The 45,602-nt window shown below is 61.4% G+C and carries 40 protein-coding genes, 1 rRNA gene and 1 riboswitch (1 of these 42 only partly in view); of the genes, 24 read left to right on the top strand and 17 right to left on the bottom strand.

Annotated features, from left to right (window positions below; translation table 11 throughout):
- Nucleotides 1-87, top strand: a 5S ribosomal RNA gene (rrf, locus tag ACFQ6H_RS11375); the annotation flags it as partial.
- A gap of 280 nt (nucleotides 88-367) precedes the next feature.
- Here rrf and ACFQ6H_RS11370 read toward each other — a convergent pair.
- Nucleotides 368-1,759 (bottom strand): PLP-dependent aminotransferase family protein, encoded by a 1,392-nt coding sequence (locus ACFQ6H_RS11370; protein ID WP_378646130.1) that lies wholly within the window; start codon nucleotides 1,757-1,759, stop codon nucleotides 368-370.
- 49 nt (nucleotides 1,760-1,808) lie between these two features.
- Here ACFQ6H_RS11370 and ACFQ6H_RS11365 point away from each other — a divergent pair, with 49 nt between their 5' ends.
- From ACFQ6H_RS11365 to ACFQ6H_RS11350, 4 genes are all read left to right on the top strand, one after another.
- Nucleotides 1,809-2,267 (top strand): carboxymuconolactone decarboxylase family protein, encoded by a 459-nt coding sequence (locus tag ACFQ6H_RS11365; protein WP_378646128.1) that lies wholly within the window; start codon nucleotides 1,809-1,811, stop codon nucleotides 2,265-2,267.
- 623 nt (nucleotides 2,268-2,890) lie between these two features.
- Nucleotides 2,891-4,369 (top strand): hypothetical protein, encoded by a 1,479-nt coding sequence (locus ACFQ6H_RS11360; RefSeq protein ID WP_378646126.1) that lies wholly within the window; start codon nucleotides 2,891-2,893, stop codon nucleotides 4,367-4,369.
- A 129-nt stretch (nucleotides 4,370-4,498) separates the two neighbouring features.
- Complete coding sequence (locus tag ACFQ6H_RS11355) at nucleotides 4,499-5,185, top strand: class F sortase (protein ID WP_378638624.1); 687 nt, start codon at nucleotides 4,499-4,501, stop codon at nucleotides 5,183-5,185.
- 78 nt (nucleotides 5,186-5,263) lie between these two features.
- Nucleotides 5,264-6,061 (top strand): SDR family NAD(P)-dependent oxidoreductase, encoded by a 798-nt coding sequence (locus ACFQ6H_RS11350; RefSeq protein ID WP_378646124.1) that lies wholly within the window; start codon nucleotides 5,264-5,266, stop codon nucleotides 6,059-6,061.
- 14 nt (nucleotides 6,062-6,075) lie between these two features.
- On the opposite strand, the gene ACFQ6H_RS11345 is transcribed toward ACFQ6H_RS11350, so the two are convergent.
- Complete coding sequence (locus ACFQ6H_RS11345) at nucleotides 6,076-7,197, bottom strand: GGDEF domain-containing protein (RefSeq protein WP_378646122.1); 1,122 nt, start codon at nucleotides 7,195-7,197, stop codon at nucleotides 6,076-6,078.
- A 175-nt stretch (nucleotides 7,198-7,372) separates the two neighbouring features.
- Between ACFQ6H_RS11345 and ACFQ6H_RS11340 the strand changes: the two genes are divergently transcribed.
- Both ACFQ6H_RS11340 and ACFQ6H_RS11335 read left to right on the top strand, forming a co-directional pair.
- Nucleotides 7,373-8,017: a GntR family transcriptional regulator gene (locus tag ACFQ6H_RS11340; protein WP_378546015.1), complete on the top strand. Its 645-nt coding sequence runs from the start codon at nucleotides 7,373-7,375 to the stop codon at nucleotides 8,015-8,017.
- The gene (locus ACFQ6H_RS11335) at nucleotides 8,017-9,291 is read left to right on the top strand and encodes an MFS transporter (protein ID WP_378646121.1); all 1,275 of its coding nucleotides are present in this window, start codon (nucleotides 8,017-8,019) and stop codon (nucleotides 9,289-9,291) included. The genes ACFQ6H_RS11340 and ACFQ6H_RS11335 overlap by 1 nt, the downstream gene beginning before the upstream one ends.
- A 47-nt stretch (nucleotides 9,292-9,338) precedes the next feature.
- Here the strand turns inward: ACFQ6H_RS11335 and ACFQ6H_RS11330 are convergent, their stop codons facing one another.
- From ACFQ6H_RS11330 to ACFQ6H_RS11305, 6 genes are all read right to left on the bottom strand, one after another.
- Nucleotides 9,339-10,910: an SPFH domain-containing protein gene (locus tag ACFQ6H_RS11330; protein WP_378646120.1), complete on the bottom strand. Its 1,572-nt coding sequence runs from the start codon at nucleotides 10,908-10,910 to the stop codon at nucleotides 9,339-9,341.
- 11 nt (nucleotides 10,911-10,921) lie between these two features.
- The gene (locus ACFQ6H_RS11325; protein ID WP_378646118.1) at nucleotides 10,922-11,437 is read right to left on the bottom strand and encodes a hypothetical protein; all 516 of its coding nucleotides are present in this window, start codon (nucleotides 11,435-11,437) and stop codon (nucleotides 10,922-10,924) included.
- 161 nt (nucleotides 11,438-11,598) lie between these two features.
- The gene (locus ACFQ6H_RS11320) at nucleotides 11,599-12,900 is read right to left on the bottom strand and encodes a M1 family metallopeptidase (protein WP_378546670.1); all 1,302 of its coding nucleotides are present in this window, start codon (nucleotides 12,898-12,900) and stop codon (nucleotides 11,599-11,601) included.
- Between the two features lie 11 nt (nucleotides 12,901-12,911).
- Nucleotides 12,912-16,805 (bottom strand): Pls/PosA family non-ribosomal peptide synthetase, encoded by a 3,894-nt coding sequence (locus ACFQ6H_RS11315; protein WP_378646138.1) that lies wholly within the window; start codon nucleotides 16,803-16,805, stop codon nucleotides 12,912-12,914.
- 122 nt (nucleotides 16,806-16,927) lie between these two features.
- Nucleotides 16,928-18,781 (bottom strand): BCCT family transporter, encoded by a 1,854-nt coding sequence (locus tag ACFQ6H_RS11310; protein ID WP_378646116.1) that lies wholly within the window; start codon nucleotides 18,779-18,781, stop codon nucleotides 16,928-16,930.
- A 424-nt stretch (nucleotides 18,782-19,205) separates the two neighbouring features.
- Nucleotides 19,206-19,613, bottom strand: a complete 408-nt coding sequence (locus ACFQ6H_RS11305) for a hypothetical protein (protein WP_378646114.1) — start codon at nucleotides 19,611-19,613, stop codon at nucleotides 19,206-19,208.
- Nucleotides 19,614-19,671: 58 nt separating this feature from the next.
- On the opposite strand from ACFQ6H_RS11305, the gene ACFQ6H_RS11300 reads away from it, so the two are divergent.
- Nucleotides 19,672-19,998: a hypothetical protein gene (locus ACFQ6H_RS11300; RefSeq protein WP_378546033.1), complete on the top strand. Its 327-nt coding sequence runs from the start codon at nucleotides 19,672-19,674 to the stop codon at nucleotides 19,996-19,998.
- Here ACFQ6H_RS11300 and ACFQ6H_RS11295 read toward each other — a convergent pair.
- Complete coding sequence (locus ACFQ6H_RS11295; RefSeq protein WP_003941170.1) at nucleotides 19,986-20,126, bottom strand: hypothetical protein; 141 nt, start codon at nucleotides 20,124-20,126, stop codon at nucleotides 19,986-19,988. The genes ACFQ6H_RS11300 and ACFQ6H_RS11295 overlap by 13 nt on opposite strands.
- A 244-nt stretch (nucleotides 20,127-20,370) precedes the next feature.
- Between ACFQ6H_RS11295 and ACFQ6H_RS11290 the strand changes: the two genes are divergently transcribed.
- The 8 genes from ACFQ6H_RS11290 to ACFQ6H_RS11255 all read left to right on the top strand — a co-directional run bounded on the left by ACFQ6H_RS11290 (nucleotide 20,371) and on the right by ACFQ6H_RS11255 (nucleotide 30,313).
- Nucleotides 20,371-21,102, top strand: coding sequence for an SDR family oxidoreductase (locus tag ACFQ6H_RS11290; RefSeq protein WP_378546036.1), 732 nt, complete (start codon nucleotides 20,371-20,373; stop codon nucleotides 21,100-21,102).
- 151 nt (nucleotides 21,103-21,253) lie between these two features.
- Entirely contained in the window at nucleotides 21,254-22,621 is a 1,368-nt protein-coding gene (locus ACFQ6H_RS11285; protein WP_378546039.1) for a purine-cytosine permease family protein, read from the top strand.
- A gap of 29 nt (nucleotides 22,622-22,650) precedes the next feature.
- Nucleotides 22,651-24,231: a hydantoinase/oxoprolinase N-terminal domain-containing protein gene (locus tag ACFQ6H_RS11280; protein ID WP_378646112.1), complete on the top strand. Its 1,581-nt coding sequence runs from the start codon at nucleotides 22,651-22,653 to the stop codon at nucleotides 24,229-24,231.
- Nucleotides 24,228-25,337 carry a DUF917 domain-containing protein gene (locus tag ACFQ6H_RS11275; RefSeq protein WP_378646110.1) on the top strand — a complete coding sequence of 370 codons (1,110 nt, stop codon included), beginning with the start codon at nucleotides 24,228-24,230 and terminating at the stop codon, nucleotides 25,335-25,337. The genes ACFQ6H_RS11280 and ACFQ6H_RS11275 overlap by 4 nt, the downstream gene beginning before the upstream one ends.
- Nucleotides 25,338-25,343: 6 nt before the next feature.
- Nucleotides 25,344-26,402, top strand: a complete 1,059-nt coding sequence (locus ACFQ6H_RS11270) for a DUF917 domain-containing protein (RefSeq protein ID WP_378646108.1) — start codon at nucleotides 25,344-25,346, stop codon at nucleotides 26,400-26,402.
- On the top strand, nucleotides 26,399-27,934 hold the full coding sequence (locus ACFQ6H_RS11265) for a PucR family transcriptional regulator (RefSeq protein WP_378646106.1): 1,536 nt from the start codon (nucleotides 26,399-26,401) through the stop codon (nucleotides 27,932-27,934). The genes ACFQ6H_RS11270 and ACFQ6H_RS11265 overlap by 4 nt, the downstream gene beginning before the upstream one ends.
- Before the next feature lie 60 nt (nucleotides 27,935-27,994).
- Nucleotides 27,995-28,109, top strand: a riboswitch (SAM riboswitch).
- A gap of 53 nt (nucleotides 28,110-28,162) precedes the next feature.
- Nucleotides 28,163-29,488: an aminotransferase class V-fold PLP-dependent enzyme gene (locus tag ACFQ6H_RS11260; protein ID WP_378646104.1), complete on the top strand. Its 1,326-nt coding sequence runs from the start codon at nucleotides 28,163-28,165 to the stop codon at nucleotides 29,486-29,488.
- Between the two features lie 210 nt (nucleotides 29,489-29,698).
- A complete protein-coding gene (locus tag ACFQ6H_RS11255) occupies nucleotides 29,699-30,313 on the top strand; it encodes a hypothetical protein (RefSeq protein ID WP_378646102.1) in 615 nt (204 codons plus the stop codon).
- On the opposite strand, the gene ACFQ6H_RS11250 is transcribed toward ACFQ6H_RS11255, so the two are convergent.
- On the bottom strand, nucleotides 30,292-31,203 hold the full coding sequence (locus ACFQ6H_RS11250; protein WP_378646100.1) for a PaaX family transcriptional regulator C-terminal domain-containing protein: 912 nt from the start codon (nucleotides 31,201-31,203) through the stop codon (nucleotides 30,292-30,294). The genes ACFQ6H_RS11255 and ACFQ6H_RS11250 overlap by 22 nt on opposite strands.
- A gap of 110 nt (nucleotides 31,204-31,313) precedes the next feature.
- On the opposite strand from ACFQ6H_RS11250, the gene ACFQ6H_RS11245 reads away from it, so the two are divergent.
- Together ACFQ6H_RS11245 and ACFQ6H_RS11240 are read left to right on the top strand one after the other, a co-directional pair.
- Nucleotides 31,314-32,312, top strand: coding sequence for an alpha/beta hydrolase family protein (locus tag ACFQ6H_RS11245; RefSeq protein WP_378646098.1), 999 nt, complete (start codon nucleotides 31,314-31,316; stop codon nucleotides 32,310-32,312).
- The gene (locus ACFQ6H_RS11240) at nucleotides 32,305-33,516 is read left to right on the top strand and encodes a saccharopine dehydrogenase family protein (RefSeq protein WP_378646096.1); all 1,212 of its coding nucleotides are present in this window, start codon (nucleotides 32,305-32,307) and stop codon (nucleotides 33,514-33,516) included. The genes ACFQ6H_RS11245 and ACFQ6H_RS11240 overlap by 8 nt, the downstream gene beginning before the upstream one ends.
- Here the strand turns inward: ACFQ6H_RS11240 and ACFQ6H_RS11235 are convergent, their stop codons facing one another.
- Both ACFQ6H_RS11235 and ACFQ6H_RS11230 read right to left on the bottom strand, forming a co-directional pair.
- Nucleotides 33,517-33,861, bottom strand: a complete 345-nt coding sequence (locus ACFQ6H_RS11235) for a hypothetical protein (RefSeq protein ID WP_378546066.1) — start codon at nucleotides 33,859-33,861, stop codon at nucleotides 33,517-33,519.
- 93 nt (nucleotides 33,862-33,954) lie between these two features.
- Entirely contained in the window at nucleotides 33,955-34,332 is a 378-nt protein-coding gene (locus tag ACFQ6H_RS11230) for a hypothetical protein (RefSeq protein WP_050655926.1), read from the bottom strand.
- Nucleotides 34,333-34,395: 63 nt separating this feature from the next.
- On the opposite strand from ACFQ6H_RS11230, the gene ACFQ6H_RS11225 reads away from it, so the two are divergent.
- Nucleotides 34,396-34,974: a CGNR zinc finger domain-containing protein gene (locus ACFQ6H_RS11225; protein ID WP_378646094.1), complete on the top strand. Its 579-nt coding sequence runs from the start codon at nucleotides 34,396-34,398 to the stop codon at nucleotides 34,972-34,974.
- 134 nt (nucleotides 34,975-35,108) lie between these two features.
- On the top strand, nucleotides 35,109-36,716 hold the full coding sequence (locus tag ACFQ6H_RS11220; RefSeq protein ID WP_378646092.1) for an ABC transporter substrate-binding protein: 1,608 nt from the start codon (nucleotides 35,109-35,111) through the stop codon (nucleotides 36,714-36,716).
- 122 nt (nucleotides 36,717-36,838) lie between these two features.
- Here ACFQ6H_RS11220 and ACFQ6H_RS11215 read toward each other — a convergent pair whose 3' ends face one another.
- From ACFQ6H_RS11215 to ACFQ6H_RS11195, 5 genes are read right to left on the bottom strand one after another with little or no spacing between them, the layout of a single operon-like run.
- Entirely contained in the window at nucleotides 36,839-37,588 is a 750-nt protein-coding gene (locus ACFQ6H_RS11215; protein WP_378646090.1) for an HpcH/HpaI aldolase/citrate lyase family protein, read from the bottom strand.
- The gene (locus ACFQ6H_RS11210; protein WP_378546077.1) at nucleotides 37,585-38,349 is read right to left on the bottom strand and encodes an SDR family NAD(P)-dependent oxidoreductase; all 765 of its coding nucleotides are present in this window, start codon (nucleotides 38,347-38,349) and stop codon (nucleotides 37,585-37,587) included. Before ACFQ6H_RS11210 ends, ACFQ6H_RS11215 begins: the two co-directional genes overlap by 4 nt.
- Entirely contained in the window at nucleotides 38,346-39,668 is a 1,323-nt protein-coding gene (gene hisD, locus ACFQ6H_RS11205; protein WP_378546080.1) for a histidinol dehydrogenase, read from the bottom strand. Before hisD ends, ACFQ6H_RS11210 begins: the two co-directional genes overlap by 4 nt.
- Nucleotides 39,669-39,670: 2 nt before the next feature.
- Nucleotides 39,671-40,381, bottom strand: a complete 711-nt coding sequence (locus tag ACFQ6H_RS11200; RefSeq protein WP_378646088.1) for an alpha/beta fold hydrolase — start codon at nucleotides 40,379-40,381, stop codon at nucleotides 39,671-39,673.
- Between the two features lies 1 nt (nucleotide 40,382).
- Nucleotides 40,383-41,525 (bottom strand): hypothetical protein, encoded by a 1,143-nt coding sequence (locus ACFQ6H_RS11195; protein ID WP_378546086.1) that lies wholly within the window; start codon nucleotides 41,523-41,525, stop codon nucleotides 40,383-40,385.
- A 317-nt stretch (nucleotides 41,526-41,842) separates the two neighbouring features.
- Between ACFQ6H_RS11195 and ACFQ6H_RS11190 the strand changes: the two genes are divergently transcribed.
- The 4 genes from ACFQ6H_RS11190 to ACFQ6H_RS11175 form a co-directional block, all read left to right on the top strand.
- Nucleotides 41,843-42,844 (top strand): LacI family DNA-binding transcriptional regulator, encoded by a 1,002-nt coding sequence (locus tag ACFQ6H_RS11190; protein ID WP_378638724.1) that lies wholly within the window; start codon nucleotides 41,843-41,845, stop codon nucleotides 42,842-42,844.
- Between the two features lie 370 nt (nucleotides 42,845-43,214).
- Entirely contained in the window at nucleotides 43,215-44,147 is a 933-nt protein-coding gene (locus ACFQ6H_RS11185; protein ID WP_378448076.1) for a carbohydrate ABC transporter permease, read from the top strand.
- On the top strand, nucleotides 44,144-45,034 hold the full coding sequence (locus ACFQ6H_RS11180; protein WP_378546093.1) for a carbohydrate ABC transporter permease: 891 nt from the start codon (nucleotides 44,144-44,146) through the stop codon (nucleotides 45,032-45,034). The genes ACFQ6H_RS11185 and ACFQ6H_RS11180 overlap by 4 nt, the downstream gene beginning before the upstream one ends.
- On the top strand, nucleotides 45,031-45,602 hold the beginning of the coding sequence (locus tag ACFQ6H_RS11175; protein WP_378646086.1) for an ABC transporter substrate-binding protein. It continues 802 nt past the right edge of the window; only the first 572 of its 1,374 coding nucleotides appear in the window; it begins with the start codon at nucleotides 45,031-45,033; its stop codon lies off the right edge, out of view. The genes ACFQ6H_RS11180 and ACFQ6H_RS11175 overlap by 4 nt, the downstream gene beginning before the upstream one ends.

Here is a 45,602-nt window from a genome sequence, read left to right as displayed (position 1 = left end):
GGTCCCATTCCGAACCCGGAAGCTAAGCCCTTCAGCGCCGATGGTACTGCACTCGACAGGGTGTGGGAGAGTAGGACACCGCCGAACACAATTTAGAGAAGCCCCCCAACCATTCGTGGTTGGGGGGCTTTCTCGTACCCAAAACACCCCCAAATCACTCCCGCCGGCACCCCCGGCATCGAGTGAACGGCACTCTCACCCTCTTGGACGAGGGGAACGGTACGTTCGCACGATCCGGGCAGGGGCGTGACCGACGACGCGCCGGGATCGAGCGAACGGCACTTCCGTCGCCTTCAACGAGATGAACGGTACGTTCGCTGGGGCAGGGCAGGGAGAACCGACAAACCCCGGCAAAACCCGTGGGCTCTTATCGCAGCGCCGCCTGTAGCGCCTCGCACAGCACATCCAGCGTCCTCGGATACTGGGATTGCGTCGGCGTGCTGTATCCGACGACGATGCCGTCACCCCCGACTGAAGACACGTCGGGGTGCCGGAAGGTGGAGAGCCCTTCGAGGCCGAGGTCGTGGGTCTGAGCAGCAGCAAGCACGGCTTGTTCGCTTCCTGAAGGCAGTCGCACCACAGCGTGAAGTCCCGCGGAGATCCCCTCGATCCGGACCTGAGGTACCTGCTGAGCGAGCGTCGCAACCAGTTGATCGCGTCGTCGTCGGTAAGTGGCGCGCATCTTCCGAATATGGCTGTCGAATCTTCCGGACTCGATGAAGTCTGCCAAGGTCAATTGATCCGTTGAACTGACCCAGCGTTCGTAGGGTCCCTTTGTTGCGAGAACGGGTTCGATCAGCCTGTCCGGCAACACCATCCACCCAATTCGAATCGCCGGCGACAGTGTCTTGCTGACAGTGCCCAGGTAGGCAACCTGCTGCGGTGCGATGCCTTGGAGTGCTCCGACAGGTTTTCTGTCATAACGGAATTCGCCGTCGTAGTCGTCTTCGATGATGACGCCGCCCGTGCTCGAGGCCCATTCGACAGCGGTTGCTCGCCTTGCCGGCGTCAGTGGTCCCCCGAGAGGGAACTGATGCGTCGGAGTCAGAAGCGCGCTGCGAGTGGATGTTGACGCCAATTCTTCTGTGCAAGTTCCGGATTCGTCTACGGAGATGGGAACTGTTCGTAATCCTTCGTCGACAAGTAGCTGCCGGTGAAGGTGAAGACAGAAAGAATCGACTGCAATCGCTCCGCCAAGTGCACGGGCGAGGAGGGAGATCCCGTGACCCGAGCTGGCACTGATCACTATGCGGTTCGGGTCGACGCGAACTCCTCTGGCTCGGCTCAGATAGGTGGTGAGGGCGTTTCGGAGTTCGACTCGGCCTCTGGGGTCAGTGGCGGCGAATGCGTCGTTCGGTGCGGCAGTCAACGCCCGCCTGGCGGAGGAAATCCATGCAGCGCGGGGAAACGCCGACGCGTCCGGCGATCCGGGGAGAAGGCTGTAGGTGAAGCGCGGTCTTGTCGGCGACGGATCGGTCCCGCGAATGTGTGCGTCGGCGAGCGAAGCGACTACGGTCCCCGAACCCTGCCGTGTGACGAGCCATCCAGCTGCAGCAAGCTCGGCATAGCAGTCCGCAACGGTGTTTCGTGCGACGCCGAGGTCGAGTGCCAGGGTGCGAGAGGGTGGAAGCCTGGTGCCAGGTTTCAACAGCCCACTGTCGATCGCGTCGCGAAGCGTCTGTAGCAACGCGGCTCGAACCCCAATTCCGTGCGGTAGTTCGACATGCAGATCGAACCCAAGATTGGCCCATGAATTCATCACCGGATTGAACCATGTTTCGGGGTCTTTTCGGGCTTACGGTTTAGGTATGACTACAACAACAGGCCAACGAATCGACATTGCGAAGCTGGCGCCCGAGGTCTACAAGGCGATGATTGCGTTGGATGCCGCTGCGCGTCAGGGGCTGGAGCCGACGCTTGTCGAATTGGTCCTCACCCGCGCGTCGCAGCTGAATCACTGCGCATGGTGCTTGGACATGCACACAGGTGATGCTCGAAAGGTCGGTGTGACGGAGCAGAAGCTGTATCTGCTGAGCGCGTGGGAAGAAGCGCGAGGGATGTACTCCGATCGCGAACGCGCCGCTCTCGCCTTGACCGAGGCCGTCACAGTCCTCACCGACGGTTTCGTTCCGGACGGGGTGTACAGCGAGGCGGCCGGCGAATTCTCGGACGTGGAACTGGCCCAGCTCATCAGCGTCATCTTGACGATCAATGCGTGGAATCGCATCGCGGTGACCACGAGGAAGGCGCCTCCGGTTCGAAGCTGACCCCGAGTCGCATCCTCTGCGTTCGATCCGGGGTCCTTTGTCTCAGCCGAAGATTTAGGTAATCGCCCCAAAGGCGACCAAAAGATTGATTACGAGTGTGAACAAAACCGACTGAATCTTTGAATGTGATGCAAATCACATTATGAACCATCAGACGAGCGTGCCGAGCGCGGACAGGTTGTCCGAATTCCGACAAAGCAGTCTCGGTTGAAATCTCCCATGAAGGGGCCCGCCACGCGGGCCCCTTCATTTTGCGCGCGGACCGAAAGCGTCCCTTCCTGTGGGTTTCCTTGGAATCCATGAGTTACCTACTGGCTAGCGGCCGAGAAATGACGGGATGGTCTGGGTTGGGTGAGCCATTTTTGGGTTGATCGTGACGGTTGTGCGGTTGGACAAGGTTCTAGTCACCGGCTTGGCTAACTCGTTGCCCGTGGGGCCTCGCTGCGCTCAAAGGCTGGATGAGCATGTGTACTTTCTTGAAACATGCACTACATTGCCTTCTAGTAACTGGCTGGTTGCCATAAGTAACTGGCCGATCCTCTCGGAAGTGAGTGCTGGACAGCGTGGTCTTGGGAATCCAGGCAACCTCCCCGCTACCGAAATGTCTTGAAAGGGAAGCTTTGATGACTGTGTCTGGTTCACGGCGGAGGCCGCTTGCTCTCCGACTCTCGCTAACCGCAGCTATTGCCGTGACGGTAGCCGGCAGTAGCGTTGCTTTTGCTTCGCCGGCTGTCTCCGCGCCACTGCCGGTGCGAGCCGCGGCGGCTCCGGCATTCACTGCCGGGCTGTGCGAGGGCACCGAGTACACACCCTCGGAGCAGATGCTCGACATCGCAGGTGTTCGACTCGAACATTACAACGATGGCAACATCGTGCCGCTGTACGGCACTACTGATCGGGGTACCTCGACCGCGGTCGACGCGCCGGTCTGCGGTGTTCGCGACGTCGACGGAATCGCGAAGTCGGAATGGATGTACTGCACGGACTTCGATCTCGATCCCTGTGCCGGCGTCGACGAGAACGGCTTGCCCGTCGACAAGCACAACGACGAGATGGGGCCGACCGTGCCGTCTTCGGGCAATCCCGATCTGTCGGCCGACGATCTCGCTGTCATCAGTTGGTTGCTGCAGAATCCTGCCAAGCTCGACGGCAGCGTCTCGGGCAATGGCAGTGAAGATGCGCGCTCGGCGCGCCAGACGCTGGTGTGGTGTGTCTCGGACTACGACAATCCGCTGATGGCCGACTTCAAAGGTTTGTGCGACAGGAATCTCGGCGCAGACGAGCGTGCTCGCATCGTCGAGATCATGAACGTCACGCAAACGCTCGACCTTGCTCGCAAGACGCCGGCGACCGGCACCCTGAAAGCCGGAGAAACCGCCGTTTTCACCCTGAACACGAATATGTACCGGAAGCCGATCAGTGTTCAGTCTTCGGCGGGAACCGAACTCACTGTCTGTGGCGACAACGGCAAGGCGACGCTGAGTGGAAACCAATTGACGGTCGACGGTCGCGGAGATGCACCGACCGCCGTTGATCTTTGCCTCACCGCTGCGAACAGCGGGGACTACTCCGTGACCGCAAGCGTCATTCCGGATTCGGTCGAGAACCTGCACTGGAACACTGCCGGGGCGGAATGCCAGATCTTCGCGTCGTTCGACACCGTTCGGCCCGCTTCGATGAATGCATCCGCCAGCGTCGGATATGCCGCAGTGCCCACGACAACACCGGCAACAACGACGCCCGCAACGACGATACCGGCAACGACAACACTGGCAACAACGACGCCCGCAACGACGACACCCGCAACTCCCGTCGTTCCGATCGTGCCCATAGTGCCGATTGTTCCGATCGTGCCCATCATTCCGATTGTGCCGGTCGTGCCCGTAGTTCCCGGTGTTCCTGTTCCGTCGCAGCCGGTTGCCACGCCTGCGACTCCGGCATCGGCGACTCCGAAGCCGGCCACCGGACCTCGGCCGGTTGCCATCGACGGTGGTGCTGCTGAACAGAATTCAGGCCGTAACGTCGCCGTCGCAGTGACAGGTCTCGGCCTGGTCGGAATGGCTGCTGCCGGAGCAGTTGCTCTCCGCCGCAAGCGTTCCTGACGCCAGGCACAAGCAGTAGACGTCGGCACCGATCACAGGCTGTGTGATCGGTGCCGACACTGATCAGACGCAGGGGGCGTCAATTCGCAAGAGGTGCCGGGGGTGCCTCATCCCGCAGGAGACAGTTCGATGACAATGTACGAGTCGGATCCCAACCCATACGACGATCCCAACCACGACCAGCCCGCGAGTCCCGCTAAGGGGCGTCGCGTCGCGCTCATCCTGGCCGTCATCGCGGTGCTTGTCGCTGGCGCTTCCATGGCCTTCGTCGGCCTACGATCCTCCGATGACAATGCTGCGATTCCGCCGAGTCCGGGAGTTGTCGTGTCGCACTCCGCGAATCCAGCACCGGCGGATGCGTTGATGGCTCCCAACACCCTTTCGCTCGATCCGGTGGGTGTTCAGGCGCCGATCGTGGACGCCACAGTCCCTGACGGCGTCCTCACTCCGCCGGAGAACGTCAAGAACGTCGGAATCTGGCTCGACGGTGCCGCCCTCGACTCGGTCACCGGCACGACTTTGATTGCCGGACACGTCAATTTGACCGGCCAGGGTAACGGCGCACTGTTCGACCTGGGCACGATCGAACCAGGTGAAGTGATCCGTACATCCGACGCGACCGGCAAGAGCACGTCGTGGAAGGTGACTGCCGTGAAGACGCGTCCGAAGGCCGACGGCGTCGAGGAAAGCGTGTTGGCCGGCCCGGAGGGCGCCCGCAAGTTGGCTGTTGTCACCTGCGGCGGTGAACTCCAATTCGAGGATGGTGTGGGGAACTACGCCGACAACGTCTACCTATACGCGGACCTGATGGTCTGACTCACTGGAAATTGCGCCCACGGTCCCCGATCTCTCGTCGTAGAGATCGGGGACTACCTGTTGGATAGTGTCGCAGGCATGGATCTTCACCTTTCTGGGAAACGTGCCATTGTCGCCGGCGGAAGCAAGGGGATCGGCCTGGCCATTGCCAGAGGTCTCGCAGCTGAAGGGGTTGATGTCGCGATACTTGCGCGCACGGAATCGACTGTCGTGGACGTTGCCCGAGATTTGGCTTCGGAGTTCGGAGTTCGAGCTGTCGGCATCGCGACCGACACGCGTGACGACGATGCGGTCCAGGCGTCGGTGCGGCGGGTGGTCGAGGAGTTCGGCGGCGTCGACATTCTGGTCAACTCGGCTGCGACGCCGTTCAGTGCGGGGCGATCGTTCGACTTGGAGGCGACCTCCGATGATGTCGTGCGTGGTGAGCTCGACGTCAAAGTGCTGGGGTACCTGCGCACTGCACGCGCAGTAGCGCCATATCTGATCGATCAAGGCTGGGGCCGGATCATCAACATCAGCGGCTTGGGGGCCAGACAGGCCACTTCGATCGCCCACACGATCCGCAACGTCAGTGTGTCGGCGCTGACCAAGAATCTTGCAGACGAGCTGGGCCCCAAGGGAATCAACGTCACCGTCGTCCATCCGGGGGTTACGCGAACCGAAAGGTTGACCGCGCGGATCGCGCGCGAGTCGGAAGAATCCGGCCGTTCGCCTGCGCAGGTGGAAGAGGGCATCGCGACGAACTCGATACATCGGATCATCGACGCCGAAGAAGTAGCGGACGTCGTGACTTTCCTGGCATCGCCGCGGAGCATCGCAATCACGGGGGACGCAGTGGCTGTCGGTGGGGGAGTGCCGGGGCCGGTCTACTACTGATACCTCGCGTACGGCTACCTGGTCGCGGTGGTGACGATCGTGTGAACGCGTCCGCCGCCGAGTCTCTTGCTTTCGTACATCGCCGAATCAGCGACTTTCTGCATGTCCGTGAACGCTGCTGCGCGCTCTTCTCCGGCGACGAATTTGTGGGTACGCACGGCGATTCCGATGCTCGACGTCGACGGGATCTCGTCGGCGTTCGAGTGCATTGCCGGCCCGATCGAGTCGAGCATCGGGCCGATTGCCGGGACCGGAAGTCGTTGTACGAGGACGAATTCGTCGCCACCGACTCGCGCGACGACAGCATCGGCATGCGCCCAGGACGACAAGCGCTGTGCCACTCGAAGAATGATGCGATCGCCGACGTCGTGACCGTGGACGTCGTTGATCGTCTTGAACCGGTCGATGTCGATCGCGATCACGAGTAGTGCCGCAGATTCCTGACGCTGGAACCCCTCGAGTACCTTCTCGACGTGGCGGTCGAGACCACGACGGTTCAGGAGACCGGTGAGTGGATCCAGGTCGGAGCTGGATGCGTCCATGCTGAGCATCGTCAGCACGATCTGCGAGATGAACGCGCAGATCATGAGTGCAGTGACGACAACCAACATTTTCGAAACGCCCAGCGCAGGATCGCGATCCGGTCCGAAGAGGATCGGCTCCGCAGCCACCACGATCATCACAACCGAGAAGGACAGGTGTGCGACCTGCAACTTCGGATTGTGAAAATAGGCGATGTAGATGCCGATCAGTGCGTAGATGACGCAAGTGAGCAGACGTGCGAGCGGTGCCGAGTCGCCGAGTATGGCGATCGAGACCGCAACGTCGCAGAAGACCACGAAGCCGAACGATCTACGCTTGGTCGGGCCGAATGTCCACCAGGCGATTCCGACCGCGAAGCATGCGAGTGTGACGACGGTGTTGAAGAACAGAGCAACAGGGCTTGTCGGACCTGACGGGCTGAACCGATTGAGCAGTGAGCACACGCCGAGCCCGATGACGATGATGCCAAGAAGTAGCCGGGTGACGGCAGTCAGGCCGTTATCGCGAAGGTAGCGACTGAATCGGTCGTACTGATCGGGAAGAATCAACCATTCGCGGGTCAGCGTCCTCATGGACTTCATCTGCGACGTCATGGGCGCTTCAGCGTGCGATGGCGGGGTTGTGCACCGCGCACCGTGAGCCGATTCCTCTTCTGTCCCGCACCTTGCAATGCTAACTGGGTCGATGCCGCATTGGACCGAGATGTTCGGAACGATGACCCAACCGTCTGGGTTACGCCAGCATGGAGTATAAATACATCTTGTGTCTATGTTGTATTCCGCTTCCGAAACCGTCTTCCGCGAAGTCAAGGAACTGATCCTTTCCGGCGAGCTTGCCGGAGGTGAGTTGATCAGTGAGGGTGACATCGCCGCACGGACCAATGTGAGCCGCACGCCGGTGCGTGAGGCGTTTCTGCGTCTCGAATCGGAAGGTTGGATGCGCCTCTACCCGAAGAAGGGGGCGCTGATCGTCCCAGTCGCGGACGGGGAAGCGGAACACGTAGTCAGTGCCAGACAACTCGTCGAGACTCAGAGTGTTCGAGTGGTGTCGGTCCGACCGCACGCACGCGAAGTGCTTGTCGCAGCGTTGCGCGCGAATCTGATCGAGCAACGTGAGATTGCTGACCGCGGGGACGTGGCCGCATTCAGCGCAATCGACGCCGACTTTCACAAGATGATCGTTGCCGCCGGTGGGAACCCTTTGCTCGACTCGTTCTACGCGAGTCTGCGCGACAGGCAACGACGGATGACAGCACGGTCGATCTCGCGCGACCCTGGCCAGCTACCTCGGATACTCGCGGACCACACCGCGCTGACCGATCTCGTCGAATCCGGCGATGCTGACGGTTACAACACTGCCGTCCTCACACACATGCGCCAGGTGCACGGCCTCGGCTTCGAAGGAACTCTGTGATGAGCACCCAAACTATGGGCGCTGCGGCCGCGGTCGATCGTCGTCCCGGCAGTGAACGCGGCAGCGGTGGGAACTGGCTGTGGCTGACCGTCGCTGCCAGTATGTTCGCCGCGGCCTGGGGCGGTAACGAATTCACGCCGCTGCTGGTGATGTACCGACTCGACCACGGCTATTCGCCCGTGATGGTCGACTTCTTCCTCTTCGCCTACGTGGTCGGGATCGTGCCTGCCCTTCTGCTCGGTGGACCGCTGTCAGATCGATTGGGCCGACGCCCGATCATGCTTCCGGCACCGATCATCGCGATCGCCGGTTCGACGCTGCTCGCTTTCGGTGCCGACTCCGCCGCTGTCCTGATCTTGGGAAGAATCCTCTGCGGCATCGCCTTGGGGATCGGCATGGCCGTCGGCGGTTCGTGGGTAAAGGAGTTGTCCACGCAGCCTTGGGATTCGGCGGCGTCGGAAGGTGCGGGAGCCCGGCGAGCAGCGATGAGTCTGACCGCCGGCTTCGCGTTGGGGGCAGGTGCTGCGGGAATCTTGGCGCAGTGGGCGCCCTTGCCGAGCGCGTTGGCGTACGTGCTGCACATCGTGATCACCGTAATTGCGGGCGTGGCGCTGTGGCGTGCGCCTGAAACCCGACCGGCACAGGAGAAATCCGATCGACGCAGGTTGATCGACGACCTCAAGATCCCTTCGGTGGGCCATCGCAGATTCCTCTACGTCGTTGTTCCCTTGGCTCCGTGGGTGTTCGGTGCTGCCAGTGTCGCGTATGCAGTCATTCCGTCACTGATGACCGGGCACAGCGGTGATGCGCCCGTGGCCTTTTCGGCTTTGCTGTGCATGGTTGCGCTGACATGCGGGTTCGCGATTCAGTCGTTGGGGCGCAAGATCGATACCGACCTTAGTGCGCGTGGCGCTGTGGTGGCGCTGGTGTTTCTGGTGGTCGGCATGGCGGCCGCTGCTCTAGTTGCGTCGACGCTGACCGTGGCGATCGCGATCGTCGCCGCAGCGATCCTCGGCTGCGGGTACGGCATGGCACTGGTGTCCGGATTGCTGGAGATCCAGCGAATCGCGGGGCCGGACGATTTGGCAGGGCTGACGGCAGTGTTCTACTCGATCACCTACATCGGGTTTGCCGTGCCGGCTCTGTTGGCAATGCTCTCGGAAAGCATTCCGGCGCTGAGTTATACGGTGACTCTTCTGTTCGGATCAGTTGCCGCAGCTGCTTGCCTGGCGCTGATCCTTGTCAAGTCGCGTTCACATCTTCCGACTGCATGACGTCGCCAGGTCCGCCGACTCCCGCGAGAGTCGGCGGACCGGGTGAATCATGCATCTACAGTTGCGGACCCGTTTTCCGAACTGTGGACCGAATTGAGTACCGAACCAGCATGAACCGGTGCCGTCTTGTTCAGGCCGTTGAGCAAGCCGGTGATATCGACGCCTGAGCTCTCGAGAGTTTCGATGACGCCGGCAATCACCTGGGGACTGATACCCAGGATCGAACCGATCGAACTCTGCGCCCCGTCGCTGCCTCCGACGATCGAGATGCGATCGATGTCTCCGACCGGCTTCGCCGCCGCTGCGGTGGCGTCGACCAATGCCGCCAGAACGTCGGGCAGAGTGAGCAACTGTGCCGCCTGCGGGGTGTAGGAATTGAGCGCCTCGGCGATCTGACGCTTACCGGCCGCCTCCGCTTCGAGTTTGGCGCGCAAACCATCCGCCTCGGCTTGCTGCTCGGCGCGAACGGCGTCGGCCGCTACCTTGCGTCCGTCAGCTTCGGCTTCCAGACGTGCTCGCAGGCCGTCGGCGTCAGCCTGCTGCTCAGCGCGAACTGCGTCGGCGACGAGCTTTCGTGCATCGGCCTGAGCGCCACCGGCCTGCCTTGCGGACTCGGCCTGTGCCTGCGCGCGGAGGATCGCAGCCTGCCGCTCACCCTCGGCGCGTGCGATGGAGGCTTGGCGTTCGGCCTCGGCCGGTGCAATGACATCTGCCTGCAACGCCGCTTCCGATTGCTGGGCGCGACGACGCTCGACCTCGGTGCGAGCCTCGACGCGGGCCGCCTCGGCCTGCTCACGTGCGATGCCGACGGCCTTCTCGGCTGTTGCCTGCGCGAGAGGTCCGGCCTGGTCGGCTTCGGCGTTCTCGGCTTCGGTCTGAGCTCGCAGGCGAGCGAGTTCGACGTCGCGCTTCTGATTCGCACTGGCGATCGCCGTGTCGGCTTCTGCCTGTGCGACGGATCCTGCCTGGCGCGCTTTTGCCGACTGGATCTGCGAATCACGCTCTGCTTCAGCAGTTCCGATCGCAGCATCGCGTTTGACCTCGGCGATACGGCGCTGACCCAGCGACTCGAGATAGCCGTTGAAGTCGGAGATTCCCGCGATCTTGATGACATCGACTTCCATGCCGATGCGGGCAAGGTCGCCGCCTGCCTCCTCGACCACGCTGCGGGCGAGGGAGTCGCGGTTGGAGTTCAAGTCCTCGACGGTCATGGTTGCGGTGATTCCGCGCAGACTGCCCGCGAGGATTTCGTTGATCTGCTGCTGCAGCTCGTCGAGATCGGAGGTCAGGAATCGTTGCACCGCTGTCTGAACCGCTTCGTCGGCGGAACCGATCCGTACCAGTCCGACTGCCTCGACATTGACCGGAACGCCGTCGTTGGAGAGTGCGTTCTTGAGGTTGATGCTGACGTTGAACGGTTCGAGAGACATGATGTCGACACGTTCGATACCGGGAATCTTGAATCGAGCACCGCCGCGTACCACTTTCGGCTTGCCTCGACCGGTGAAGACCGCCACTTCGTTCGGCGGGACCTTGACGTAGTTCTTCACGTAGATCGCGGGTAGAACGATGAAGATGATTACCGCGACTACAACTGCAATGATGATGATTGCCAGCATGTATCGAGTCCTTAGATCGCGTCGTCAACCGTGACGACGTGAAGGTATTGATCGTCCACATCGGCGATGTAGACGGTGGTGCCGGTGGTGAGCGCCATCGGCTGCGAACTGATTGCCTTCGCCTGCACGCGATTGCCGTCGGCATCGACGAACGAGACTTCTCCCCAGCCTTCGGCGGCGATCGTGAGGGTGACTGTGCCCAGTAATCCGGAGTATGAATCTCGCCCGATGTGCGAATTATCTTGTTGCTTCAGGAGGTAAGGGAGGAGAAGGCCGCGCGTGACGACAACGAGAACGGCGGCGAGTGCGACTGCCGCAATCACTGCAACCAACGTCGGAGCGTCCGCGAGAGTGGCAGCTACGCCGCCGGCGCCGAAGCCGAAAAGTGCTGTGGCCAACGTTGTCAGGCTCAGAAATGGCAGCCCGTCTGCGTGGCCGCCGCCCAGATCCGCAACCTCGCCGACGGCAAAGGCTCCGATCAGAGCGACAACTCCGATCACGAAACATATTGTGAATACAACGAACATCGATCCCCCGATCTACCTGTCGAGGAAGCGCGCCCTGAAATTTGTGTTGTCGGGGTCGTCCCTCGGCCCACCTCTATAGTAAAGGTAAGACAAAGCTAATCGGCGCATTCGGAATGTTTCGGCGTGGTGGTGCGGCTGTGTTGTGGTACGGCGGGTAAGCGTCAGAGTCGAGGTAGGAAGCGTTGATTCAACCAAGCATCCCAGAGAGGCCGCAGTGGAGTGTCGGTGAAACGTGAAGCAAGATCGGTGAATTGCTCGGTGCTGACCGTGCTGTGCCGATGCTTCGTGGTCCACTGACGGATCAGTTCGAAGAACTTCTCGTCTCCGAGGACGCCGCGCAGGGCGTGCAGAGTCAACGCGCCCCGCTTGTAGATTCGATCGTCGAACATGTGGGCAGGCCCAGGATTTCCGATGATCAAGAACTGAGGTTTGCGCCGGAGCCCTTGATAGGCGTTGGCGGCCAATTGGTCGGAGGACGGGCCGCCGGAATTCTCGGACCAGATCCACTCCGCATAACAGGCAAAGCCTTCGTGCAGCCAGATGTCGCACCATTGTCCGAGAGTGAGACTGTTGCCGAACCACTGGTGGGCAAGCTCGTGCGCGACAAGACGTTCGGAACCGCGCCTGCCGGTGCAGTGGTTGGCTCCGAAGATCGAGAGACCCTGCGCTTCGATGGGGATTTCGAGTTCGTCGTCGGTGACCACAGCCGTGTAGTCGGCAAAAGGGTACGGCCCGAACAGTTTTCCGAAGACTTCCAACATCTGGGGCTGACGACCGAAATCGATGTCGAACGCTGCGCGCAGTCGCGGGGGGTGAACGGCGAAGACCGGCACCGGACCGGCGCTCACCTGCCGGTGCTCGTACTGGCCGATCTGGATGGTGGCCAGATAGGTTGCCATCGGTTCGGTCTGCTCGTAGACCCACGTGGTCTGACTCGCGCGGGTCTGCTTGCGGATCAGCTTGCCGTTGGCGAGGGCGTAGAACGGCGAATCGGTGGTGATCGAAATGCGGTACGACGCTTTGGAAATCGGATGGTCGTCGCAGGGGAACCAGGATGCAGCGCCGTTGGGCTGACTTGCGACCAGTATTCCTTCGTCGAGTTCCTCCCAGCCGACCTCGCCCCACAGGCTTTTGATCGGCTCGGGATTGCCGTTGTACGCGATGGTGACCGACAGCGCACCGCCAGCGGGAATCTTGGTGGACGGTGTGACGACCAGCTTGTTGTTCTGGTGCGCGTACTTGGTGCCGCGCGCACCGTTGACGGACACCTTGGACACCTGCAAGTTCTGTGCGAGGTCGAAGCTGAACTTGGATCGGCTCTCGGTGGTGACTGCGGTGATGACGGCTTTGCCCGCGAGACGGTTACTGAAGACCTTGTACGTCAGTTCCAGTTCGTACCGAGACACGCGGTAACCGCGGTTGCCGTTGTGCGGCAGGTACGGATCGAGCGGCTCCTCGAGCATGCGGTTCGGCTTCACGAGGCCGCCCACGGTGCAATCGGGTTGCCCTGCCAGCGCGTGGAAGGCGGAACGGTGTCACCTCGCATCACCAGAGATGCAGGCCCGACTGTCGCTCCCGCGCCGATGCCGGCTGCGGGTAGCGCGACACAATGCGGTCCCAGTGTTGCTCCTGCTCCCAGAGTGACGGTATCCATGGACATGATCCGATCATGGAAGAGATGAGTTTGCACGACGCACCCCCGTTCGACCGTCGCCCCGTCGCCCAAAGTCACAAGATCTGCCTCAGGTAGCCAGTAGGACTCACACCAAACGCCCTTGCCGATTTTCGCCCCGAGCCCGCGCAGGAAGATGTTCAGTACGGCAGTACCAGTCGCCGCACGGGCGAACCACGGTGCCGCGACCGTCTCGACGAACGCGTCGGCCACTTCATTGCGCCAGACGAACGAACTCCACAACGGATGCTCGACCTTGGTGATGCGTCCCACGACGATCCACTTTGCCGCGATGGTGATCGCGCCTGCAACCGCGCCGGCGACGAGCAGGACTACGCCGCTCAGCAGCGCCGCGAACCAGTATCCGACTGCGACGACCATCGCTTCGAGTGCGAACAGAACACCGAGGCCGATGCCGAACGTCACCATGACCGGGATCAGACGGCAGGTTTCGACCACTCCACGGGCGATCTTGAGGCGCGTCGGCGGATTGAACGTACGGGCTGCGTCGGTGTCCCCGGCAGCCCTCCGCAGACGTACCGGTGGACTGCCGAGCCAAGATGATCCGGACTTCGCCTTGGACGGTGTAGCGGACAGGACGGCCACCAGACCGTTCTTCGGGACGCGTCGACCGGGTGCGGTCATGCCGGAGTTTCCGAGGAACGCACGCTTGCCGATCTTTGCCTGTTCGATGTGCATCCAGCCGCCGCCGAGGCCGTAGCTCGCGACCATGGTGTCGTCGGCGAGGAATGCACCGTCGGCGACCGTCGTGAACTTGGGAAGCAGGAGCACCGTGGATGCTTCGACGTTCTTGCCGATCTTGGCACCCAGGAGACGGAGCCAACCCGGCGTCAGCAGGCTGGCGTAGAGGGGGAAGAGGAAGGCCCTGGCGGAGTCGAGCAGTCGCTCGGTCGCCCACACCTGCCAGCCGACGCGGCTGCGGACCGGGTGGTAGCCGGGGGTCATCCCGATCGAGAGAAGACGAACGGCAACCAGCGTCACGAGAGCAAAGACGAGCAGGGACAAGACAGTCGCCAAAGGGAGAATGATCATCGACTGAAGTACTGCGTTCCCGAGAGTCTCGGTGTCCCGAACCCACCAACCGATCAAAGCGATCCCGGTCATCAGCGCAAAGATAGGCATGCCGGCCAGGAAGATCGAGGTGACGCCGTACACCGGAACCCAGCCAGGCGCGCGCTTGGGATGCTCGGACGGCCACGGGTGATTTGCTTTGCCGATCTTGACCGCCGGGGATCCGGCCCACTGCTGGTTCGCTTTGACGCGGCCGAACACCGCAGATCCGGGTTCGACGACGGCGTCGCGACCGATTCGTGCGCCGGGCAGAAGCGTCGAGCGTGAGCCGACGGAGGCGCCGTCACCGATCTTGATCTCGCCGATGTGAATGACGTCGCCGTCGATCCAATGACCGGAGAGGTCGACTTCGGGTTCGACGGAGCAGCCGTCACCGAGTTCGAGCATGCCGGTGATGGGGGGAAGTGTGTGGAGATCGACGCCGCTGCCGATGTCGGCACCGAGGGCGCGTGCGTAGTACAGCATCCACGGTGCACCCGAAAGATTGGCTGCGCCACTGGCTTCGGTGAGTCGCAGCGCTATCCACAGACGCAGATGCTCACTACCTCCTCGCGGATATGTGCCTGGTTCCAGCTTGCGGAGGAGCAGTCGCGCTCCGACGACGGCGATGGTCATGCGCCCGATCGGCGTGATGAACACGATGAACGCCAACAGGATCCACCACCACGAGACGGTGGGGGCCCAGCTCACGTCGACGAACCAGCCGAGGACGTTGTTCGCGATCGCCAGCCAGGTCACCCATTGCAGTCCGGTGAGCGTCGTGAGCGGAACGGTGACGGCGATCTGCGCCAGCTGCGTTTTCAACGGAGTCGGAGCGACGATGCGCGGCTCCACAGTTTCGGTGGGCGCCAATTCGTCGAGGTACTCGGCGAGCGATCCCAACCGTGGATGATCGTAGAGCTGTGCGACGGTCACTTCGGGGAACCGCTCGCGCAGGGCGGTCACCAGCTGAGCAGCGGAGAGGGATCCACCGCCCACTTCGAAGAAGTCGTCGTCGAGTCCGGTGATCTGCGCGCCCAGGATCGATCCCCACAGGCCGGCCACCCAGGCAGCGGTGCCGTCGAGTCCCAATGCGGCCCCGGCGTCCTCGCCGGCTCCGGGCAACGGCCACGGCAGGGCATTGCGGTCGACCTTGCCTGACGTGCGCGTCGGAAGTTCGTCCATCAACGCCAGACGCGGCACGAGGGCTGCCGGTAGTTGTTCGCTGAGCAAAGCGTGAGCGGCCTTGAGATCGAAGTCGGGGTCCGTGCTCGCGATGTATCCGACGAGGAGTTGATTGCCGGCCGCCGTTTTCTTCACGGCTGCGGCAGCGCCGCTGACACCCGGCAGGTTCTGCAGGGCATTGTCGACCTCACCGAGTTCGATCCGCCTGCCGCCGAGCTTGACCTGATCGTCTGCCCGGCCCTGGAACATCAGACCGGTGGTCTCGAGTCGGACCAGGTCGCCGCTGCGGTACGCGCGTTCCCACCCGAGCGAGGGCATCGACGCGTATTTCTCGGCGTCCTTCGCGGGATCGAGGTAGCGGGCCAGGCCGACGCCGCCGATCACAAGCTCGCCCACCTCACCGACCGCGACGGGATTGCTTTGGGCGTCGACGACGGCAAGGTCCCAGCCGTCGAGGGGGAGGCCGATACTGACGGGGCTCTTGCCGTCCATCAGCGCGCCGCAGGCCACGACGGTCGCCTCGGTGGGGCCGTACGTGTTCCAGACCTCACGGCCCTCGACGGCGAGGCGCTCGGCCAGTTCGGGTGGGCAGGCTTCGCCGCCGAAGATCAGGAGTCGAACGGCTTCGAGAGCTTCGGCCGGCCACAGAGACGCAAGCGTCGGCACGGTGGAGACGATGCTGACGTCTCGCGAGACCAGCCACGGGCCGAGGTCCATACCGCTGCGGACCAGCGAACGAGGTGCTGGGACGAGGCAGGCGCCGTGACGCCACGCAAGCCACATCTCCTCGCAGGACGCGTCGAATGCCACGGACAGTCCCGCGAGGACGCGGTCGCCCGGCCCGATGGGCTCGTCCTGGAGGAACATGCGCGCCTCGGCGTCGACGAACGCTGCGGCGTTGAGATGGGTGACCGCGACGCCCTTGGGGGTGCCGGTGGATCCGGAGGTGAAGATGATCCAGGCGTCGTCGTCGGGTTCGGGCTCGCGAACCGGTGGATGTTCGAGTCGCTTCGGCGCCGTCCCTGGCTGGATACCGTCGCCGGTGATGATCGCCGCTACCTGCGCCTCGCCGAAGACCAACTCGGCGCGCTCTTCCGGATCGTCGGCGTCGACGGGCACATAGGCTGCGCCCGCCGCGAGGATTGACAGGATCGCCACGTACAGCGACCGCGAACCAGACGGCATCCTGATTCCGACGCGGTCACCTGCGCCGACGCCGGCATCACCGAGCCAGCGCGCACCGAGTTCGATCTCGTCGAGCAACTCCGAGTACGACAGTGTGGTGTCGCCGTCGTCGATGGCAGGTGCTTCCGGGTTGGCCTCGGCTGAGGCCCGCACGATGTCGATGAGCGTGCGCGGCGCAGGTGCATGCGCCGACCGTAGGAATACGGACGGTATCTCGAAAGATTGTTCCGTCTCCGACTGCGACTGGAGTGGCAAACCCGTTGGTCCTGTTCTACTCACGAAACTTAGAGTCCTGCGAACTGTCGAGTTGAAAGTCTCATGACAAGTTTGCGAGTTGGTGAACAGATATGCCTAATGCAACATGCCGAACGTGCCGGTCAGTCCGTACTGGCAGCTTGGGCGTGGCCTTCCGCCGAGTCGGCGAACTCGGGTGTGTCGAACACCTCTCCGCCCAGCGGATCGACGACCTTCGAATCCTCGGAGAAGTCGACAGCGCCGGTATCCGGGTCGATGTTGACCGCATGGGCGGGAACCTCGTGCACCGCGACGAGCATGTGGGCGTCGGAGGGTTCCGTAGTGATCCCGCTTTGCGACGGGGTGAGCCCGGCGAAGGTGGACGAGATCTTCAGATCGCGGAGCCGTTTCTCGGTGGGTTGGGGAACGTCGGTCGACGCCGAGGTATTTGTCGAAACCCGCAGGTAGCGCGGTGCCGAAGCGACCTCGTACCGGAACGCCTTCAGCATCGACAGACATGCCAGCACCATGATGACCGAGAATGGCACGGCAGTGGCGATGGCAACGGTCTGCAGCGCCGTGAGCGATCCGCTGCCACCCACGATGAGGAGAACCGCGGCGGCGGCGCCGGAGAGGAACGTCCAGTAGACGCGGGTGATCTTGGAGGTCTCCAGGCTGCCACCCGTCGCGAGGATGTCGATGACGATCGAGCCGGAATCCGCGGACGTGACGAAGAAGAACACGATCACGACGATCGCGAGGACACTCGAAATCGTTCCGAGCGGAAGTCCGTCCAGAAGCGTGAACAGTGACGTGTTGGTGTCGACTGCGCCGGATGCGTCGAGCATCGTGCCCTCGTTGCGCTGACGCAGAATGCCGGAATTACCGAAGATCGTGAACCACAGCGACCCGACCAGCGTCGGGGCCAGCAGCACACCGAAGACGAATTCGCGGATGGTGCGGCCACGTGAGATGCGCGCGATGAACATGCCGACGAACGGTGCCCAGCTCATCCACCAACCCCAGTAGAAGATGGTCCAGGCGCCCTGCCAGCCGTCTTCGGCGAACGGGGACGTGCGCAGCATCAGTTCGGGCAAGGCCTGGACGTATCCGCCGAGGTTCTGCACCCACGACTGCATCAGGAACAGTGTCGGTCCCAGAATCAGGACGAACAGGGCCAGCGCTGCGGCGAGCATCATGTTGATGTTGGAGAGCCACTTGAGGCCCTTGGTGACGCCGGAGACGACCGAGAAGGTGGCCATACCCGTCACGATGACGATGATGGTGATGACCAACCAGTTGTCGGTCTCCACCCAGTCGAGGTAGTCGAGGCCGGCCGAGATCTGCTGGACACCGAAGCCCAGTGACGTCGCGACGCCGAACAACGTGCCGACGATGGCGACGACGTCGATGGCATGGCCGATCTTTCCCTCGATGCGAGCGCGTCCGAGCAGTGGCTCGAGCAGCCAACGGATCGACAGCGGGCGACCCTTGCGATAAGTCATGTATGCCAGACCCAGACCGACGACGACGTAGATCGCCCATGCATGCAGGCCCCAGTGGAACAGAGTCAGTTCCATCGCTTGATTGGCTGCGGCGTCCGTGGATCCCGCGATCTGCCCGGCGACGGGAGGGTTCACATAGTGTGAAAGGGGTTCTGCCACTCCGTAGAACACGAGGCCGATGCCCATCCCGGCGCTGAAGAGCATCGCGAACCACGAGAGCATGCCGAACTCGGGTTGCTCGTCGTCGCGCCCCAATCGGATGTTGCCGATGCGGCTGATTCCGCAGTACAGCGCAAAGATCACGAAACCGGTAGCAGAGAGGATGTACCACCAGCCGACGCCGTCGCTGATCACGTCGTTGAGCGTTTCGAATGCATCCGCAGCGGTTCCCGCATAGATCACGGCAAAGGCGATCAGGGCAAAGATTACTATCGACGCGGGAATGAACACGGGTTTCCGTAGTTCACGCCACGCAGTTTTGACCGCAGTCATTCCACTCCTCGAACGTTCAGGCATTCACAGCGCCCATTCGGGCGGCCACGTGTCACGCGTAGGTGGGCGTTCGCTCACACCATCGCAGGTCAAGACCGGGCTATTGCTTTGAAATTCAACGTAACGTCAAGTTTCGGTCAACTCAACTGGACGAAAGATGCTGCACTGTCGCGAAAAATACCGCTTACAGGCGCTTCTTCGGTTGTAAACCGTTGAACGATAGCGAGATTGGGCTCTTTCGGAATTCATGAGAGGCGAATTCGATTGGTACGGTGAGTTGAATCGGCCGGGTTGACTCTCATCGGTCGATCACTTTTGTCAAACTCGGCGAATCAGCCTGTCTGTCAGGCGGTTAACTCCTGGAGTGCTAGCTCGATCGCGGCAGTGTGTTTCCGATACCTAACTGTGATTGTGATGGTCGCAACTATTGGCCCTGCGGGCCCCGTTCTCCACGCTGGGCGTCGATCAAATCCATCGCGTCCTTCAGGCCCAAGCCCGGATGTTGTTCGCGTAGTGCTCTGATTGCCGGGATGCGGCCGTTAGTCGACGCGAGTGCGCTGCAGACGTCGTCGGCGGGTATCTCGGAGGGTGCAGTTGTCCCTTCCCCCGGCGCCGGCTGAGGATTGTTCCTGGTGCGCCAGGCTTCGACGGCGAAGTAAGCAGATCCGACCGTCGCGAAAAGCCAGATTGCGAGCCATGCCCAATTCCAGGCTGTGGGTTCTGTGATGACCTTGTCGACGGTGCTTGGGCCGAAGAAAACGAGAAGCCAGGCCAGCACGATCGTCTGCCACCATCGCTCGACGCGCCTGCTCGGATTCCACCATTCGGCCATCGATCGATACTCGCACAGTGCTGCTGTTCCGATGCGACCCTGCTGTTTCGATGCGACGATGGGGACCATGGAGATTCGTGATGCGGTGGAGCGAGCACGAGCGGAATCAGGGACCTCGACGATCTTCGGTGAACCTCACCAGACCAGCGACGGATCGACGATCATCACGGTTTCGCGTCTGCATCGGCGGTGGCGCGGCGACCCGATTCCGGTGCCAGTTGGAGTGTTCTCGATCCACGAGGGCGAGCCGTCGTGGTCACCGGCTGTCGATCACACCAGGGCGGCTTTGATGGGGGAGTTCATCGGGCTGGCTGCCGCGGTGATCGCAACTCTGGCCGTTCTACGTCGACCGCCCTGGCCCGATGTCAGGATTCAGAAGGGGTGACCCAGAATTACGCCGATCAACTGGAACGGCATTGCCAGGAACATCGATCCGACGTAGAGCGGATAGCGAATCGGATCGCCGGCGAGGTAACCCTCGGCGAGCCAGGCCATGACGTCTGCTGATCCCATAGTCGTTACTTCCCTTCGCTGTTGTGGTTCACCGACATCTTCGGTCGCGGGAGTTGTTTTGTTACAAGCGAACTCGAAGGAGGAATAGATGTGATGGCAGTTTCGAAGCAGCAAACGTCGTCAAGCGGGATCTTCGTTGGCGGCAGCCTCTACCAACTATGTCTGGATACTTAGCACCGTGTTGTAGTGAAATCTGTGCATTCTGCACATGTCGGGCCACTTCGGTGAGCCTTACAGTCGCTGCATGACAACGACACCTTCTTCTCTCTCAGGCAAGACCGTCGTACTGATCGGCGGCGGCACTGGCATCGGGCTGCGAGTGGCGCAGCTTGCCGTCGACGCAGGCGCGCAGGTGGTTCTCGGCGGCCGAACGGTATCCACACTCGAAGCAGCAGTCGCGCAGCTGGGTGAATCGGCGCACTGGTTCACCGTCGACACCTCCGACGACGACTCGGTGAAAGCGTTCTTCGCAAACATCCCCAGCGTCGACGCGCTCTTCACCACGGCCGCCGACTACCAGGTCGGCTCGTTCCGTGAGCAGAGCGTCGAGGAAGCGGCGTCGCCGTTCACATCCAAGTTCTGGGGACAGTACCGCGTAGTGCACGCTGCGCTCGACAAGCTGACACCCACCGCATCGGTGGTCCTCATGTCCGGCGCCGCCAGTGTGCGACCACCCGCGGCTGCCGCGGCATACGTTGCGGCCAATGCGGCAATCGAGGGGCTCGGGCGGGGGCTGGCGGTTGAACTGTCTCCCATTCGCGTCAACACCGTCGCTCCCGGAACCATCGACGGGCATCTCTGGGCTCAGCGCCCGGCAGAGGTTCGCGAGGCGGCGTTCACCTGGAGTGCCGAGAACAACGTGCTCGGGCGCGTCGGGAACGAAGACGAGATCGCGCAAGCGGTGTTCTATCTCTTCACCAACACGTACACAACGGGTTCCACGCTGTACCCCGACGGCGGGTACGCGTTGCGCTAGACGCTTGCCATGTGGCGACTGTGTGAAATGACGACTGTGCGAAATGCATTGTCGTAACACGAAGAAACGCCGATTCGCCCATAGGCGTGACCCCGGCCACATTCGTACCGTCTTCTCCGAGAACACTTCCCAACTATTCGAGGAGTCCGTCATGAACAAAGCATCAACAACCGCCGCAGGCGGCGAGGTGTCCGACGGTGACGACTACGCGCTCACCCGCGTTCCCGACGAAGCACGGTATTCGTGGTTCTCGGTGGCAGTACAGCGATTCGGTCAGGTATCGGCACTCGCACAGTTTTTGCTCGGTGCGACGCTCGGCTACGGTATGACGTTCTGGAATGCCTTCTGGGCATTGACAGTCGGGGCGGTGATTCTTGAGGTCGTCTGTATTTTCATCGGCATCATCGGGGTTCGTGAAGGGCTCAACACATCGGTGGTCGCACGCTGGTGTGGATTCGGGCACGCAGGTTCCGCGGTGATCGGCCTGGTGATCGGGGTCAGCCTGATCGGCTGGTTCGGCATTCAATCTGCTGTCTCTGCATCAGGTTTGCACGGAATCATGCCGTTTCTGCCGCAGTGGGCGTGGGCTCTGGCCTTCGGTCTCCTGATCACCGCGATAGTCCTTCGCGGGTTCGGATCCATGCAACTGATCGCCAACATCACCGTTCCGCTGTTCCTGATCCTGGTCGGTTGGGCCGTCATCTCCGAACTGCACAATCACTCGCTGTCCGATTTGATGACATCTGCTCCAGCCGGGCCGGAACTCAGCTTCCTCGCCGGAACCACCATCGTCGCAGGCGGTTTCATTGCCGGAGCTGTGATCACACCCGACATGACGCGTTTCAACCGCACGGCGGGCGATGTCGTGAAGCAGACGCTCGTCGGAATCACGTTGGGTGAATACGTGATCGGGCTGACCGGTGTTCTTCTTGCCCACGCCGTTCGCAGTTCCGACATCGCCACGATCATTCTCTCATCGGTCGGTTGGGTCGGCGTTCTCATCATCGTTCTCGGCACCTTCAAGATCAACGACTGGAACCTCTACAGTTCCGGCCTCGGCATCGTGAATTTCATCGACGTCGTGTTCGGTCGACGGATCAACCGCGCTATTGTCACAGCGGTTGTGGGCGTTACCGGTTCGATCCTTGCCGCTGCCGGAATCCTGAACTCGTTCACCGACTTCCTGATCCTGTTGGGCGTCGGATTCCCGCCGATCGCCGGGATCATGGTGGCGGAATACTTCATCGTCAAGACCTGGCGCAAGGATCTGGAGGAGAGCCGCGCCGCCGGTACCCTTCCGAGTTCGGCGCCCACCTGGGTACCGGCCACGTTGGTGATCTGGATCGTCTCGGCGCTGATCGGCCACTACAGCACCTTCGGACTGCCGTCGATCAACGCGGTGGCCTCGGCATTCGTTCTCTACGTCGTCGCGGGTCGACTCGGCCTGATTCGCGGAGTCGGACGCACCGCAACCGAAGCGCCGCAGGAACCTTCGGGCTCGTCCGCTCTCACTCACTAGAGACCATAAACTGTAGACAGGAGTTCACGATGCGAATCGGAATCGACGTCGGTGGTACAAACACCGACGCGGTCCTGATGGACGGGACCACCGTCATCGGGCATGTCAAACACTCGACCAGCAAAGACATCACCGGCGGAATCGGCGGAGCTCTGACGGCGCTGCAGCAGCAGTACTCGTTCTCTCCCAATGCTGTTCAAGCTGTGATGATCGGGACGACGCACTTTCTCAATGCTCTCATCGAGCAGCGCGGGCTTGCTCCCACTGCGGCTCTGCGATTGGGGCTTCCGGCGACTGCGGCTCTACCCCCGATGGTGGGGTGGCCACGAGACCTGGTCTCCGCCGTGCAGGGAAGGCATTACCTCGCTCACGGTGGGCACGAGTTCGACGGTCGTCGCATCTCGCCGTTGGATTCCGACGAGATCCGCCGCCACGCCGCCGACATGGCTCGTAGCGGTACACGTTCGGTCGCAATATCTTCGGTGTTCTCGCCAGTCAATCTCGAATGCGAAGCGGTTGCCGCGGAGATCGTGCGCGAGGAACTCGGACCGGACGTCGCAATTTCGCTCTCGCACGAGATCGGGCGAGTGGGTCTACTCCAGCGTGAGAACGCGACCATCATCAACGCAGCACTGCGGGAGCTTGCCGATCACATCGTCGACGGTCTTGCCAGTTCTTTGGTCGAGCACGGCATCGCCGCACCGCTGTATCTGAGCCAGAACGACGGAACCTTGATGGACATCGAGTACGCAAGGCGTTATCCGGTGGCGACTTTCGCGTCGGGACCGACCAACTCCATGCGAGGCGCCGCTGTTCTGTCCGGTCTGGCGAGCTGTGCGGTGATCGACATCGGAGGTACCACCACGGACGTCGGCGTACTGGCCAATGGCTTTCCGCGGGAAGCAACCACCGAGGTGACGGTCGCCGGAGTACGGACCAACTTCCGCATGCCGGATGTCTTCTCGATCGGTATCGGTGGTGGTTCGTTGGTGGATGCGGACGGGCTCACGGTGGGGCCGGAATCGGTGGGGTACGAATTGGGCTCACGAGCACTCGTCTTCGGAGGAGACACGTTGACCGCTACAGATATCGCGGTCGCTGCGGGTTTGGCCGACGTCGGCGACCACAGTGCGGTGGCACATCTCGACCGCGGGTTGGTGTCGACGGCTCTCGAACGGATCTCGAGGAGAGTCGCCGACGCCGTGGAGCAGATGCGGACCACGTCGGACCCGTTACCTGTGGTGGCGGTAGGCGGGGGATCGGTATTGCTGAAACGCGAACTTCCCGGCCTTGGCGCAGTGATTCGCCCTGAGCGTTTCGACGTTGCCAATGCCATCGGCGCCGCGATCGCGCAGGTCAGTGGTGAAGTCGACCGTGTCGAAGCGGTGCGAGACGGGCACCGGCAGGTCTTTGCCGACGACGCTCGCCAGGAGGCGATCGACCGGGCAGTCGCCGCAGGCGCACGGCCCGAGTCGGTGCAGATCGTGGAGTTCGACGAGGTCCCGATTCCGTATCTGCCGGGCAACGCAACACGTATTCGAGTGAAGGCAGTCGGGGATCTGGCACTGCACAGTGGTTTGGTCTCCACCGGTCAGGAGGGCTCACGATGAGTTGGACACTACGCACGGCGGACCTCGACGACCTTGCCAGGGGCGCTGCCTTGTTGGGCACCGGCGGCGGGGGAGATCCATTCGTCGGCAAGATGCTGGTCACGCAGGCGCTCGGTGAAGCCGGTGAAATCACTATTCTCGATCCGGAGGAACTCGACGACGACGCGTGGGTGATTCCCGTCGCTCAGATGGGTGCACCGACCGTTGTGGTCGAAAAGATGCCGCGCGGAACAGAACCCGAGCTGGCGCTGATCACGTTGGAGAAGCACACGGGTCGAACTGCAGATGCCACGATGCCGATGGAGTGCGGCGGGATCAATTCGATGATTCCGTTGCTGGTGGCCGCACGGCGCGGCCTGCCGGTTGTCGACGCCGACGGGATGGGACGAGCCTTTCCTCAGCTCGAGATGGAAACCTTCTCGGTGTACGGGATTTCGGCGAGTCCGCTCGCCATGGCGAACGAGCACGACGAGGTGGCGATCTTCGACACCGGCAGCGACAACAGCAGATTGGAAGGCCTCGCCCGCGGGGTGACGTCGAGGTTCGGTGGGATGGCGCACATCGCGCAGTACTCGATGACGGGTGCGGATGTGAAGCGCACGGCGATCCCACGGACTCTGTCGTTGGCCCTGGCCATCGGCCGGTCCATCAGACTTTCACGTGAGCAGCGGGTGGACCCGGTGCAGGCGCTGGTGGACAGTCTCGCCGACACGCTCTACGGATACGGGCGAGTTCTCTTTCACGGCAAGGTGATCGATGTCGACCGGCGAACCGACGAGGGGTTCGCTCGGGGTTCGGTGCGGATCGCCGGCGTCGGAGACGAAGAGCTGGAAGTTCAGTTCCAGAACGAGAATCTGATCGCCGTGCAATCCGGAGTGATGGTGGCGATCGTGCCAGACCTTATCTGCATCGTCGAGGCCGATACCGCTGAACCCATCACCACCGAGGGCTTGCGGTACGGGCAGCGCGTTGCGGTCATCGGGATCGCGACCCCACCCATCATGAGAACCCCGGAGGCACTCGCGGTGTTCGGTCCGGCAAGTTTCGGACTCGATCGCCCGTTCCTGCCGGTGGAGACACTCGAGCAACCTGTACTGGCAGAATAGCGAGCCGTGAGCAGGCTGCACGCGGTCCGGGAGGCCGACCTCGACGCGATCGCAGCGGGGGCGGTGGTCTTGGGCTGCGGCGGGGGCGGCGATCCACGCCTGTTCGTGGAACTGTTGCGTCCACTGATGGCGTCTACTTCGGTGGAGGTCATCGCGCCGGACCAGTTACCGGACGGGGCGTTGGTGATGCCGGTGGGAATAGTCGGATCGGCCCTGGCATTGGAGGAACAACTGCCCTCCGGACATGAGTTTGCGGACACCGCAGCAGCTTTGACGCGGTGGACCGGGAAAAGTCCGAGCGCAGTGATGACCTTCGAAGGCGGTGGACTCAACGCTCTCTCCGGCATTGCGGCGGCGTTGGCGTTGGGAATTCCAGTGGTCGACGCGGACCTGCTCGGTCGAGCGATGCCGCGGCTCGATCACTTCTCTCTCGCCGCAGCCGGGTTGGAATTGTGCCCGGTCACCCTCGCCCAGCCCGGCGGCCTCATTACCGTCGTCGACGGAGTAGATGTGCTGGGCGCCGAGGTAGCGGTGCGGTCGTTGATCGGGAGAACCAGCGGGTGGGGCGCTCTGGCGATCGCGTCGATCGATGCGCGGACTGTGCAGGAGGCGTGCGTTCCGGGAACTCTCTCCCGGGCACACGAACTCGGTCGGCACATCGGGACCCTCGGCAGTTGGCAGGAGATCGCCGAGGCAATCGGAGCACGGGAACGGGGGACAGGCCGAGTGCGTGCGGTGCGTCGTGGTCACCCGGACGCCGGCGATCGTCGGGGCAACGTGATTCTCGAACGCGGTTCTGCGGTGATTCGAGTCGAATTCGAAAGTGAGTTCCTGACCGTCGCGCTGGACGGCGAGATGATCTCGACGTGCCCCGACATCGTGACGTTGCTCGACGTCCGGACCGGCGCCTTCGTCTCGTGCGAATCCGTGCACCAGGGGCAGGACGTGGCCGTGTTGGTTCTGCCCTGCCCTCAGTGGTGGGCCGAAGATGTAAGCAGATTGAAAGTTGTCGGCCCGCGTGCATTCGGGATCGACCACGACGCAGTGCTGATGGAGGCACGATGAGCGCGAGTGTTTCGGCGTTGCTGAACAACCCGATTTTTGTCGGGCTGTATCGACTTGCCGGCAACGGTGATCCCGTCGTCACGACAGTGGGAGCACTCACCGGGGAATCGACACAGTCGGCCGAGGCCGTGTCGGGTGCGGCGAGTTCAGGATCAGTTCTGGTGATTCTCGATCGAATCGACATCGGAGAGTGGAGATTCGATGCTCTCCTTCGAAGAACGGTGGCGACCGGATGCCAGGTGGTCGCTGTGCACAGCACTGCGGCAGAGGATGCCAGTCTCACGTTGCTCGCCGATCGGCTCGGACTGGTGGTTCTCGGAGTATCTGACCCGTGGCAGTTCAGCGTGGATCTTCGTGATCTTCTCTCGAATTCGCGGGCGGTGGTGGCCGACGCGGTACTGCGGGCGACACACGCGGGCCAGCGGGCCGGTGGAAGCGTCGAGAATCTTCTGTCGGTGTTACTGAACACCTTTCAGCGTTCGTTCATTCTCCTGGACTCGTCCGGACGTCCGCTGACCGGTGCTGACCTATTGTCGGACGACGATCGAGCGGCCGCAGGTACGTTGTCGGGCCGCGGGGCGCCCACCACTGTCGAATTGGACTCCGGCGGGGTTCTGATCGCGTGCCCGGTGATGTCCGGCGCAGCCCGAGAGCCCTGGCTGGCCGTCCTGCTCCCGGTGCGTCAGAGCGTCGAAGAGGCTTCTCTCTCAGTCGTTCTCGATGTGGCCTCGTTGGCTGTCGGTCACCGGCTGGCCGTTGCGCGCATGGTCGACGAGCGTGAAGCGCGTCGGCGTAGCGCGTTGCTGGGTGAACTCGTCGACACGTCCGCAGACGCCACGCCCGGACTGCTCAGGCGCGCACTCGACGCCGGTTGGGCGCTGGACGGCTGGCACATCGGCATCAAAGTCCTGGCCATCGGCGAGGTCGACCTGGTGGCCAGGCGCACTGAGGTTGCAGACGCCCTCGCAGCGGAGGGAATCGACGCCAACGTTGTGGAACAGGCTGACGGCTGGGCAGCGTGGACGACTCTGCCGGGTGAGCCGCGACCGGAGGCGATCACCAGGATCGCCGAACGTATTCGCGCAGCTCAAGCGCGGTTGGAGCCCACAATGGAGACGTGGGTGGGAGTGGGACGCGCGCACGATGGCCCTGCCGGTATCGGAGCGTCTCTGTCGGAGGCGGGGGATGCCGCTCGTCTCGCCGGTTCCCGGTCGCACACCGGCCGGTTCCTGCACGTGGACCGCCTCGGGCTGGCGCAGTTGCTGCTGGCGTGGACGCGAACCGACACGTTTCAGCCCGCCGCCGCGGCACTGCTCGCGCCGCTACGAGATTCGAGTGGAGAGTTGCTCGAGACTCTCTCGACGTACCTCGACGAAGAATCGTCTCTGGCTCACACCGCAACTCGAATGGGCTTGCACCGCAACACCGTATCGAGTCGGATCGATCGAATTCAGCGCCTTCTCTCGGTGGATCTGGCCGATCCGGAAACCAGGCTTGCACTCCACCTCGCCTGCCGGACGATTACGCCGTGACGACGGGCTTCGCAGCTTCGTCTTGACAAGCACGGGACGTTCCTGCCATCCTCGTTGCCAGGTCACGAGTACCAGTGTTCAGCCCCGGCTTGCTGGTCGGCAACCCTCCTCCGCGGTGGGGTGCTCCGGGTGACGACCCGGCTGCGTTCGAAAACGAATGCGGCAAGCGCGGACTCTTCCGGGGCCATCTCCCGACGAACGAGTCCTTGAACGTGAGGATTGTCTTCGATGACTGCTGTATTGAGTGCCGACACCTGCTGCACCGCTCCGATCGCCAAGGTTTCGGGTGCTGACCTGCAGGTTCCGCTGGTTCAGGGCGGCGAATGCTCCTACGCCAACTTCGACTACGCCGCGAGTGCACCGGCATTGGCCCAGGTCACCGACCGTATCGCCGAGTTGTTGCCCACGTACGCCAGCGTCCACCGCGGTGCCGGCTACGCGTCCCGGATCTCCACCCTCACCTACGAGAACGCTCGTGAATCCGTTGCTCGTTTCGTGAACTGTGCCGACGATCAGGTTGTCGTCTTCACCCGAAACACCACCGATTCGCTGAACCTGCTAGCCCAGTGTGTCCCCGGCAGCACCGTTGTCCTCGACGTCGAGCATCACGCAAACCTGTTGCCGTGGAACGACGCTCGTATCGTCACCGCCGCAGACACCATCGAAGAGACCATCGAGCGTCTGATCGGTGAACTGTGCACCAAGCCTGCCGCACTGCTCGCAATCACCGGCGCCTCCAATGTGACCGGTGAGATCCTGCCGATTGCACGCTTGGCTGACATCGCTCACCGTTGCGGCGCACGTATCCTCGTCGACGCTGCTCAGTTGGCTCCCCACCGTCGCATCGACCTGCAGGAATGCGGCGTCGACTACGTAGCGTTCTCGGGCCACAAGCTGTACGCGCCCTTCGGCGCCGGCGTTCTCGTCGGCCGCCGTGACTGGCTCGACGAAGCTCAGCCGTACCTCGCCGGCGGCGGCGCCGTCCGTGAGGTGACCATCGAGTCCACCGAGTGGGCTTGCGCGCCCGCACGCCACGAGGCGGGTTCCCCCAACGTGCTCGGTGCGGCAGCCATCGCGACCGCCTGCGAAACCCTGCACGCCCTGGACTTCGACGTCATCGCCGAGCACGAGAAGGCACTCACCGCCCAGCTCACCGACGGCTTGTCTGCCATCGAGGGAGTCTCGTTGGTGCGGCTGTGGAACGACGCACCCGACGCCGTCGGAATCGTCACTTTCACCGTCGACGGATTCGAAGCGGGCGAGATCGCCGCATTCCTGTCTGCAGAACACGGCATCGGAGTTCGCGACGGACGCTTCTGCGCACATCCGGTGCTCGCACGCCTCGGCCTCTCCGGCGGCGCAGTTCGCGCCAGCCTCGGCCTCGGTAGCAGCTCGGACGACGTGACCCGATTGGTCGACGCCGTGAACATCCTGGTTTCGGATCAGCGTGATTGGAACTACGCGAAGACTGCCGGTGCGTGGAACCCCGTGCCCGAGACCCGCCCCTTCCTCGGAGCTGCAGACGACAATGCCGGCGCAGCCGAGTGCGTCTGAGCTGAGCTCGGTCCCCGAAAACTCGAACGGACAACTAGCATGGCAGCCATGGCACCAGCGGATTTTCCCGCCACCCCTTCGAGAGTGAGTATCACTCTCGGTCAGTGGTGCCGTCGCCATGTAGATCTGTGCCGCACCTCGTCAGGAATGTGTTCGAGCTGACGATTCGTCTCGCTCATCCCACACTTTTCTGATTTTCGGAGGTCTCACATGTCTTCACTCGCTTCGCATTCTCTGCACGTAGCGGTCGAGTTGACCGGATCCGGTCACCATCCGGCCGCTGAGGGCGCACCCGGCAACCTGCCCATCATCGGCGGCGACTACTGGGTGGACCTCACCGAGGGCGAAAAGGCTCTCGATTTAGCTTCATTCCCTACCAATGTGGTTCGGATTCGCGCTGCGGATCTGCGTGAGGCACAGCTCGAACGTGCACGGATACGCGCTGCCGTCGCCGAAGAAGGACGCGATCCCGACGGCGTCGCAGTGCTGGTCGATCTCGAGATTCTGATCGCGCCGGAGGCTCGCTCCGCTCGGAAAGAGCTTGCACAGTTGGACAGCGCGTTGACCTCGCCGCGGGTTCCCGTTTCGCTTCACTACGTCGGAACGCCTTCCGGTCTCGGCAGTTTGATCGCCGATATCCGAGCTGCCGATGTCGCCGACGGCGTTACGTTGTTGCCTCTCGCATTGCCCCGCACTCTCGAGCACCTGGTGGACAGCACCATTCCGTGGCTCCAGGATCGCGGCTTGGTGACACCGTCCACCGCAGTCGACGAGGTTCTCGGTCGTTTCGGACTGCCGCCCCGTCAGCGCACGCTCGCATCCTGATCGCCGCCGATTGCATCTGCGTACAGGTGGAACAGCGACGGTAGTTTGTCGACGCCGTCCACCTGTGCCAGCAGCGTCCAGCACTGTGCCGTGACGGAGCGCGCCCGCTTGCCGATCCAGTTGGTGGGCAGTAATTCCGGTGGCAGTAGCGAATCCGGTTCCATGGCTCGCGTGAACTCCGCCGCGAGCTCGATGGTCATCGTGACAGCATCGGTGCCCGGAGTGTTCTGCAGTTTGTGCAGGCGTGCGGTCGCTACGTCGAGCAGCCGTTCGTATCCGTCAGCGATCTCGTCCAATGGCCACAACTGCGCGGCAATCTTCACGGGGTCTTCGAGCATGCCCACTTTCAGATCTCGAGTGGTGAGAGAAGACAGGTGCTGTTCGACGTCGAGTTCGGCGGCCGCATCGAGAACGTACGGTTCCCAGGCGTGCGGCGAGACGTACAGACCGCCTTGGACGAGCGCGCCACCGAGGTAAACGACCCTGGTGCGCAGCGCATCTCGCGCTTTCCGTGACGACTCCGGAATTGCGAATCCAACCAGGTGCCAGCACCCGTCCCACGGCGTCGTGGTGCCGCGATCTTGTTGACAGGCCAGCCGAACGAATTCGACGTCGGGTTCCATCTCCCGCAAGGCTTTCGGCGTTGCTCGTAGCGTGGCCTGCCGCCCGCGACCTTCCTGAGTGAACTTTCCCTCGGTGACCAACCGCTTGATGCACAGCCGAACCTGTTGATCTGTTTTGCCGAGGGCGTCGGCGGTGGCATAGAGGGTGTGCCCGTCGACAGTTCCGTCAGTGCGCAGTAGCCCCTCGATCAAAATCCTCGTGGGTACATCGACGTCTCTGTCGGTCATCGCCCTGCCCTTTCCTCGCGTCTCGACATCTTCGCCCATAACTGTACTATCGAAGTCAAAACGATCGTTTTCACTTCGTACGTTAGGGCGAGAAGATGGCAGTGCAATCGGAGAGTGAGAGGAAGAGTAACCCTCGTTTGCGCAGGTGGGTGGCTATTTCCCTGGCGGTGGTCGTTGTCCTGATCGTTGGACTTGTGGGCTGGACGCTGTACCAGAACAGCTACGACATCCGCGAGGAAAAAGTGACGATCACTGGGGGATCGGTGCCGCTCCAGGGAGTCCTTGCACTGCCCGAGCATGGTGACGGCCCTTTCGGGCTCGTGGTTTTCGTCCACGGCGACGGGCCGGTCGATGCAACACACGACACTTTCTATCGGCCGCTCTGGGAGGCATTCGCAAAGGCCGGGTACGCGTCACTCTCCTGGGACAAGCCTGGGGTGAACGGGGCGCCGGGCAATTGGCTCGACCAGAGCATGGACGATCGGGCGGCGGAAACGGAAGCGGCAATCGAGTGGGCGCGGGGGCGTTCGGATATCGATCGCTCTCGGATCGGTCTGTGGGGTGCCAGCCAGGCGGGGTGGGTGATGCCCAAGGTGGTGAACCTCGACCCGGACGTCGCATTCGTCATTGCCGTGGGCCCGGCGATCAACTGGCTCCAACAAGGTGAATTCAATACCCGTGCAGAGCTTTCCGAGAGGAATGCGCCGGCCGAAGAGTTCGAGAAAGCGCGGGTCGACCGCGCGAAGAACTTGGATCAGTTGGCACGTGATGCATCGTTTGATGATCTGGTGGCCTCCGGCGAGGCCGACGGTCTCACCGAAGACCGGTGGAACTTCATCCGAAAGAACTACCTCTCGGATGCGCGAGCCGATCTCGAAACCGTGAAGGTTCCGGTGCTCTTGATTGTCGGCGGACAAGACGTCAACGTCGACGTGGCAGACACCGAAAGGGTGTATCGCGAATTGCTCGACACTCCAGGGCAATTGGTGGTCAAGAAGTACCCCGACGCTACGCATTCGATCGTGGACAAGGATCTCGAAGACTCGGAAGTGAGGTCCGCTCTGGTGGCTGTCCTTGCTCCCCGTTCGATCTTCACCCCCGGGTATCTAGCAGAACAGACTGCATTCTTGGAGGGAATTCATGGCTGACGGCATCACAGTCGTTGCTCTGGGCGGTGCCGGCGCCATGGGATCGGCCGCAGTCCGTGTGGCTGCCACCTTGCCGGGGATCGGCAAGGTGGTAGTCGCTGATCGTGATATCGATGCTGCGAAGCGACTTTCAGTGGATCTGGCTCGAACATCTGCGGAAGTAGAGGCTCGGAGTATCGACGTCACGGACAGTCGCTCGCTACGTGAATTGCTGGACGACGCAGACGTCGTCGTCAATACGGTCGGCCCGTTCTTCCGTTTCGGCGTCGATATTCTCCAGGCAGCGATCGAGACCGGGACTCACTATCTCGACATCTGCGACGACTGGGAGCCGGCCGTCGACATGCTGGAATTGGACGGTGCTGCCAGGGAAGCCGGAATCTGTGCGGTAGTCGGCATGGGCGCAAGTCCCGGGATGAGTAACCTCCTGGCAGCGATGGCAGTCTCGCGATTGGGCGTGGTCGACGATCTGTACACAGCCTGGCCGGTTGATGTCGACGGCGAGGACGAGTCGGTGGATGCCGTCAGTGCCGCTGCCGTTCACTGGATGCAGCAGATCAGCGGCAAGGTTCCGGTGGTTCGTGCGGGTCGAATCGCCTACGAAGAACCGTTACGTTCCATCGCACTGCAACTGCCCGGCGGACGCCGCGGAAACGCCTACGTGGTCGGGCATCCTGAGCCGGTGATGTTTCATCGGACCTTCAGTCCCTCAGGCCATTCGGCTGATCTCATGGTGATCACACCGGAAACTGTGGCGTTTCTCGACGTCCTCCGTGCGGATATCGACAGGGGGATAATCGATCTCGACGCGGCCGCTGAAGAATTGGGCAAGCCCTCGCTCCGGCGGATGATCCGCGCTGCACCTCGAATGCTCACGCGTGCCGACCACGGATCCCTGCCGTTGTTCTTCGCCTCGGCGACAGGAACGTTCGACGGAAGAGCGATGCGCGTCGTGGCCCGGATTGCAGACGATTCACCGGTGTCGGAGTTGCTGTCGGACATGGCCCGTGCGACTGGAATCCCTTTGGCGCTGGGCCTTGCTCAGGTTGTATCCCGGCTGGCCGACGGAACGATTTCGGATCGGGTCGGTGTGCACTCACCTGAGAGTGTCATCGATCCGGAAGTTCTGTTCACAGCGCTGGCGCGATTGTTCGATCGAACCGATTGGAGGGAGATCGTTACCGTCGAATCCGAGTTCCGCTAGTCAGTTCGCGGCGTGCGATCCGATGCGACTGCGGATTTCGGCGTCGACTCGGTCTGCGTCTTTGGGGCTGAACGAGGGTGCTCCACGGCCGGTGAGGGTGAGTACCACCGCAGTCTCCTTCCACGGACGTGAAAGATCCAGGCTGTACCACGAGCTGAAATCTGTTGTTCCCCAGATTCGTAGGCGTCCGCTCAGCCACGACATGACTCCGAGGTCGACGGATTCGATCTGCGAGTACGGGACGAACTTGCTGACAAACGGGAAGTAGTAGTGGCGGATCGTCACGCCCTGATTGTCGATCCGGACGGTTCGGTCCTCGTAGATTGTCGATGTTCCTGCACTCACAGTGATAACCCGGTTCCTGCTGGTCGATGCTCTCGGTGGCTGCCTGAAAACCAACCATACAGTCTCTATTGGGAAAGGCTGCGAGCGCGGGCGTCAAGCGCTGGTGGGCCTTGAGACGACGAGATCGCTCACTGCGATCTGGGCATTGCCGATTGCCGTCTGAACTGGTTCACAACTGCTCGATGCTCGGGCGAGCGCAAGAACTGCGGTGAGCAGGGCAGCGTCGGGTTGTCCTTCGAACGGTCCGCTCTCGACATCGAACTTTCCGGCCCGCAACTGCTTTCGGGCGTTGATTCCCAGTTGTGAAATGACCTCGTCCATCGCGGTCAGGCATTGGGCGAGCGCTCCGATCGACCAGTAGAGATCGGCTGCAACGACGGGTGTCCCCGACGCTACGGTGCCGGCGCGGCGTAATCGATTGTGGGTGTCGAGCAGTATCTCGGGCAGTCCGTGGTCTGCGCAGTGTTCCATCCCGCCGCCTCCGTAAGGTGTAAAGTTAGGTTATTCAATTACGGTAAGGCAGGGAGGTAAGGGATGCAAGTAGTTTTAGACGATTACGTATCCGGTGCGTCGTTTGCGACGGACCTGGTCAACACCTCACCCCGCGTGTGGGTGGAGGCCGGTGACGCGTTGCCAGACGCCCAGACGCTTCACGATCTACTGGATGAACACGGACTCTCGCCGGACGCGCTCCGCAACGGGCATCGGCTTACCAGCGGTGAACTTGCCGACGTCAAGGAACTCAGAGAGGGGATTCGTTCGATTCTCGATGCTCCGACTTCTGATGAGCTCGTTGATCGCACTCATCGACTCCTGCAGACCGTCCCACATCATGTTCGGCTCACGCCGGATTCCCAGAACGACTACCGGTGGAATGCAGTACCGGACAGCAAAATCGATCTCGCGGGTGAACTCATGTTGTTGATCGGTTACTCGCTACTGGGGACTCTGCGCACATTGGGGTACGAACGATTCCGCCCATGTGCATCGCCGACATGCAACGGGGTGTTTGTCGATACAAGCCGGGGAGGGCGACGCCGCTACTGCATGCCGGCGTTGTGCGGCAACCGAATCAACGTCGCGAATCACCGTCAACGGCAGCGTGATACATAGTCGCTGTGCTTGCCCGGTCGATAGTGACAATCGAACAGAGTACGGCCGAGTGTATGGGTCACTTCAACGAGATCCAGACCACGTCAGTCCCGCACCATTGTCGCCATGGCAACTTCTAGTAGATGGCGGCTCGTATGAAAGCTCGTTCTATCTCCGCGACAGCAGTTATCAGTGTTGGCGTGTTCACCCTGGCTGGGTGTGGCGGTGCGTCCAGCACCGAAGGTTCGGTCGGTGAGTATGCAAAGGACGGCAGTTTCACGACTGTCATCAACGCCGATCCCGGAAATCTGCACCCTCTGATCACCAACCTTACGTCGACGCAGATCGTGAACGCGTACTCGTACGATTCGTTGATCGACGTCGATGCGCAAACACGCACTGTGCGTCCGTACCTGGCGGAGAGCTGGACGGAAGAAGGAAACACGCTGAAGTTCGTGCTCAAGAAGGGCATCACCTGTGCCGACGGCACTTCCTTCACGGCGCAAACCGCGGCCGATGACATCAATTGGGTCATGGATCCTGAAAATGCTTCACCGCTACGCGGATCCACTGTGCCGATGTCGACTTCGGCCTCAGCGGACGGTGACGAACTGACGGTAACCACCGCCGAACCCGCGCCCTTCCTGCTCTCTCGAATCGGCGCGCTGCGGCTTCCGTGTGCGGCGACGCTCGAAGATCCGGCCAGCATCCGTTCGAGTAGCAACGGCACGGGTCTGTTCAAGGTCACCGAGGTTGTTCCCAACGATCACATCACGATGGAACGCCGCGACGGATACACCTGGAGCCCGAACGGGGAGACCACGTCTGACACTCTCGGGGTGCCGAAGACCGTGACGATCAAGATTGTCACCGATCCGAGCACGACGGCGAATCTTGTTCTCACCGGCGGGGTCAATGCCGCAGCGGTGACCGGTTCGGACGAGGAGCGAGTGCTGGCAGCTGGTCTTGATTCGAAGACGTACACCACGTTGTCCGGTGAGTTCATCTTCAATCATTTCGCGTCTCTGCCCACGGCGGACCGCGCTGTGCGACAGGCTCTTGTGCAAGCCGTCGATCTGGACGACTACACCGAGATCACCACCGGAGGTAAGGGAACCCGCGCACGCGCACTCGCGGTGTCGGAACCCCTCGCCTGCGATTACAACAGTGTCGAAGGAACGATTCCCGAGTTCGACGTCGACGCAGCCAAGAAGACCTTGTCCGACGCCGGCTGGAAGGCGGGTCCCGACGGCGTCCTGACAAAGGACGGTCGACCGCTTACCCTCAACGTGATTTTCAACAATGCCCGCGATACGAACTCTGCCGCCGCGGAATACGTAGCGACACAATGGGAAGGACTGGGGGCCAAGGTCAAACTGACCGGCGGCGACTACAGCTTCGTCATTGCCAACACGTTCAGCACCACTGACCTCTCGTCGTGGGACGTCTCCATCGGTTTGACGCTGGGCAGTGACACACCCAGTATCTTTGCCAAGTATTTCACCGGTCCGCCGAAGCCCGAAGGAGTGAACTTCGCTTCGCTCGACAACAAGAAGTACATCGAATTGTCTACTCAGGCTTCGCTTCTTCCGGGCGATGAGTCCTGCAAGGTGTGGGAGGAAAGTGAGCGGGCATTGTTCAACGACATCGACCTGCTTCCGGTGTCGACGACTCCCGCACACATGTTCTTCAACGGCGCGACGTCGATCTACCCGCCGTCGAGCGGAATCCTTCCGGGCTCGGCGATACGGGTCCTGAAGTAGATCGGGCCTGATATATGGGCACCGACCGATCTCGTCAGTTGGTGCCCATATCCGCTGTCCGAACGGGATCGCCACGTGCGTCGAAGGAGAATTTTTCGATAGTTTCGCGGATCGGCGCGAAGCTAAGGAGAGCCTCTGCCTAATCTGACCAGCCCGTCGAGAGTCTTCATCAGCACATGAGTCAGGTTGACGACAACGAGATGTGCCCCCGCTGCGAATGAGTGCCGTGCCTGTTCCGCACTTGAAACGATCTCCATTCGCTTCTGGTCTGCGGCCGCGGCTTGATTGTGCAATGTGGATAGTGCTTGCAATACGCGGATGTCGTGCGGACCGTCGACACCGAACGACAATGCGAGATCGGCGGGGCCGCCCATAACGCCGTCGATCCCAGGAACTGCCATTATCTCTTCGGCGTTCGCGCAGCCGGTGTGGGACTCGATCATCACGATTACCACGGTTCGGTCGACATCTGCCTGCAAGTGTTCGCGAGCTGGTACCTGGCCGAAACGCCCGGCCCGCCCGTACGTGGCGAAGCCTCGGTCGCCGACCGGGGCGTACCGGGCTTGCTGAACCACCGTGCGAGCCTGTTCCGCGCTGTCGACGTGCGGCACGACAATTCCCGCTGCACCGTGGTCGAGAACCCGCTGGATCAGCGCTGGCTCGTTTTGCCCGACGCGCACCAGAACATCCATGCCGTGCAGTTCTGCCGCAGTGATGTGCTGTCTCAAGGCAATCAGATCTGCGGGGCCGTGTTCACAGTCGATGAACACGTAGTCCATGCCGGCGACCCCGGCCATTTCGACCAGTTCCTCCGAGGGCATCCTGACCAGGACGCCGAGAAGGTGCTCACCAGAGCGCAACTTCGCCCTCATCGGGCCACCATTCCGGCGGAGAGATCTATATCGGCTGCGCATAGGCCCGGCATTGAGAGCATCGCAGTGACGGCCGTCGCCACCTCCTCCTCGCTGACCATTCGGCCGAGAGCTGACCGAGATACGAACGCGCGTTCTGCTTCCTCGTAGGTTCCGCCTGTCCGGTCGGCTTCCAGGGTGAAGTTGCGGTGCATCCTCGCACTGTCCACCGGCCCCGGAGAGAGTGAGTTGACATTTACGCCCAAGGGGCCGACTTCGGTTGCGAGGGTGGTGGTCAAACCGATTACTGCCATTTTCGACGCGCAGTATGGAGTTCTACCTGTGAGTGGACGTTTCCCGGAGACAGAGGCGATGTTGATGATGTCCCCCCGCCCGGCTTCGATCATTCCAGGCAGGAAAGCACGGCACATGAGAAATACGCCGCGCACGTTGACAGCGAATACGTCGTCCCAATCGTAGGTGGCAATTCCCGTCAACGGGGCAACGGGACCCGGTACGCCGGCGTTGTTGATCAGGATCGATACGTCCTCATCGGCGATCTTTTCCGCGAGTTCGTCGGCAGAAAACGCCTGTGCAACATCGCATGTCTCGGCACGAACTGCTTTTCCGTTGGCTGCGGCGACCAAGTCGAGTTTGTGGCGGCTGCGACCTACGACGACCACTCGTGCACCGTTCTTCACCAGTTCCGCCGTAATGGCCGCTCCGAGGCCACTACCGCCTCCTGTGACCAACGCCGTACGACCTCTGATGTACTCGCTCACAGTGATACGCTCGCGTTGTAGTGATCGCTCCAGTTAAGCTCTGCGGTACCGTATTTGGCGGCGCGAACGTCACCTGAGCGCGCGTGACCCTCGAACAGTTCTACGCGCGATGCCCGCCCGCAAACCTCACCCAACTGTGCGCTGGACGCCTTGTCGGTCACCTCGGAGTACGTGACCGTCTTGAGGTACTTTCCAACCCAGAGGCCACCTGTGTATCGCGCTGAACCACGCGTAGGGAGAACATGGTTCGTGCCGATCACTTTGTCGCCGTAGGAGACGCAGGTACCTTCACCGAGGAAGAGACCACCGTAATTGCTCATCGTCGCCAGGGCTTCGCGAGGATTCTCGGTGAGGACCTCTACGTGTTCGCTCGCGTAGGAATCCGCGAGTGCGTAGGCGTCGACGAGTGAATCGACGACGATGACTTCACCGTGGTTGCGCCATGCAGGTTCGGCGAAGTCTTTGGTAGGCAGGTCCGGAAGAATGTCGTCGATGTGCTTCGTGACTTTGCGCCCCAGTTCTTCCGAGGTGGTAATCAAGACTGCGGGGGAGTCCGGGCCGTGTTCCGCTTGTGAGAGCAGATCGACCGCAACGACGAACGGATCGGCGTGTTCGTCCGCAATGATCAGGATCTCGGTTGGCCCTGCAAAGAGGTCGATTCCGACCTCGCCGAAGAGTTGACGTTTGGCTTCAGCTACATATGCATTGCCCGGACCTGCCAGAAGATCGACGCGGTTGACGGTTTCGGTTCCACAGGCAAGCGCTCCGATCGCCTGGACGCCGCCGAGTAAATAGATTTCGTCGGCTCCGGCGAGGTGCATCGCTGCGACAGTAGCGGCGGGTATCTCGCCGCGGATAGGTGGTGTGCAGGCGGCGACGCTGGGTACACCCGCGACCTTCGCCGTCACAATGGTCATATGCGCGGAAGCAGTCAATGGGTAGCGTCCGCCCGGGACGTATGCGCCGATCCGGTTGATCGGAATGTGCCTCTGGCCGAGATGAACTCCGGGAAGAGTCTCGATCTCGAAATCAGTCAATGAGTCTCGCTGATGCTGTGCAAATGTACGCACTTGGTGCTGAACGAACTTGATGTCCTCGATTACCTGGTCAGGAACACCCGCGATGATCTCCTCGATCCGCGCTGCCGATAGGCGGAAAGACTCTGGGCTCCACTTGTCGAACTCTGTCGACCATTTGCGCACGGCTGCATCGCCATTGGCCCGGATATCGTCGAGGATCGACGACACTCGCTCGCCTACTTCTGTTCGATCGCGTCGTACGGACTCGGCGGGAACGGGGTTCTTCAAAACTTGGGGCATGTCTACTCCTGGGTGATGGATTCAGAGATGGCAGGAAGCCAGCCATTGATCATTCGAGCGATTTCTACCGGCTGTTCCCAGACACTGAGATGGCCGGCTCCGTGTAGGTGTTCGAGGCGAGACCGGGGGACAGCGTCGGCAATGTCTCGGTGAAAGTAGTCGGGACACAGTTGGTCTCGCGTTGCCGAGACAACCAGAGTGGGGCAAGTGACATTTCGCAATTCGGATATTGCGCCAACACGCGTGCATTGAGCGGCAAGTTGCCGCCGCAGAACGACCGGGCCGACCCGTGCAGCCATGGCGGTGAATCTGTTGGCCAAACTCGGTGGGGGAGTTTCGTCGGCGAACATCGTCGGCAGGATGTCTCGCACGATCTGCTCGAAGTCGCCGCTGGTGCATTGAGCTGCCATGCGGTACCAGGTTCGATGCTGAATGATTGTCGGTGCTCCGGCATTGGTCGACAAGGCGCAAAACCCTGTCACCCGTTCGGGTGCCGTTCGAAGTACCTCGAACCCGACGATCGCTCCAAGGCTCAACCCGGCGAGGACAAACGGTCCTTCGACTGAGGCGAGGACCTGCTCAGCCATTGCGCCGATTGTCGTGGCGTCGATCGACGCGATGACGGTGTCCGCGTCCAGTCCAGACCTGATCTCTGTCCAGAGGTCGGCGTCACAGAGCATTCCAGGGACGAGAACGACTGGCAGAGTGCTCAACTCAGGTTCCTAGTTTCCGTGGGACCAATGCGTATGGTGCCACGTAGCCGTTGTGGTCCAGGGCGTCGCCGGCATCTGCCGCGGCCTTGACCACTTCCTCGTCCCATTCCAGACGTACGCGACCGTCGCCGCTGTTGACCACTAACATCAACCCCGTCGATTCTCCGACGTTACGGATGGATCGGAACGCGCCCCGGGGGATGGAGAGTATGTCCCAGGATTCGAGGGTCACGGTGCGCGAGTCCGGGCCGCGATTGACAGTCACTTCCCATCGACCGTCTTTGACCATCAGCACCTGGCTCTCATTGTGGCGATGCAGTGAAACACCTTGTTGCGGTCGTGCTCTCAACCAAGCGATGTTGTGGCCGTGCGGGTTGTAGATGCGAGGTTCCTGATCAAGATCCTCGGTCATCCCGAAGCCGATCACAAGTCCGAGTTCCGCACCGCCACCGGCGATCCGAGAGTCCAACAGTGCTCGATCGGACCAGTCTATGTTTTCTGCGGTTGCGATCCGAGAAGCCATTTTCTCGACACTGAATCTGCGCAGCCCGGCGATCTGCTCGGCGCTGATCGGCTCCATCAGTGGTGTGTCCTCACGGAGCTGGTCACCGGCGATGGTGTCGATCAAAGTATTTTCGGCACTGAGATACAGTCCGTGTCCCTTTGCCTCTTCGAGAACAGTTGGGCCCCAGATGATACCGCCTGTGTTGTCCATGCCGAGGGCCGTGAAGAGGATTCCGTCATCGGGTCCGACATTGGTGAAACCGCGGAATATCCAGGTCGGGATCGATGCAATTTCGCCTTCGCGAAGCAGCGTTTCGCCCTCTGTGCCGTCGGCGCCCCATCGGAGTAGGTACTCTCCGCGGAAGCAGAGAAACACTTCGGCGGTGAAATGCAGGTGCAGATTGTTGGTTACGCCGTTGGGCATGGCCGCGCCACCGATTTGAAAGCCGTGAGGTTCACGGAGATTCACAACCTGGCCGGAACTCTGGGTGACCCCTCGGCCGATCATGGAGTAGTTCTTCTTCTGGTCCGAACCCGGAGTGCGGCAATCGATGAACGCTTGGTTGCAGGAGACGAAGTCATTCTGGCGGATGGTGCGCCGGGCCAGTTCCTCGATGGTGACAGTTACGTCGGACGACATGGGACCTCTCAATTGGCTTCGTGGGACTGTCGTGCATAGGAGGCTTCCAGTCGTCGTGCTGATGATTCGGCGCGATTGGAAGCTATGCATTTATACGTATGCATAGTAGGCCGACAGAGGGTTGTTGTGTCAATGCCCTGGTCCCTTTTCTGGAAAATGGCGGCGATTTCTCAGCATCGTCCCTGTTCGGAGAACTTCTTTTCGATTGACTCGCATACAGCTCGCTGTCGGGTCCGCGTGCGTCAGTCGACCGCCTATGATCCGTATACATAGTGCGGATTCTCGGCTCTGCCGGGTGGTTGAGGAATGAGGAAGCAATGGCGATCACCAGTCGCGATGTTGCACGACTGGCCGGGGTGTCGCAGCCGACGGTCTCCCGAGCTCTTCGTGGAGACCCGCGGGTTGCAACAGAAACTCGGATGCGGGTGGAAAGTGCGGTCGCGGCGCTCGGCTACGTACCAAGTGAGGCAGGACGCAGTCTCGTGACGCGCACGACCAAGCGTGTGGGGATCGTGGTCAGTGATCTGACCAATCCGTTCTATCCGCATTTGATCGGACCATTGCATGACACCCTCGAGAAGCATGGCTATCGGATGATGGTCTTCACCGAACGCTCGGACAGTCAGATTTCCATCGAGCAGCTAGTGGATGGTTCAGTGGACGGACTGGTGTTGCTGACCAGCAATGTGGGCTCCGAACTGCCTACCGAACTCAATCGGCGTCGGATTCCATTCGTGTTCCTCAATCGGGAGAGTGGCCAGGGGTTGGGCGATGCCGCTGTGGTTGACAATCAGTTGGGCGGGCGCATAGCGGCAGCCAGGCTCACTGCCCTAGGGCACCGGCGGATAGCCGGCATCTTCGGTCCTCTCGAAACCAGCACTGGTCGTGATCGTGAAATGGGCTTCCGGTTGGAGCTGGCGGATGCCGGAATCGGGCTTGTCCCCGATCTCACACGGCATGGCCCTTTCGAATTCAAAACGGGCTATCAGGCGATGACAGAACTCTTGGCTCTGCCGGAGCCGCCCACGGCCGTGTTCTGCGGAAATGATGTGGTGGCCATCGGGGCTGTCAACGCGGCGCTGTCCAAGGGCGTTCGGATTCCCGACGAAGTGAGCCTGATTGGTTTCGATGACATTCCCATGGCGGCCTGGGAAGTATTTCGGCTTACGACGATCGGCCACGACCTCGAAAAGATGGCTGCTGCCGCCGCTCAGTTGTTGGTTGAGCGGCTTCGTGGTGGCGTCGACAGCTCGCCGCGGAGGGTCGTGCTCGAACCGCAATTGATCGAACGTTCGACTCTCGGGGCACCGGCTCTCTGAAACGATCTTGCATACGTATATCTCAATGCTGTTCGTCGGTTGAATTGCGCCATCTAGCCGTGGCTGGAGTATCGACCGCGCAACGCTGGAGAATTACCTGTACCTGCAGTAAGAACGCCATTTGGGTTCTGTCCTGAGTGGGTCAGGGCTATGTCACCGCGCGAAATTTCATCGCGCCGGCTCTTGTTCTAGGACTGTACATACGCATACACTCTGAATTCATTGAGAGCTGCGTTACATTCGGTGATCGCCTCTCGCCCCAGCCCAGACCTTCTAAGAAGGAGTTCCGAGTGACCACCCGAGTCCCCCCGGCCCACTCCGAATCAGGGGACAGTGACCGATCCTGTCCCCTCGGAATTCGAGCGCAGAAATGAGCACAGTGACGATCGACCGCAAAACGGGAAGGCCGGTGAATCGCCACTCGGCGTGGCGGCGACTCGGTGTCCCGTACGCGCATCTCGCTCCGGCCTTGATTGCAGTGGCCCTGACGACGTTTTATCCCCTTGCGGTAGCGCTGATCAACAGTTTTCGGCACTGGCGGGTCAACGAGACCCGTGAACCGCAACAGTTCGTTGGCCTGGATCAGTACGCGAAGGCACTGTCTGACAGTAATTTTCACAATTCCGTCTGGGTGACGCTGATATTCACGATCGTATCGGTGGTCGCCTCGGTAGGTTTGGGTCTTGCCATCGCGCTGGTGCTCAACCGCACGACGTGGCTGTCGGGAATGACCAAGGCATTGCTCATCCTCCCGTTCGCTGTCGCCCCGGCTTTGAAGGGGTACTCGTGGCGCTTTATGTTCAACCCCGACTATGGCGTATACGACAAAATGATCAAAGCCGTTGCCCCGTTCACAGATTCGATCAACTGGTTGGGTGATCCATTCTGGGCGCTGATGGTGATCGCCGGCAGTGAGATCTGGGGATGGGCGCCGCTGATTGCTCTGATGTTCCTCGGCGGACTGGGTTCGATTTCACCCGAGATTCGCGATGCCGCGCGAGTTGACGGAACTAACGCCTGGCAAGAGTTCTGGAAGATCAGTTTCCCACTTCTTCGGCCTCTGATTTTGATCGTGGTGTTTCTCAAGGCGGTGTTCTCGGTCAAGATGTTCGATCAGGTGGTGACCACCACGGGCGGCGGTCCAGGTAGGGCTACCGAGACGCTCAATTTCTTCGCCTATTCACAAGGTTTCACCTTTCTGGACATCGGCTACGCATCGGCAGTGTCCTGGATCCTCGTCGTAGTTCTCGGCGCACTTGCCGCTGTGTACCTGATGCTCATGGGAAGGCAGGATTCGAAATGACCGACATTCTCGAACGCGCGAACACGCTCTCTCGATCGTCGACGACCAAGCGACGTCGTCGGCCGAAGAGCACGACTCAACGTGTATTCGACGTCCTGCGAACATTGACGACGTTGGCAATTCTCTTTTTCGTGATGTTTCCTATCCTCTGGCTGGCGTTGACCGCGTTCAAGCCGGAGCGCGAGGTCTTCAGCACCTCGATCATCTTCCGCCCCTCTCTTGCGAGTTTCCGCGAGATTCTATTCGGGGCAAACAATCTCGTCCATCCGATGTACAACAGCATTGTCATTGCAGTCGTGACGACGGTGCTCTCGGTTCCGCTTGCGTTGTTGGCCGCATACGGGTTCTCTCGCTATCGTTTCCCCGGTAACAAGCCGATTCTGTTGGCCATTGTCATCACCCAATTCATTCCCGGCGTCGCGATCGCACTTCCCTTTCTCACCATGTTCCGAGACTTGGGGTTGCTCGATACGAAACTGGCCTTGATCGTCGCCAACCTCGCCATTGTCGTTCCTTACAACACCTGGTTGTTGAAAGGTTTCGTCGACGGGCTTCCTATCGAGGTGGAAGAGGCAGCACGTTTGGATGGTTGCGGTCAGCTCAGACTCTTGTGGCGCGTGATCACGCCGCTCGCCGCGCCGGGAATATTCGTTGGTGTCGTCTTCGCTTTTCTGTTGTCCTGGAACGAATTTCTCTTTCCTACGTTCTTGGCGCGCGCCGACGCGATCACTCTGCCGGTGTCATTGATCTCGCTCGAACGACCAGAAGGGATCCAGTGGGGCCCGATGGCCGCTGCCGGCTTGCTCGTCATGGTCCCGATGATTGTTCTCGCAACTTTGGTTCGGAAGCACTTTGCGCAGGGTATGACGCTAGGAGCAGTGAAATGAGATCAATGTTCAGACGACGTGGTCGACGGCTGATTCCGGCCGCTATCGCCGTGGCACTTGCGGTGGTCGTCTCATCCTGTGGCTCCGGCCCGACCACCGAGGATTTCATGTCTCAGGTGAAAGATGGCTCGGTCGATGAGCTCAAACTGTTGGAGGGAAAACCATACGACGGCACCACCATTCGATTCCTGACATGCTGTGCTTCTTCCCCCCAATTCGCCTCGCTGAAGGCGCGCACCGCTGAATTCACCGAACGCACGGGAATCACGGTGGAATCGTCGAATGTTCCTTACGCAACATTCCTGCAGAAGATCGTCGCCGAAAGCGCAATCGGCGGGGGCACGTACGACATGTTGATCTGGCCGGACGCCTGGGGGCCGTCACTAAAGGTAGGTGTGCAGCCGCTGGACGAGGTAATGGCGAAGGACGGAATCACACTCGACGACTTCTCGGGTCCCTTCAGGGAGGCCGCCGCTGCAGGAACCGACGGGCAGACGATGGGTCTTCCCCTGCGCGGTTTCTCCTATAACTTGTTTTACCGCAAAGACATCTACGATCAGCTTGGTCT

Origin of the sequence: Rhodococcus sp. NPDC056506, assembly GCF_042794945.1 — a bacterium.
In the GTDB taxonomy this organism is placed as follows: Bacteria; Actinomycetota; Actinomycetes; order Mycobacteriales; family Mycobacteriaceae; genus Rhodococcus_F.
This window is presented reverse-complemented; position numbering and strand designations above follow the sequence as displayed.

Excerpts from the sequence above, each read along its gene's own strand:
- ACFQ6H_RS11370 (WP_378646130.1), bottom strand. The coding sequence starts at position 1,759 with ATGAATTCATGGGCCAATCTTGGGTTCGATCTGCATGTCGAACTACCG.
- ACFQ6H_RS11365 (WP_378646128.1), top strand. The coding sequence starts at position 1,809 with ATGACTACAACAACAGGCCAACGAATCGACATTGCGAAGCTGGCGCCC.
- ACFQ6H_RS11360 (WP_378646126.1), top strand. The coding sequence starts at position 2,891 with ATGACTGTGTCTGGTTCACGGCGGAGGCCGCTTGCTCTCCGACTCTCG.
- ACFQ6H_RS11355 (WP_378638624.1), top strand. The coding sequence starts at position 4,499 with ATGACAATGTACGAGTCGGATCCCAACCCATACGACGATCCCAACCAC.
- ACFQ6H_RS11350 (WP_378646124.1), top strand. The coding sequence starts at position 5,264 with ATGGATCTTCACCTTTCTGGGAAACGTGCCATTGTCGCCGGCGGAAGC.
- ACFQ6H_RS11345 (WP_378646122.1), bottom strand. The coding sequence starts at position 7,197 with ATGACGTCGCAGATGAAGTCCATGAGGACGCTGACCCGCGAATGGTTG.
- ACFQ6H_RS11340 (WP_378546015.1), top strand. The coding sequence starts at position 7,373 with ATGTTGTATTCCGCTTCCGAAACCGTCTTCCGCGAAGTCAAGGAACTG.
- ACFQ6H_RS11335 (WP_378646121.1), top strand. The coding sequence starts at position 8,017 with ATGAGCACCCAAACTATGGGCGCTGCGGCCGCGGTCGATCGTCGTCCC.
- ACFQ6H_RS11330 (WP_378646120.1), bottom strand. The coding sequence starts at position 10,910 with ATGCTGGCAATCATCATCATTGCAGTTGTAGTCGCGGTAATCATCTTC.
- ACFQ6H_RS11325 (WP_378646118.1), bottom strand. The coding sequence starts at position 11,437 with ATGTTCGTTGTATTCACAATATGTTTCGTGATCGGAGTTGTCGCTCTG.
- ACFQ6H_RS11320 (WP_378546670.1), bottom strand. The coding sequence starts at position 12,900 with ATGCTCGAGGAGCCGCTCGATCCGTACCTGCCGCACAACGGCAACCGC.
- ACFQ6H_RS11310 (WP_378646116.1), bottom strand. The coding sequence starts at position 18,781 with ATGACTGCGGTCAAAACTGCGTGGCGTGAACTACGGAAACCCGTGTTC.
- ACFQ6H_RS11305 (WP_378646114.1), bottom strand. The coding sequence starts at position 19,613 with ATGGCCGAATGGTGGAATCCGAGCAGGCGCGTCGAGCGATGGTGGCAG.
- ACFQ6H_RS11300 (WP_378546033.1), top strand. The coding sequence starts at position 19,672 with ATGGGGACCATGGAGATTCGTGATGCGGTGGAGCGAGCACGAGCGGAA.
- ACFQ6H_RS11295 (WP_003941170.1), bottom strand. The coding sequence starts at position 20,126 with ATGGGATCAGCAGACGTCATGGCCTGGCTCGCCGAGGGTTACCTCGCC.
- ACFQ6H_RS11290 (WP_378546036.1), top strand. The coding sequence starts at position 20,371 with ATGACAACGACACCTTCTTCTCTCTCAGGCAAGACCGTCGTACTGATC.
- ACFQ6H_RS11285 (WP_378546039.1), top strand. The coding sequence starts at position 21,254 with ATGAACAAAGCATCAACAACCGCCGCAGGCGGCGAGGTGTCCGACGGT.
- ACFQ6H_RS11280 (WP_378646112.1), top strand. The coding sequence starts at position 22,651 with ATGCGAATCGGAATCGACGTCGGTGGTACAAACACCGACGCGGTCCTG.
- ACFQ6H_RS11275 (WP_378646110.1), top strand. The coding sequence starts at position 24,228 with ATGAGTTGGACACTACGCACGGCGGACCTCGACGACCTTGCCAGGGGC.
- ACFQ6H_RS11265 (WP_378646106.1), top strand. The coding sequence starts at position 26,399 with ATGAGCGCGAGTGTTTCGGCGTTGCTGAACAACCCGATTTTTGTCGGG.
- ACFQ6H_RS11260 (WP_378646104.1), top strand. The coding sequence starts at position 28,163 with ATGACTGCTGTATTGAGTGCCGACACCTGCTGCACCGCTCCGATCGCC.
- ACFQ6H_RS11255 (WP_378646102.1), top strand. The coding sequence starts at position 29,699 with ATGTCTTCACTCGCTTCGCATTCTCTGCACGTAGCGGTCGAGTTGACC.
- ACFQ6H_RS11250 (WP_378646100.1), bottom strand. The coding sequence starts at position 31,203 with ATGGGCGAAGATGTCGAGACGCGAGGAAAGGGCAGGGCGATGACCGAC.
- ACFQ6H_RS11240 (WP_378646096.1), top strand. The coding sequence starts at position 32,305 with ATGGCTGACGGCATCACAGTCGTTGCTCTGGGCGGTGCCGGCGCCATG.
- ACFQ6H_RS11230 (WP_050655926.1), bottom strand. The coding sequence starts at position 34,332 with ATGGAACACTGCGCAGACCACGGACTGCCCGAGATACTGCTCGACACC.
- ACFQ6H_RS11225 (WP_378646094.1), top strand. The coding sequence starts at position 34,396 with ATGCAAGTAGTTTTAGACGATTACGTATCCGGTGCGTCGTTTGCGACG.
- ACFQ6H_RS11220 (WP_378646092.1), top strand. The coding sequence starts at position 35,109 with ATGAAAGCTCGTTCTATCTCCGCGACAGCAGTTATCAGTGTTGGCGTG.
- ACFQ6H_RS11215 (WP_378646090.1), bottom strand. The coding sequence starts at position 37,588 with ATGAGGGCGAAGTTGCGCTCTGGTGAGCACCTTCTCGGCGTCCTGGTC.
- hisD (WP_378546080.1), bottom strand. The coding sequence starts at position 39,668 with ATGCCCCAAGTTTTGAAGAACCCCGTTCCCGCCGAGTCCGTACGACGC.
- ACFQ6H_RS11195 (WP_378546086.1), bottom strand. The coding sequence starts at position 41,525 with ATGTCGTCCGACGTAACTGTCACCATCGAGGAACTGGCCCGGCGCACC.
- ACFQ6H_RS11190 (WP_378638724.1), top strand. The coding sequence starts at position 41,843 with ATGGCGATCACCAGTCGCGATGTTGCACGACTGGCCGGGGTGTCGCAG.
- ACFQ6H_RS11185 (WP_378448076.1), top strand. The coding sequence starts at position 43,215 with ATGAGCACAGTGACGATCGACCGCAAAACGGGAAGGCCGGTGAATCGC.
- ACFQ6H_RS11180 (WP_378546093.1), top strand. The coding sequence starts at position 44,144 with ATGACCGACATTCTCGAACGCGCGAACACGCTCTCTCGATCGTCGACG.